The sequence below is a fragment of the Candidatus Rokuibacteriota bacterium genome, assembly GCA_030647435.1.
GTDB lineage: Bacteria > Methylomirabilota > Methylomirabilia > Rokubacteriales > CSP1-6 > AR37.
In genome coordinates, this window is sequence record JAUSJX010000054.1 from 1 (window position 1) to 56,511 (window position 56,511).

Sequence of the window (56,511 nt, forward strand, 5' to 3'; positions counted from 1 at the left end):
GGCGGTGTTCGCGGTGGCGCCGGCGGTGGTGAAGGAGCGGATCGTGAACGGGCGGTTGCTGCTGCCGCTGGACGAGATCGTGCGGCAGCTGCCGCCGGAAGTGTTTGCGGCGTCGATCGGGCGAGGGCCGGTGGAGGTGCCGGGGATCGAGAGCTTCCCCGTGCCGTTCAAGCCGCTGGGGTGGGAAGCGCCGCCTGCACCGGCTGTTGCCGAGCCGGCGAGCGTGACGCTCCCGGCTCCGCCCGTCCTACTGGAGGTCGAGAGGGCGCCGGAGCCAGTGCCGGTGGCAGCCGAGGCGCCTGTCCAGGCTCCGGCCATCGAGACGCGCTATGTCGCCAAGCCGCAGGGGAATGCCGAGAAGCTCGCCGTCCTCATGGCTCCGTGGGAGACCGCGGCTTTCGACGAGGTCCAGGTCGGCGACTTCGCGATCATCAGCGTCTCGGCGGCCGGTCTTGCCGGGAGCGCGGTGGTCGCCGCGGCCGGCCTCCTGAGCCCCGTCATCGCGCGCCGGGCGCCGCGGCCCGTCGAACAGGCGACCCTGCGCGGAGTCGGAGGCACGCTCGTGCTCACGCCTGTCGGATCCGGATGGACCACGGGCACGGCGCTCGCCGTGGGCTTGCGCCCGGGCGGCCCGCTGGCCCGTCTCGAGATACTCGCGCGGCGCGCGGCGGCCGCTCATGAGCCTCCCTCACCGGCTGAGAGTCGGCAGACCGTCCCCCAGACCGTTCCCCAGGCCGTTTCAATGACGGCGAGGTTCGACGCCGCGCCGCCGCCCGCCGCCGCCGCCGCCGCCGCGGAGGACCTCCAAGCCTTCGGGCCTCTGACGGCTCAGTCGTACCGCGAGCCCACGAGCGGCGTTCTCATACACTGTTTCGTCCCGCCGGGCGCGTCGGCAGCTGAGCTGGCGCCGTTCGCCTGGGAGCTTGCGCAGGCCATGGCGCAGGGTTCCCAGGCGGGACCGCTCGGATCCTTCCACTCCGCCGTCCTCCGCTCGGGGAGAGAGCGCTTCGAGATCCGCCGGCTGCCGTCTGCCGCGGGTCCGGCGACGGTCCTCGTCGTGGGGGGCGCCGACACGGGCCGGCCGGGGCTCGCGCGCCTGCAAGTCGAGCGGGCGGCGGCGCGGCTCGGCGCGGCCTGAGGACACCATGGCGATCATCAACTACGCGCAGAAGGTCATCAACTTCAAGGTGGTCTACTACGGCCCGGGAGTGGCCGGGAAGACCGCCAACCTCCAGCACATCCACAAGAGCCTGCCGGACGGCAGCAAGGGCAGCATGATCTCGCTCGCGGCCGGCGACGACCGGACGCTCTTCTTCGACTTCCTGCCCGTCTCCGCGCTGACCGTGCGGGGCTTCACGGCCAAGTTCCAGCTCTACACCGTGCCCGGGCAGGTCTACTACAACATGACGCGCAAGCTGGTGCTGCGGGGCGCGGACGGGATGGTCTTCGTGGCCGACTCGCAGTGGGACCGGCTGCGCGAGAACGTCGAGAGCTTCCGCAACATGGAGGAGAACCTGCGCGAGTACAATACCAGCCTGGACGAGATGCCCTACGTGATCCAGTACAACAAGCGCGACCTCGAGAACATCGCGCCGCTCGACTACATGGAGTTTCTCCTCAACCGGCGGGCCCGGCGGGTTCCGTCCTTCGAGGCCGTGGCCGTCAATGGCGACGGGGTCTTCGACACCCTCAACACCGTCTCCCGCATGGTCCTGGTGGGCGAGTTCGGTCATGAAAAGGGGGAGCACCGTGAGACTGCATGACGTGGTCATCCACGAAGGCGACGCGGAGAAGATCAACGCGGTCCTGACGACGTTCCTCGGTGAGTCCGGCGCCACCGAGGCCCTGCTCATCGACCGGAGCGGCCAGCTCCTGGCGGCGACCGGCGCCAACCGGGCGCTCGACACCGTGTCCATCTCGGCCCTGGCGGCCGGCGCCTTCAGCTCGACGGGCGCCCTGGCCCAGCTGCTGGGCGAGACGGAGTTCACCGTGCTCTTCCACCAGGGCAACAAGGAGAGCATGCACGTCTCCACCGTCGACGACCAGGCGATCCTGCTGGCGATCTTCGGCGAGCGGACGACGGTGGGCATGGTGCGCCTCTTCGCGAAAGAGGCGGCGACCGCCATCGGGCAGATCCTGACCGAGTCGCGCGCCAAGCCCAGGAGCATGGGTGATCTGTCGACGCCGCTGACGACGGAGGAATCGCGGACCACTTTCGGCGAGCCGAAGAAGCCCTGACGGGGGAGTATCACGGGAGTGCCCCGCGGCCGCAAGCGCGGCTACGGGTGCGGCGACAGGCGCCGCTATATGTCTTCGGGGGTGGCCGGGATCTGGCTCTGCGGCCCCCAGGCGCCTTCGAGCGTGGCCAGCGCCTTCCTGAGCGCCCACTGCACTAAGCCCACGTTGACCTCGCGATCCCCCAGCACGACCACGAAGCCCACCGGACTCGAGCCGAGGAACACCGTCCCGTCGTCCGCCGAGAAGAGCGCCGTGTGGAAGGGGGTCCGCTTCAGCCGGTCGGCGCCGACCTCGAGCTCGCGCCCGAGCGTGGCCGTCAGCGCCGCCAGCGGCTCGACGGCCACGCCGCGGGGCAGGCTCGACGTGATGACGAGGCCGTCGGCGGCCACCACGAGCCCGCCGCGGACGCGGTCGATCTTGAGCATCTCGGCCAGGATGCGCCGGAACTCGCGCGCCCGCGCGGACGCGGGCCGTGGGGCCGCGGGCTCGGCGCTCACGCGCGGACTCCCAGCTCACGCAGCGAGTTGGTCCAGAGCTTGTCGGTTTCGAGCAGCCCGAAGCCGACCTTGACGTCCTGCGGGAAGCTGAGGGCGAGGATCAGGCGGTCATTGGTCCGGAAGAACGTGGTCTCGGTGGCGGCCTGGACAATGCCGCGCCTCAACGCGCCGAGCCCCGCCCGCTGGAGCGTCGCCGAAGCGATCCGGTAGACCTGTGTGACGTGGCCGGCCAGATCCTCGGCGTCCTTGTCGCCCTGCTGGGAGAAGACGAGCGTGCCGTCGGCCTGCGTGAGCACGAACTCTCGCCCGCCCGCCGGCGGCTTGAGCTTTTCCACCTGGATCGGCGGGCCCGCGTAGACCGGACGCTGGCCCGCGGCCGCCGGCGTCATCGTCCAGCTCGACACCATGTCCTGCAGCGCCCTGGCTTCGGGGAAGTCCGGGTAGTACTGGAGGGCCTTGTCGAGAAAGGGGCGGCAGGCGGCGAGGTCACGCTCTTCGAGCGCGATCTTGGCGAGTCCCAGGAGCGCCCGCGGATGATACGGGTCGAGGGCCAGGACCGCCTGGAACTCGCTCTTCGCCGGGCCGATCTGGCGGAAGGCCAGGTGGAGGTAGGCCGAGAGGAGGTGGCCGACACCGTTGTTCGGCGCCAAGCGCAGCCCGTGGGCGACCAGCTCGGCGGCCTCTTCGAAGCGCCCTTCCTGGCGGTAGAGATCGGCGCGCCGGAAGAGCGTGGCGGCATTGGGCGGACGCGTGAAGCTGGTGATCGCGTCCCAGATGCGCGACAGGAGCCTCAGCAAGCCCACGTGGTTTGACTCCCCCCTCGCTCGTGAAGCCGCCGCCCAGGGGGCGTGGCCGCCCACCCTGAAACTTGACGGCAAGCATAGCACAGAGGGACGGAGGGGCTCGCACGCCACGGAGCGTCCTCGGCCGTGCCCCCCTCGGAGGGCCGGATTGACCTGTTTCTGTCATTTCGAAGCCGAAGCTCGTATCCTAGCCGGGGAGGACAAAAGTGGGCGTGAAGATACTGGTGGTGGACGATGAGCCCGACATCCGAGCCGTCCTAGGCGAGTGTCTCACCGCCGCCGGATTCGAGACCCAGGAGGCCGGCGACGGCGCCGAGGCGGTGGCTGCGGTTCAGGCCGAGCGGCCGGCGGTGATTCTCCTTGACGTGATCATGCCCCGGCAGGGCGGCATCGAGGCGCTCCCCGAGCTGAAGCGGATCGCGCCGGACGTCCCGGTCATCATGTGCACGGCCTACATGGACGTCCCGACGGCCGTCCGGGCCATGCAGCTCGGCGCCTACGACTACCTGACCAAGCCGTTCGACCCCGAGCTGCTCCTGCTCACGGTCAAGCGCGCCCTCGAGCGCCGGGAGCTGCTGGCCCGCATCGACGAGCTCAAGAGTCAGGGCGAGGGAATCTCCCTGGCCGAACGCATGGGCGGAAGCCGCGGCATCGAGTCGGTGATCCAGCAGGTCGCCCAGGTTGCCCGCTCGAACTTCACGGTGCTCATCCAGGGCGAGACGGGCACGGGTAAGGAGCTGGTGGCGCGCGCGATCCACAACCAGAGTCCCCGCCGCGACAAGCCGTTCGTGGCGGTGGACTGCGGCGCGATCCCCGAGACGCTGGTCGAGTCCGAGCTCTTCGGGTACGAGAAGGGCGCCTTCACGGGCGCCGTGCACCGCAAGGACGGGCGGTTCCAGGCTGCCGGCAGCGGGACCGTTTTTCTCGACGAAGTCGGCAACCTGCCCCTGCCCACCCAGGCCAAGCTGCTGCGCGCGCTCGAGGAGCGGCAGGTCACGCCCCTCGGCGCGACGCGCCCGGTGCCGGTGGACGCGCGCATCATTGCCGCTTCGAACGTGGACCTCGAGGACGCGAGCCGCGCCGGCCGGTTCCGCCCCGACCTGTACTACAGGCTCAATGAGTTCGGCATCAGCCTGCCCCCGCTGCGCAGCCGGCGGGAGGACATCGCCCACCTGGCCAGCCGCTTTCTCGACGAGGTCAGCATGGAGCTGCGCCGCCCCGTGCACGGCATCACGGACGACGCGATGGAGCTGCTGCGTCTTCACGACTGGCCCGGCAACGTGCGCGAGCTGAAGAACGTGATCCGGAAGGCGGCGCTCCTCGCCACCGATCTGATCACGCCCGAGTTCCTGCCGCCCCTGGGAGCGCCCGGCGGGGGTCGGCAACCGGATGTCGAGGCGCCTACCGTGAGCGGGGAGTTGTCGCTGCGCGAGGTGACCGAGGTCGCGACCGCCGACGCCGAGCGGCAGGCCATTCGCCAGGCGCTCGAAGCCGCGAAGGGAAACAAGAGTCAGGCGGCGCGTCTGCTCCGCACTGACTACAGCACGCTGCACGCCAAGATGAAGCGCTACGGCATTTCCGCGCGCGACTTCCAGGACGCGTAGCGCCCCCGGTGCCATCTGGTCGCCTCGCTATAACCTCGCCGCTACAGTCCTCGCGCCCGCGCTAGAACCGCCCGGCCTTCCCGACGGGGCGCCGGCCCGCTCGCCGCCGGCGCCGCTTCGCCAAGGCCGCGTTTGCTCAAGACAATCTGTGACGGGAAGGCCGCCGCCGTGCGGGGCGATGCCGTTGGCACCGGCTTTGCCTCTCTTGAGTAGTGCCACCGCCGGCACGGGGTGGACGACGCGAAGAAAGGACAGCCGACATGATCGCCACATTGAAGGTCGGTACGAAAGTTTTTCGGTCTGAGCGACGGCGGAACTGCAGCGTCGTTTGTGCGAATGGCGATGAGCGCTGCTTGCGCCACGAGGAGCGGCACGCCCACGAAGGCGCTTTCCACCCGTAGCGCGATGGACAGCACGCCCGAGCTCAGCTTGTCCGCGGCCGGCCATGCCGCCACGCTCCACGTCCCGGCCGGCCACCCCCCGGCGCCGCAGGCCGTGGGTGTTCACTCGCTGCGGGAATTGGTGGAGCAGGCCGTGGTGGAGGCCGAAGCACAGGCGATCCGTCGCGCGCTGGCCTCGGCCAAGGGCAACAAGAGCCTGGCCGCGCAGGTTCTGCAAACCAACTCCACCACGCTGCACGCCAAGATGAAGCGCTTCAAGATCTTGGCGCGGGAGTTCCTCCCCAGCTGGCGCCCGGCCCGGCCCCCGCCGGCTGGGTTCCTTATGGTTCGCCCACCATGGTCGGCCGTCCATAGAGCTCGCGCGGGCTCCGGCTCAAACACCCTCCCACTGACCCGGGCTTGACGCCGCCTGTGTTGAGTGCTCGCTAAACCTCTGAAAACGCTCGGGTTATCTTGCCGTCGCCGCCGACGCTACGCCACGCCGCCGTTGGCATCGCCCTTGCCCTATTGGAGTACGAGACCAGAGCGCGATGCAGCCAGAGTCCTTGAGGAGCGTGATATGAGCGAAGTTCTGGGGTCGAGGATTCAGCTTCGATGGATCGCCTGGGGGCGGCGGGCCCGCTGCTCTTGGGGTGCGCGGGAGCTGAGGGGCGGCTCTTTGCCGAGGGCCGGCCCCACCTGGGGAATGACGTCCGCTTCGAGTCGGGCATCCAAGGTTGCCAAATGCAGCCGCGCAGCCTGATCATCTGCCAGGAAGGCGCCGCCGGCTGCGCCCCATGAACGCGTTCTCCACGCTGCCGCCGATGCTCACGTTCCTCATGCTGGGAGCGGTAAGCGCCGGCGCCCTCTACAACCTGTGGGTCTGGCTCCACCGCCGGAGCGACACCCTCCATGTCTGGGCGGCGGGCTGGTGCGCCATCACCGGCTCGTACCTGGTCAGCCACTACGTCCAGCTCTCGTCGGTGGATCCCGAGCGCGTCGTGCTCGGCTCGCGCCTGGCGTGGGTGTGCGCCCTGCTGCTCATCCTCGTGTTGGTCGGGCTGACCCAGACCCTCGTGCGTGGGCGGTGCTCCCGGCGGTCGATCGTCTTGCTGGGCGGGCTCAACGCCGTGCTGGTCCTGGTGACCATGCTGACGAATCTGATCGCGACGGATCAGATCTATCAGCGGACCGACCGGCTCGGCGGCCAGTACTGGGCGTCGGTCCCGGGGCCGTTGATGCTTCTCCTGGTCCCGTACGCCTTGGCGGTCTTCGTCTATTGCTTTACGGTCATCTGGAGGGCCAAGCAGCTCGATCGGGGCGCGCGGCGGGTGTTCCTGGTGGGCTTCAGCGCCTACATCGCAGGCGCCCTCAACGACTCCCTGCACGCGGCCCGGCACATCCAGAGCATCCGCGTGTTCGACTACGCCTTCGTAACCATGGCGATCGGGCTCACGTACCTCATGGTGAAGCGCTACACGCGCCTGTCCGATAGTCTCGAGATCGAGGTCGCCGCGCAAACCCGGGACCTCCGGGTCCGTCAGGAGCAGCTGGGCGCCCTGGTCCGCGCGGGACAGGTGGTGATGGCGGGACTGGATCTGCAGGATATCCTCACGCGACTCATCGGGGAGGCGAGCCGCATCTCGGGCGCTCCCCACGTGACAATCATGCTGCGGGACCGAGGCTCGAGGACTCTTCGGCTGGCCGCCCACATGGGGGACACGTTCCCGCCGGGCTACGAGCTGGAACTCGGGCAGAGCATCTCCGGGCTGGTAGCCGAGCGCGGCGAGCCGATCTACGTCGCGGACGTTGTGGACGACCTCCGCAACTCCATCCCGGACCGTGACCGGGCCGCCGGGATCGTGGCGTACCTCGGGCTGCCGATCAAGGCGGCCGGTACCGTCCTCGGGGTGCTCGTCTTCAAGACGATCGCGCCGCGCGCGTTCGACCCGGAAGAGCTGACGATCCTCACGTCCTTCGCGCATCAGGCCGCCATCGCGATCGAGAACGCGCGGCTGTACGCGGCACTCGAGGATCGTGTCTCCCACCTTCAGACCGTGACGCGCCTCAACCGGCTGATTTCGAGCTCGCTCGAGAGCGACCGAGTGCTGCACGAAATCGTCCAGGCGGCCGCCCAGCTGCCCGGCGCTGCGGTGGCGTCCATCTGGCTCGCGAACGAAGAGAAGAGGACGCTCGAGGTTGTGAATGTCTCCGATCCGGTTATGGATGCCGATTGGCCGGTGAGGACCTTGAGCTTCGACCAGGGCGTCCTCGGCTGGGTGGCGCGCCACGGTCGGGTTCTGAACGTGCCCGACGCGTTCACAGACGGCCGGTTCGTGGCGTTGGACTGGTGGCGGCGCCATGGGCTCAGCAGCTTCCTCGGCGTGCCGGTCATCCTGGACGGAGTGCTGCTCGCCGTGCTGACGCTCAACGGCCGCGAGCCGTTTCAGCTCGATCCCGAGGACGAGCGTCTGCTCGAGAGCTTCGGCGCCCAGGCGGCCTTGGCCATCCGGAACGCCTCGCTGTACGCCGCCGAGGGCGCCGCGCGCCAGGTCGCCGAGCGGGCGCTGGCCGAGGTCACGCGCCTGCAGGGCATGCTGCCGATCTGTTCCTACTGCAAGAAGATCCGCAACGACCAGAACTCGTGGGAACAGCTGGAGAGCTACATCAGCGAGCACTCCCACGCCACCTTCAGCCACGGCATCTGCCCGGACTGCCGCACCACGGTGGTGGCGCGCGAGCTCGAGCAGTGGCGGAGGGCGCGATGACCGGCGCCCTGCCGCGCCCCATGTCCCTCGGTCACGCCCGGAGGCTTTCATGAGCCGTCCGGCAGAAAGGTCTCCCATGGAAACCATCCTGGTGGCCGACGACGCGCCCGACATTCTCGCCCTGGCACGCGACATCCTCGAGGCGCGAGGCTACACCGTCCTGACAGCCGCCGACGGCGAGGAAGCGCTGCGGCTGGCCGAGGGCTACGCGGGGCCGATCCACGCCCTGCTCGCCGACGTGGTCATGCCCGGCCTGACCGGGCCCGAGCTGGCGGAGCGGCTGACGCGCACGCGGCACGAGACGAAGGTGGTCTTCATGTCCGGCTACACCACCGAGGTGATGGACCAGTACGGGCTCCTGCACTCCGGCGCGCCCTTCATCGGCAAGCCGTTCACTCCAGATCTGCTGGTGCGGAAGGTCCGCGAGGCGCTCGACTACCGCTCGCCCTTCGCTCGCCCGCCCGCGCCCGCGCGGCCCGCCCTGGCCGGATCCCGGATCGCCGCTACGCCCATCTTGGTTACCTGAAGCGCGGATCCGCCCGTCGGCGAGGGCCCGGTTTGACCTGCCCCTGACGATTTGGCAGGATCGGCGCCATGAAGGTCGTCATCGTCGGCGCCGGCTTCGCCGGCCTCCAGTGCGCGCAGCGTCTCTCCGGCACGCCGGTGGACGTGCTGCTGATCGACCGCAACAACTACCACCTGTTCACGCCGCTGCTCTACCAGGTCGCCAGCTCCCTGCTCAACCCGAGCGACATCGCCTACCCGGTGCGGACGGTCTTTCGGGGCTCACCCAACGTTCGCTTCCGCGCGGCCCAGGTGACCGGCGTGGCAGTCGAGGCGAAAGTCGTGCAGACGGCCGACGGCGGCCGGCTTCCGTACGACTGCCTGGTGATCGCGACGGGGAGCGCCACCAACTTCTTCGGGATGATCTCGGTCGAGCGGGCGGCGCACGGGCTCAAGGACCTGCCCGAGGCCGTGGCGCTCCGGACCCACGTCATCCGCGCATTCGAAGGAGCGGCCCGCGAGACGGACCATGCGGCCCTGCGAGCCTGGCTCACGTTCGTGGTGGTGGGCGGCGGCCCGACCGGCGTGGAGTACGCCGGCGCGCTCTCCGAGCTGATCCACCGCGTGCTGGTCCGGGACTACCCAGAGCTCGATCTTCGCGCCGTGCGCGTGATTCTGATCGAGGCGCTCGATCACGTGCTGCCGGCCTTCCTCCCGGCCCTCTCGGAGGACGCGCGGAAGCGGCTCGAGCGGCTCGGCGTCGAGGTCCGGCTCGGCGCGCGGCTGCTGGACGTGACGGATGGGCGGATCACACTCTCGAGCGGCGAGACCCTCGCCGCGCAGACCCTCGTGTGGGCGGCGGGGGTCAAACCCGCGGAGCTCGACACGGCACTCGACGTCCGGCGCACCCCGTCTGGGCGAATCGCGGTGGACGAGTGCCTCCGGATCCCGGATTGCCCTGGAGCCTTCGCGATCGGGGACGTGGCGGGCGCCACCCAGGATGGCAGGGAGCTCGCGATGATGTCGCCGCAGGCGATGCAGGAGGGGCGCTATGTCGCCGATGCGATCGTCCGGCTGGAGCGGCAGCAGCCGTTGCGGCCGTTCCGCTACCGCGACAAGGGCATCATGGCCACGATCGGCCGCCACGCCGCGGTCGCCCAGGTGGGGCCGCTCTCGTTCACGGGGCCCATCGGCTGGTTCGTGTGGCTCTTCGTGCACCTCTACTACATCATCGGCTACCGGAACCGCCTGGTTGTGCTGATCTCGTGGGCGTGGAACTACGTCTTCTACGATCGCCCCATCAGGCTGATCACGCGGGGGAAGGACGGGACGGAAGAGGAGTGAAGTCGGCCGCAGGCGGGCGAGAAGGGTCCAGATGCGAGGCGGCGCCCCGCTGTTCGAGTTGAACGACGGCGTATGCCGTCGTGAGACGAGGGCTGAGTTGATTCCGCAGACAAACCGCACGACTGTCTCAGCCCTCGCCTCGGGGCTCCGCCCCTCAGCTCGAACGGCCACGAGCGTGCGGCCGAGGGCGCCAACGAAGCAGATGGGCCCTTATCGGCCGCCTGCTAGTGGCCCAGGAAGATGCGCTTCACCTCGGAGGAGGCGAGGAGGTCGGCCGAGGGGCCTTCGAGAATGGCGCGCCCGGATTCGAGGATGTAGCCGCGGTGGGCCATGCGGAGCGCCAGCTCCACGTTCTGCTCGATGAAGACCACCGTGGTGCCGCGCTCGCGGTTGATCGCGGTCAGGACTTTCGCGATCTGCTCGATCACGCGCGGCGCCAGCCCCAGGAAGGGCTCGTCCACCATGAGGAGCGCGGGGCGCGCCATGAGGCCGCGGCCGATGGCGACCATCTGCTGCTCGCCTCCCGAGAGCGTCCCCGCGATCTGGCTGTGCCGCTCTCTCAGGTGCGGGAAGAGGGCCTCGACGTCGGCCAGCGTTTCCTCGCGGCGCGCTCTGGCTCCTGGGTGATAGGCGCCCAGCAGGAGATTCTGGCGCACGGTCAGGTACGGGAAGAGCCGGCGGCGCTCCAACACGTGGGCGAGGCCGAGCCCCACGATCTTGTGGGGCGGCAGGCCGTCGATGCGCCGGTCTCCGAGGCGGATCTCGCCCGCGCGGGCCCGCACGAGCCCTGAGAGCGTGTTCATGAGCGTGGACTTGCCCGAGCCGTTCGGCCCGAGGATCGCCACGACTTCGCCCCGGCGCGCGCGGAAGGAGACATCCCAGAGGACCTGGTAGTCGCCGTAGAGGACGTCGAGGCCACGGGCCTCGAGCGCGGTGCCGCCCGCGGGGTCAACGGACATAGGCCTGCCCGAGGTAGGCCTCGATCACGCGCGGCTCGCGCCCGACGGCAGCGGGCGGCCCGTCGGCGATGACCTCGCCCAGGTGGAGCGCCACGATGCGCCGCGAGACGTCCATGATCACGCCCATGTTGTGCTCGATGACGACCAGCGCCGTGCCCGCGGCGTTCAGCTCGCGAACGAGCGCGACGAGTCCCGGGATGCTCCGGAGATCCACGCCGCCCGTCATCTCGTCGAGGAGCAGGAGGCGCGGCTTGGTCGCCAGCGCGCGGGCCAGCTCGAGGCGCTTGCGCTGGCCGGTGGAGAGCACGCGCGCGTGCGCCTCCGCCTTGTCGGCGAGCCCGACGCGCTCGAGCGCCTCGAGCGCCTGCAGGCGGGCGCGCGCGGGATCGGCCGTCTTCTGGAAGGCGCCGACCATCACGTTCTCGAGCACGGTCATCTGTGTGAACGGCTTGAGCTTCTGGAAGGTGCGCGCCACTCCGAGCCGGCTGATCTCGTCGGGGCGGAGCCGCGTGATGGGGCGACCGTCCAGCAGAACCTCGCCCGCGTCCGCCGGCTGGAAGCCCGTGAGGAGGTCGAAGAGCGTGGACTTGCCGGCGCCGTTGGGGCCGATGATGCCCACGAGCTCCCCCGCGCCTACCTGGAAGGAAATGTCGTTGTTGGCGACGAGGCCGCCGAAGCGCTTCGTCACTCCGCGAACGTCCAGCAACATTCCCTCTCCCCCACTGGGGGAGAGGGCAGGGTGAGGGGGGTGGAGGCGAGGGGGTCGGTCCATCAACCGGTCCGCCGGCGCCCGCGCTGGGCGAGCGCCATGATGCCGCCGGGCTGGATCACCGAGATGACCATGATCAGGAAGCCGTAGATGAGCAGGTCGATGGCCTTGCCTGTGCCGCCCAGGTAGATGCGCGTCGCCTCGCCCAGCGGCACCAGGATGGCCGCGCCGATGAGCGGCCCCCAAAGCGTGCCCACCCCGCCCAGGACGGCGATCAGGCAGATCAGGATCGAGAGCGAGAGCGGCAGCACCGACTCGGGGTCGATGAAGAGGATGTACTGGGCGTAGAACGTCCCGCCCAAAGCCGTCAGCGCGGCCGAGACCGCCATCGCGCGCTGCTTGTAGCGCGCCACCGGAATGCCCAGGCTCGCGGCGGCGTCCTGGTCTTCCCTGATGGCGCGGAAGTAATAGCCGGTGCGCGAGCGCTCGATGCGCCGTGTGACCCAGAGCGCCAGCAGCAAGAGTCCGAGCGCGATGTAGTAGTAGACCTGCTTGTCCCTGAACTGGAAGGCGAGGAGAGAGCCCGTCCGGTCGATGGGGATGAACAGCCCGCGCGCCCCGCCCACCCAGTCCCAGTTGATCATGAGGGTCTGGACGATTTCGCCCACCGCGATCGTCGCGATGGCGAAGTAGTGGCCGCGCAGCCTTAACACGGGATAGCCGATCACCTGGGAGAGCGCGACGGCCAGCGCCGCCCCCGCCAGCATCCCGGCCCACGGCGTGAGGCCGAGCGTCTTGACGAGCACGGTCGAGGTGTAGGCGCCCGTGCCGAAGAACACCGCGTGCCCCAGCGAGATCTGGCCACAGTAGCCCGCCAGCACGTTCCACGCCGTGGCCAGCATGGCGTAGAGGAAGATGCGGATCATCACATCCCGCGGGTAGGGGAGCGTGAACACCAGCGGGAAGGCGAGGAGCAAAGCCAGCGCCACGAGGCCGGCGGTGAAGGTGAGCCTCCGGGGCCATTTAGCGTGGCCTACTGTCGAAGAGTCCACGCGGCGGCCGGGTTCCTTCGCGCAAGCGCTCATTCAGAAGCGCCCGAACAATCCCTGGGGCCGCCAGAGAACGACCAGCAGATAGAGGACGAAGACGGCCACGTACTTGAGCGCCGGCGCGATCAGGAGACCGCCCAGCACCTCGATCAGCCCCACCACCACGCCCGCCACCAAGGTCCCCGGCACATTGCCGAAGCCGCCGAGAGCCACCGTCACGTAGGCCAGCAGCGCGAAGGTCGAGCCCACGTCGGGGAAGACGTAGAAGAAGATGGTCAAGAGCGCCCCCGCCACTCCCACGCAGGCCGCGCCGATGCCCCAGCCGAGGGCGAACATCCGCTCCGTGTTGATGCCCATGAGCGAGGCCGCCTGCCGGTCCTGGGCCGTCGCCTGCAGCGCCAGCCCCGTCTCGGTGCGGCTGATGAACCAGTTGAGGAAGACGAAGGCCAGGAGCGCTCCGACGCTGGCCACCAGCTGCGGCAGCCCGATGAAGATCCCGCCCAGGGAGATGCGCCCCTGCACGAGCGGATCCTTCACGAGGTGGAAGTCCACGCCCCAGATCGCCTGCGCCGCCGAGCGCAGGAAGATGGCCAGCCCGAAGGTGGCGAAGATCTGGGCCAGCATGGGCGCGCCCAGCACCCAGCGGATCAGGCCGTGGTAGGTCGCGAAGCCCAGGAGGAACAATGCCGCCGCCGTCAGCGGCAGCGAGACCACCGGATCGAGCCGCCAGAGCGCCCAGGCCCAGTAGGTCGAGAACATCGCCAGCATCAGGAACTCGCCGTGGGCGAAGTTGACGATCTCCATAAGGCCGAAGATGAGGGACAGCCCGGCGGCGATGAGCGCGTAGACGAACCCCATGAGGAGGCCGCTCACGATGCCCTGCAGGAGAACCTCGGCAGTCACGGTGGGCCAATCTACCACCAGCAGGGCGCCGATAAGGGCCCATTTGCTTCGTTGGCGCCCTCGGCCGGGCACTCAACGTACAGGGAGTACGCCTCGTGCCCGGCCTTCGGGCGCCGCCTCGCAACTGGACCCTTCTCGGCGCCCTGCGGCCGCTCAACTCGAACAGCGGGGCGCCGCCTCGCATCTGGACCTTTTTGAGCGGCCTGCCGCAGTCCGGCTACTTCCTGTCTTTCCAGGGCGTCAGGGGATACACGACGTCGGCGGCGGCCAGCTCGAAGGGGTAGATGGTGGCGTATTTCCCCTTCTGGACCTGCTGGAGGATGGCGCGCACACCGGTGTTCTGGCCCTTCTCGTCGAACTTGACGCCGCTCCAGGGCATGATGAGCTGCTCGGGCGGCATGTTGGTGGCCGCGAGCGCCTTGCGGATCTCCTCGGGGTTGACGCTCTTGGCGCGGTTGATGGCGTCGGCCAGCACGATGAAGCCGGTGAAGGCCCGCGCGGGCACGTCGGAGATGTCGCGGCCGCCCGGGTTGTCCTTCAGCTTCTTGAACAGCTCGTTGATCGGCTTGATCATGGGCTTCTTGTCCGCCATGTCGAGCGCGAAGGGCGCGCGCGTGATGTGGCCCTCGGCGTCCTTTCCCATCTCGGTGAGGAAGCTCGGGTCGGTCCAGCCCGCGTTCTGGGCCATCAGCATCTTGGGGTTGTAGTCCAGGTTCTTCGCCGTCTTGACGAAGATGAAGGCGTCCGAGGTATAAGAGGTCGGCAGGAAGACGTCCGGATTGGCCGCCTTGAGCTTGCCCACCTCGGCGTCGAGACTCGTGGTCTTGGCGCGGTAGGCCATCTTGATCACCACCTCGTAGCCGTACTTCTTCGCGAGCTCCTCCTGTACCTTGGCCGAGTCCACGCCGAAGAGGGTGTCCTCGTGCATGATGCCCAAGGTCTTGATCTTCACCCCGCGACGCTTCTCCAGGTCCTTCATGAAGTCGAACATCGCCACGCTGAAGTGCCCGTCGTGGGGCGAAGTGCGGAAGAACCACTTGAAGCCGCGCTCGGTGAGTCCGGGGGAGGAGGACTCGGCGTTCAAATAGGGCATGCCGTAGCGCTCGGCCACCTGGCTCGCCGTGGCGGTGACGCTCGAGAAGTAGGCGCCGTAGAGCGCGTGGACCTTCTCCTGGGTGATGAGGCGCTCGGCCTCGGCCTGGCCCACGTCGGGCTTGCCCTGGTGGTCCACGATCACGAGACGGATCTTGGCGCCGCCCAGCCCGGGCAGGCCGGCGGTCTTGCCCAGGGGCAGGTTCAGGGTGGAACCGCCGTTGTTGATGATCTCGACGGCCATCTTGACGGCGTTGACGGAGTCGATGCCCACCTGGGCCACGGGACCCGACAGCGGGTAGAGGATTCCGATCACGACTTCCTTGGGGGCTTGGGCCTGCGCGGGTGCCCACGGCGAGAGCGCCACGAGGGCCAGGGAGAGCAGTCCGATCGCACGTCGCATACGGGATCCTCCTCTACGGCTTGATGAATATTACAGGTCGGCAGTGACCGTCCTATTGGCCCGGGAGTCTAGCACAGTCGCGGCGGGGGCGGGCGCTGTCGGGTGACGTAGCCTCCGCAGGGCGAGGGGCGAAGTGTATGCATCAGCGGACATTGACGGGCGGCGTCGATGGGGTTTAGCCTGAACGAGATGGATGCGATTCCGGTTCCGACCAAGCGCTGGGCGCGGGTGGAATACGAGCGCCTCGTGGATCGGGCTGTCTTCCAGCCCGGCGACCGCGTCGAGCTCGTCGGCGGTCAGCTGGTCGTGCGGGAACCGCAGGGGAGCCCGCACGCGGTAGCCGTTCAGCTCGCTGAAGACGCTTTACGGGTGGCGTTTGGACCCGGTTGGGTGGTGCGGGTGCAGATGCCGGTGGCGCTCGACGACGAGTCAGAGCCCGAGCCCGACGTGGCCGTCTGCGCCGGGAGCCCGCGCGACTACCTGGCCGGTCATCCCTCCCGGCCCGTCCTCCTCGTCGAGGTGGCTGAGGCCAGCCTGGCCTTCGACCGGGAGCACAAGGGCAGCCTCTACGCCCGGGCGCATGTGCCCGACTACTGGATCGTGAACCTCGTGGACCACGTGCTCGAGGTCCACCGCGACCCCGCGCCCTCCGCCGACGCTCCGTACGGGTGGCGTTTCAGCACTCGGCGAAGCCTCGGCGCGACCGACACCGTCTCGCCGCTGGCCGTCCCTCGAGCCCGCATCCCCATCGCTGATCTGCTGCCCTAGCGGAGAGCGCTTCTCGGCGCGCCAATGCAGCCCGCCGCGCGCCTGCCCTATGCTCCTCTCATGCTTCTCCGCTCGGTGGGTCTCTCCTGGTCTCGCGTCACGGCGGGCCTCCAGTGCCACCAGCGGCTCTGCTGGACCGTGGACGAGCCCACCGCGCCGGACCTCCAGCCGGACGAGGCCCGGCCGGCCCTGTTCGACGAAGGCACCCAGGTCGGCGAGGCGGCGCGCACCTATGTGCCAGGCGGCGTGCTGATCGATCTGCCGTACAAGGCCTATGCCGAACGCATTGCGGAGCGTAGATATTGACTCTCGCATAACTAATGGATATCCATTGGAGACTTTGCTATCCTATGGGGCATGAGACCCCCAGGAACCCCCGAGCAGCTCCAGACGCGAAGGGTGCGCGCCGTCGCCCTGCTTCAGTCCGGCAAGACCTATCAATCAATCGCCGCGACCCTGAACGCGTCAATCAGTTCGGTGGTGCGCTGGGCGCAAGTGCATCGCAAGGGTGGCGTGAAAGCGCTCCGGCCCAAGCCTGCGCCTGGGCGTCCGCCGATGCTGACACCGCGACAGAAGCGCCGCTTGTTGCAGTTGCTGGTACAGGGGCCCTTGTCCGAAGGATATGCGACAGACCTGTGGACCCTGCCGCGCATCGCCACGCTGATCCGGAAACATTTCGGGACACGCTATCATCCAGGCCATGTGTGGCGGGTGATGCGGGGCTTGGGCTGGACGTGTCAGAAGCCGGAGCGGCGGGCGCTGCAACGGGACGAGAACGCCATCGCGCGCTGGAAGACACAGGCGTGGCCGCGGATAAAAAAAAGCCCAAAGACTTGGGGCCCATCTCGTCTTCCTCGACGAAAGCGGCTTCCTCCTCATCCCTAACGTCCGCAAGACCTGGGCGCCGATCGGACAGACCCCGGTGTTCACACACAGCTATCGACGGGATCGCATATCCGTCATCTCCAGTATCACCGTGTCCCCATCCGGGCGGCATCTCGGGCTGTCCTGTCGTTTCCACGCGATCAACATCACCGGCGTGGAGGTTATCAGGTTCTTGCGCCACCTTCTCCGGCATCTGCGTGGACCGGTGGTGCTCCTGTGGGACGGCGGCACCATCCACAAGCGCGTCATCGTCGAACACTTCCTGCGCAAGCACACACGGCTTCACGTCTATCGGTTCCCGTCCTACGCCCCGGAACTCAACCCGGACGAGTTTGTCTGGACCAAGGCCAAGCACGCGCTCTCCAATGGTGCGCCGCACGACCTCCCCCAGCTTGGGACGCAGCTGCGCCGTTCTATCCACCGCATTCGCGGGTCCCAGCGATTGCTGTGGTCCTGCATCCACGCGTCCGATCTGCCGTGGCCACGCGCCTAGAGATATCCATTCTTTATGCGAGAGTCAATAATGTTGCCTACGCTCCGCTCATTCCTCGGCCGCCGTCACCGGCGCCTTCCATACCGCATCCGGGGTAGTCATCCCTGGCCCCCTCGTAGGTGCCTGTGACGCCTGCCGCCCTTGTCGCTGAATCAGCTCCACCGTACGTGCGATCAAACGGCACAGGCCCGAGTGCTCGCGGGCGCAAACACGACGCGTCGGCTTCGGAGCGTAGATAACATAAAGCCCGTTCTCGGTCATGACCCGCCTCCCCCGAGGGTCTTCCCGCGGGGTCAGCCGTGTCACAGCGCGGATAAACCCCCTCCCAGCCCGCGCCGAACCTGCCAGAGCAAGGATCACAGGTCAAATCAGGGCCTTGAACCAGAAGGTGGGGGCCCTCCACGAGACCATCAGGCAACAGCCGGGCGGCCGAGGGGGGGGGGAGGATCTTCTGAATGACGACGTGGCCGTCGATCGTGGCGATCAGCTGCAATCGCCCGGCCCGCGTTCTATCCGGTGACGTAGCCCTCGAGCAAGTCGCGGGCGCGGAGCGCGGGATCGCGCTCGGCGGGCGGGCCGTAGCCGCCGCCGCCCGGCATCAGGATCTCGATGAGATCGCCCGGCCTGAGCGTCTGCTCGGCCTTGGGGTTCGCGGGCGCTTTCCCGTTGATGAGCACCTGTCCCGTGGCGCCGGGCAGGCCGCCGAAGAAGCCTTGCGCGGGGACGGTCGTCCGGTCGCAGAGGACGGAGCAGGTCGCGGGCTCGTCGGAGAGCACGCGGAAGGCCAGCGCCTGGCCCAGCCCCCCGCGGAAGCGCCCGTCGCCGCCCGAGCCGTCGCGGAGCGCCTTCCGCTCGACCAGGAGCGGCGCCAAGGTCTCCACGACCTCGACGGGCGTGCCGAGGACTCCGGAGGGGAAGGCGGTGGCGCTGAGCCCGTCTTTCGTCGGCCGCGCCCCCGTGCCGCCTGAGCCGAAGAAGGTGTAGACGAACGGCGTTCTCGCGCGGTCCTTGCCCGAGAGCTGGATGCCCCAGATGTTGGCCGAGCCCTCGGCCATCACGCGGTCGGGCAAGGCCTGCTTGAGCGCGCCCGCCACGACGTGGGGCAGGAAGTGGCCGACGACGTGGCGCGCGGCGACGGGCGCCGGGTGCTGGACGTTCAAAATGCTGCCCTCGGGCGCCGTGATCCTGAGCACGCGGAAGGCGCCCTCGTTGTTCGGCACGTCGGGGCTGACGATGACCTTGACGCCGTAGGTCGTGTAGGCCTCGGTGTAGTTCATCACCACGTTGACGCCGCGGCGGCTCGCGGGCGAGGAGCCGGCGAAGTCCACCCAGAGGCTGTCGCCCGCCACCTCGCAGCGGCACCGGACGGTCAGCGGCTCGCCGAAGCCGTCGGACGTCAGCGAGTACTCGTAGCGCCCTGGCCTGAGGCGGCCGATGGCCTCGCGCATGGCCCGCTCTGTGCGGGCCACGATCTCGTCCGACAGCGGCTCGAGCCGCTCGAAGCCGAACTCCTCCATGAACTCGAGCAGGCGTAGGCCGCCGACGGCGCCGCCCGCGATCTGGGCGTGGAAGTCGCCCATGACGAGCTCGGGCACCCGCACGTTGGCGCGGATCATGGTCTCGAGCGCGCGGTTGATCCTGCCGGCTTCGTACAGCTTCATGATCGGGATGAAGAGCCCTTCCTCGTAGACCTCGCGCGCCTCGGCGGAGAGGACGTGACCGCCGATGTCGGCCGAGTGGCAGGTCGAGGCGAAGAAGGCGACGAGGTCGCGGCCGCGGAAGACCGGGCTCGCGATCGTGACGTCGTTGAGATGCCCCGAGGTCTTCCAGGGGTCGTTGGTGATGACCACGTCGCCGGGCTCGAAGGCCTCGACGGGGTAGGCGTCGAGGATGTGCTTCATTGCGAGCGCCATGGAGTTGATGTGCCCGGGCGTGCCGGTGACGGCCTGCGCGACCATCCAGCCTCGCCGGTCGAACACGCCGGCCGAGAGGTCGCCCGCCTCGCGCACGATCGAGGTGAACGAGGTGCGCATGAGCGCCGCCGCCTGCTCGTTGACGACGCCGATCAGCCGGTTCCAGCAGATGTCCAGCGTGATGGGGTCCATCACACCGCCTCCCCCGGTTCCATGATGAGCGTCAGCCGAGCGTCTACGCTGACGCGCGCGCCGGGGCCGACCACGGTGGTGGACTCGCGCTCCTCGATGATGACGGGGCCGACGAACGTGGCCCCGGGCGCGAGAGCGTAGCGGTCGTAGACGGGCGTGTCCACGTAGCCTCGCGCCTCGGGGAAGTACGCCTTGCGCGTGGCCTTCGTCACGGGCTTGGCCGCCCCCGCCGCCGGAGCGCCAGGCTTGAGACCGGACACTGAGATGTCGGGCACCGGGCCCGAGACCACGACGCGCCAGTTGAGCGCCTCGATGGGGACGCCCATGGGGATCCGGCTGTAGAGCGCGCGGTACGCCGTCTCGAAGTTGGCCGTGATGGCGGCGAGGCTCGAGACCTCCAGCGCGCCCTGAGGCACCTCGACCTCGACCTCGTGCCCCTGGCCCGTGTAGTGCATCTCCGCCGTGCGGCGAATGCGCACGGACGCATCCGGCACTTCCGCGCCGCGCAGGATCCGCCGCCCCTCGGCCTCCATCTCTCCGAAGACCCGGCTGATCTGCGCCCAGTCGGCGGCGTCGAGGCGCTGGGGCGCTGTGCGCACGAAGTCGAAGGCGAGCGGCGCCGCCAGGAGCCCGTAGGCCGACATTGCTCCTGCGCCAAAAGGAATCAACACGCGCGGTACTTTCAGGATGCGCCCGACCTGCCAGGCGTGCACCGGGCCCGCGCCGCCGAAGGCGAAGAGGGGATACGCGCGCAGGTCCTTGCCGCGCTCGATGCCGTGTACCCGCGCGGCCCCGGCCATGTTCTCGTTGACCACGCGGTGGATGCCCCAGGCCGCGTCGGTCAGGGACAAGCCCATCGGCCCGGCGATCTTCTCCTCCACGGCGCGCCGTGCCGCTTCCACGTCGAGGCGCATGCGGCCGCCGAGGAAGAAACCGGGGTCGAGGTAACCGAGGAGGAGGTCTGCGTCCGTGACCGTCGGTACCTGCCCGCCTTGGGCATAGCACGCAGGGCCAGGGTCCGCGCCCGCGCTCTCCGGCCCGACCTTGAGGAGGCCCATGCGGTCCACCCGCGCCAGCGACCCGCCCCCCGCGCCGACCTCGATCATCTCGATACAGGGGACGCGGATGGGCAGGCCCGAGCCCTTCTTGAAGCGGTCGGCCCGCGCGACCTCGAACTCGCGCGCGAGCAGCGGCTCGCCGCCGTCGATGACGCAGGCCTTGGCCGTGGTGCCGCCCATGTCGAAGGAGAGGAGGCGCGGCTCTCCGAGCTCGCGCGCCATGCGCGCCGCGGCCAGCGCCCCCGCCGCCGGGCCAGACTCGACGAGTCGGATGGGCACGCGCTTCGCGGTCTCGGGCGTGGCGATGCCGCCGGCCGAGAGCATGATGTAGAAGTGCCCGGGGACGCCCAGGTCCTGGAGCTTGCGCTCGAGGTTGTCGAGGTACCGGGACATGAGCGGCATGACGTAGACGTTGGCGCAGGTGGTCGAGGTCCGCTCGTACTCCCGAATCTCCGGCACGACCTCAGAAGAGCAGGACACGGGCACCGCGGGCAGCAGCTCGGCACAGAGAGCACTCAGCATGCGCTCGTGGGCGGGGTTGCGGTAGGCGTGCAGGAGGCAGATCGCGACGGCCTCGACGCCGGCGTCTTTGAGCCGGGCGATGGCGGCGCGGGCGCTCGGCTCGTCCAGCGGCGTGAGCACGCTGCCGTCGGCCATGATGCGTTCTTTGACCTCCAGCCTCAGGTGGCGCGGCACCAGTGGCGCCGGCTGGTCGATGAAGAGGTCGTACATGTCGTAGCGGCCCTCGCGCCCGATCTCGACCGCGTCGCGGAAGCCCTCCGTGGTCAGGAGCCCCGTCCGGGCGCCCTTGCGTTCGATGAGCGCGTTGGTGGCGAGCGTCGTGCCGTGGATCAGCGAGCGCACGTCGGCCGCGCGGCCGCCCGCGTCGTTGAGGAGCGTGACCACGCCCTGCTCGACGGCCTGCGAAGGGTCCTTGGGGGTCGTGAGGAGCTTGTCGACCTGGACGGCGCCGGTGGCATCGTCCACCCAGACGAGGTCCGTGAAGGTGCCGCCGATGTCGACGCCGATGCGTGCGTACCGCGCAGGGGATGTCATGGCGCCAGAGTGTACACGGCGCGATGTGGCCGTCAAGGCGGCCCGCGCCGCGCGTCAGCCGAGGTACGAGGACACGAAAGTCCCGCCCGCCGCGCTGCCGGCAAAGCGGTCGAGGCGAAAAGGCGCCGGGCTGACCGGCGGCGCTTCGCCTACGATCAAGGCCGCCATCATCTCGCCCACCGCAGGGGCGAGCTTGAAGCCGTGGCCCGACATGCCGGCGGCGATGAAGAAACCTTTCACCGCCGACTCGTCGAGAATGGGCATCCAGTCCGGCGTGATGTCGAAGGCGCCGGCCCAGCCGCGGGCGTAGCGGGCGGTGCCGAGGGCGGGCAGCGCACGGCTCGTGCGCTCGAGCACCGCCTCCGCCTCCTCGAAGCTCGGCTCGGCGCCGAGCAGCTCCGGATCCATCGGGTGCTGCGTCTCGTCGTCGGTGAGCGAGCCCGTCAGCGTGAGCCCGCCCGTCTCGGGCTTCACGTAGCTGCCGCCGTGGAGGTCGAGGTAGACCATGTGGGACCGGCCGAAGCCGGTATCACGCTCAAGGACGAAGACCGGATGCCTGCCGATGACGATCGGCAGCTCGACCCCTGCGAGGCGGCCCAGAGCGGGGGACCAGAGCCCGGCGGCATTCACGACGACGGGAGCGGCGATCTCCTCGCCGGAGGCCGTCACGACGCCCGTGACACTGCCGCGCGCCTGGCGGATCGCCGTCACCTCTACGCCCTGCTCGATGGCCACGCCCCGCTTGCGCGCCGCATCGGCATAGCCTGTGGTGACGGCAGAGGGGTCGCCATAGCCTGAGCCGGGCTCGTAGAGCACGGCGCCGAGCCCGGCAGCATCGATGCGCGGCTCGACGCGGCCAAGGTCGCGCGGCTCGAGAATCTCGGCGCTGACACCGAGAGCGCGTTGAAGCGCCAAGGTCTTCTCGAGGGCGGGGCGCATGGCGGAGGCGACGCCGATCAGCACACCGCTGCGGACAAAGCCCGACTCTCCGCCCACCGACTCGCCGAAGCGCTCGAAGACGGCGAGCGACCGCAGGACCATCTGCGTCGTCTCAGGCGTGGGGTAGAGCTGGCGGATGATGCCGACCGAGCGGCCGGTGCCTCCCGAGCCGAGAAAGCGGCGCTCCAGCACCAGGACGCGCTTGACGCCGGCTCCCGCGAGCTGGAAGGCGAGCGAGCAGCCGGTGACGCCGCCGCCGACGATGACGGCGTCGGCGGTCCTCATGCTGGTGCTAGGTTGACGAGCCGGACCGTATCGCCCTGGCTGATGCTGCCCGTCCTGAGCACGCGGGCGTAGACGCGGCTCGAGCCCTGGTGGTGCTTCTGGGAAACGCGCGAGAAGTCACCGTTGGCGAAGTTCTTCTTGATGTTGAAGCACGGGGAGGTATAGCGGGTCACCTCGATCAGGACGCCCGCGCCCAGCTCGAGGCGCACGCCCGGTGTCACGCACTCCCAATCGAGGCCCTCGACGGTCAGGTTCTCGCCGATGGCGCCGGGAGAGACGTCGTGTCCTTCGGCCTGGAGGACGCGGATCTGCTCGAGCGCAAACAGGCAGAGCGCGCGCTCGGGACCGCCGTGGTGCTCCATGTCGCGGTGCTGGTCGCCCTCGAGCCCCAGCTCCGTTACTCGCGCCGCCGCGACCCGGAGCTTGGGGACTCCGCCAAGCGAGACGCTGATCTGAACGATGCGGCCGTGCGCCACTAGAGGATCACCTCCGTGCCGATGCCGCGCGCCATGGCCCGATCATACGCGAGGCGCGCCGAGGCCGCGTCCTCGGGCGCCCAGCCCACAGACTTGAAGAGCGTGATCTCGTCGGGACGCGTGCGACCAGGCTTCTTGCGCGTCACGACCTCGGCCAGCTCGGCCCTGACGTGGCGCCGCGTGATGGCGCCCGCCTTGATCGGGATGAGGAGATCGCCGGCTTCCGTCCACGCGCCGTGGTAGGTATCCACGACGACGCGCGAGCGCTTGACGGTCTCGGTGTCGACCTCGCGGGTCGTGGGCCTGGACGCGCCGACGGCGTCCACGTGGGCGCCGGGCCTGAGATCGCGCCCCGCGAAGACGGGACGGGATGAAGTTGTCGCGCACGTCACGATGTCTGCTTCGCGGACCGCCGCGCGTCTGTCGCGCGCGACCTCGACCGGCACGCCGAGGGCGCCACGCATCCGTGTTGCGAAGGCCTGGGCGCGGGCCGGGTCGCGCCCGACGACGGCGACGCTCTCGACGGGCAGGACGGCCTTGAGACAGCGGAGCTGGAACTCGGCCTGGACCCCCGCGCCGAAGCAGGCGACGCGCCGGGAATCCGGACGCGCGAGATACCTTGCGGCAACAGCGGAGGCCGCGCCCGTGCGGATGGCGGTGAGGAAACCCGCCTCCATGAAGGCGAGCGGGGCGCCGGTCTCCGGATCGCTCAGCACGTACGAGGCGTGGAGCGTCGGGAGCCCGCGCTTGCGGTTGCCCTCGACGACGCTGACGAGCTTCGCGCCGAGCGCCTGGGCCCTGGGCAGGGCCGAGATCATGCCGAGGAAGACCCCGCCCTTCGCCATGGGCAGGACGGCGCGGGGCAGGGCGGGGGCGCGGCCTGCCGCCGCCTCGCGGAACGCCGACTCGACAGCAATGATGACCGCCGCCGGCTCGAGCACGCGCTCGAGGTCGGAGCGCGTGAGGACGAGCATCAGGCATCCGTCGCCGACGCCCGCTTGATCATGCGCTTGATCGTCGCCTCGAGGACCAGCTCGCCGCGATGGTTCAGCACTTCGTGCTTGTAGGTGACGATGCCGCGGTCGGCCTTCTTGGTCTCGCGCTTGTCGGTGATCACCACGCGGACGTGCAGCGTGTCGCCCACCAGCACCGGCGACACGATCCTGATCTCGCTGCCGAGGTAGGACATGCCGGTGCCGTGGATCAGCCCCGTCTGCATGACCAGCCCCTCGGAGAGGCAGAAGGTGAAGGCGCCGGGCGCCGGCTTGCCCTTGAACACGGAGGCCGTCGCGACGTACTCCATGTCGTAGAAGAGAGGCTCGTTGAATCCGCAGAGGTTGACGAAGGCGCAGATGTCGGCCTCCGTCACCGTCCGCCCCAGCGTGTCGTACGCCGCCCCGACAACGTGCTCCTCGTACGTCAGTCCCTGCTTGATCATTCGGTCTCTCCTTTGCCCCTCACCCTACCCTCTCCCCCGAGGGGAGAGGGGAACCATGGAACCCTCGCCCAAGAGGGGAGAGGGGATCCTGGAACCCTCGCCCCCAGAGGGGGAGAGGGCAGGGTGAGGGGGAGCATGGTTTACGCCTCCCCGAGGTAGGCGCGCCGGACTTCGGGATTGTCGGCGAGGTCTCGGGCGGAGCCCTCGAGGACCAGGTTGCCGGTCTCGAGGACGTAGCCGCGGCCGGCTATGGACAGCGCCATGGCCGCGTTCTGCTCGACGAGCAGGATGGTCACGCCCTGCCGGTTGATGGTCTGCACGGTCTCGAAGATCTGCTCGACGAGGACGGGCGCCAGCCCCATGGAGGGTTCATCGAGTAGCAGGAGTCTGGGCCTCGCCATGAGGGCGCGGCCGATAGCCAGCATCTGCTGCTCGCCGCCGGAGAGCGTACCCGCGACCTGGGCGCGCCGCTCCTTGAGCCGCGGGAAGATCGAAAAGACCCTGTCGATGTCCTCCGGCACCCCGGGATCGGAGCGCGTGAAGGCGCCCATCTCGAGGTTCTCCAGCACGGTCAAGCGGTTGAAGATGCGCCGCCCCTCGGGGACGTGGGTGACGCCGCGTCGCACGATGGCGTGCGAGGCCACGCCGATGAGCGAGCCGCCCTCGAAGACGACGTCCCCCTGACGCGCGGCGAGGAGCCCTGAGATGGCCCGGAGCGTGGTCGTCTTGCCCGCGCCGTTACTGCCGAGGAGGGCGACGACCTCCACTTGCCCCACGCCGAAGGACACGCCCTTGAGCGCCCGGATCTCGCCGTAGGACACGTGGAGGTCCCGCACCTCAAGCATCGCCGGCCTCCGCCCGCGGCGTCCACTTCCGCCTGCCGAGGTAGGCTTCGATGACCCGCGGGTTCTTCTGGACTTCGGTTGCGCGCCCCTCGGCGATCTTCTCGCCGTAGTCGAGCACCGTGACGTGGTCGGACACCTCCATGACGACGCGCATGTTGTGCTCGATCAGGAGGATGGTCAGGCCGAGGTCGCCGACGAGCCGCCGCAGGAGCGCCATGAGGCTCTGCGCCTCGCCCTGCGTCATGCCGGCTGTGGGCTCATCGAGGAGGAGCAGGGCGGGCTTCGAGGCCAGCGCCCGGCCGATCTCCAGGCGCCGCTGGTCGCCGTAGGGCAGGTTGCGCGCCAGCTCGTTGGCGCGGCCGCGGAGCCCCACGATGTCGAGCAGCGCAGCAGCCCGCGCCCAGAGGGCCTCCTCCTCGCGCTTCCAGTGCGGGTTCCGCGAGAGCGCCCCCCAGAAGCCCGAGTCGACGCGCGCGTGCATGCCTACGAGCACGTTCTCGACGGCCGTCATGTTCTTGAAGAGCCGGATGTTCTGGAAGGTGCGGCAGATTCCGAGCGCCGTGATCTGGTCGGGGCGCAGTCCCATGAGCGGGGTCCCTTGGAACCGGACGGCGCCCTCCTCCGGCACGTAGAGCCCGGTGAAGACGTTGAAGAAGGTGGTCTTGCCCGCGCCGTTGGGGCCGATGATGGACGCGATCCGGCCCTCCTCGAGCTCGAAGTCCACGTTGTTGAGCGCGGTCAGCCCGCCGAACTTCTTGGTGACCCCGCGCGCCTCGAGGAGGACGGCCATCTCAGGGCTCGTCGAGCTCGCGCGTGCGGCGCTGCGCCGGCAGGATGCCCTGCGGGCGGAAGATCATCATCAGCACCAGGATGAGGCCGAAGACCATGCGCTCGTACTTGGCCGGCTCGAGCTGGGTCGGCAGGTTGGCCAGGTTGTAGCCGAAGATCTCCACGCCGGCGTTGCGGAGCTCGTTGACCCAGAGCGAGAGCCCCTTGAGGACCTGGAGGTTGAGCACGGTCACGACCGTGGCGCCCAGGATGGCGCCGGGGATCGAGCCCATGCCACCCAGGATGATCATGGCGAGGACGCCGATCGACTCCATGAAGGTGAAGGACTCGGGGTTGATGAAGATCTGCTTGGCGGAGAAGAGCACGCCCACCGCGCCCGCGAAGGAAGCGCCGCAGGCGAAGGCGAGGAGCTTCATGCGCACCAGCGGCACTCCCATGGCCTGCGCGGCGGTTTGATCTTCCCGTATGGCCTCCCACGCCCGCCCGATGTGGGAGTCCTCCAGCCGCCGGTTGACCAGCACCGTCGCGCCGACGATGAGCAGGACGAGGGCGTAGAGGTAGAGCGGGTAGATCACGTTCGGGTCCGGCTCGATCCCGACGGCACGCAGCGCGGGGGCGAAGAAGATGGGCGGCCGTCCGATGGGCGTGATCCCCTTGGGGCCGTTGGTGAAGTTGATCGGCTTGTCGAGGTTGTTGGCCAGGACGCGGATCACCTCGCCGAAGCCCAGCGTCACGAGCGCCAGGTAGTCGCCGTGGAGCCTCAGCACCGGCAGGCCGAGGAGGAGCCCGGCGCCCGCGGCCACGCCCACGCCCACGAACAGGAAGACGAAGAACCACCACGGGGAGAGCGGGAAGAAGTCGCCGCCGAAGATCAGGTTGGCCTGCGGAGACCCGAAGATCGCCCAGGAATACGCGCCCACGGCGAAGAAGGCGACATAGCCCAGGTCGAGGAGGCCGGCCAGGCCGACCACGATGTTCAGCCCGAGCGCCAGGGCCACGAAGATGCCGACCTGGATCGCGATCTCCATGTAGTAGGCGTTGATGCTCCCGAGCACGGGCATGAGGACGCCGAGCGTGCCGAGGGTCAGCGACGTCTTGAGCCACCGCGGCATCCGCGCGAAGTAGAGGAGGAGGATCGATGTCTGGAAGAGCATGAAGACCACGATCGAGCGTGGGTAGCTGGCGACGCCCCACGCCGTGACGCCGAGCAGCGACACGACGAGAATCGTCGCGGGCACGGGCTTGTCGAGCAGATCGCGGATCATCTCAGCACTCGCCTCGTCGCGCTCGTCGCCTGCGGCTCCGGCCGCGCCTCATCTCGAAAGGCGATCACGCGCGCTCCCTGACGACTTCGCCGAGGAGGCCCTTGGGGCGGAAGATCAGGATGAGGATCAGGATGGAGAACGCGAGGATGTCCTTGTACTCGGCGCCGAAGGCTCCGCCCGTCAGCAGCGAGAGGTAGGAGGCGCCAAAGGCCTCGAGCAGCCCCAGGAGGAGCCCGCCGAGCATGGCGCCCGGGATGTTGCCGATGCCGCCGAGCACCGCCGCGGTGAAGGCCTTGAGCCCGGGGATGAAGCCCGTGTACGGGTTGATGAGGCTGTACTGCACGCCGAAGAGCACACCCGCGCCGCCGCCCATGGCGCCGCCGATCAGGAAAGTCAGCGAGATCATCCGGTTGACGTTGATGCCCATGAGGGACGCGGCCCCCTGGTCCTCGGCGACGGCGCGGATGGCCTTGCCGATCTTGGTGCGGTTGACGAGGCTGTGCAGCCCCCAGAGCATCAGGAGGGAGGCGCCGATCACGACGAGCGACTTGACCGAGATGTCGATCGACGGCGTCAGCTCGAAGCGCTCGTTCATCACGTCCATCGGCGGGTAGACGATGTTGAAGGCGTTGCGCCAGAGCGATTCGAAGAGGCGGATCGCGTCCTGGAGGAAGAAGCTGACCCCGATCGCCGAGATCAGCGGAATCAGCCGCGGGGCGTTTCGGAGCGGGCGGTACGCGACCCGCTCGACGCCCGCCGCCAAGAGCCCGCTCGCGAGCATGCCCACCAGGAGCGCCACGAGCACGAGCAGGAAGGGCGACCACGTCTCGAGGGCGCCGCGCGCCTGGAGCCCCAGCAGGACCTCGGCGCCCACGAAGGACCCGAGGATGAAGATCTCGGAGTGGGCGAAGTTGATGAACTCGAGGACGCCGTACACCATGGTGTAGCCGAGGGCGATCAGGGCGTACATGAAGCCGAGCGTGATGCCGTCGAGCAGGACCTGCGGGAAGATGCCGATCAGGAGATCAACGTCCATCGGCACTGGGTCCCAAAGCGGGGAGCGCGGGAGGGGCGGTCCCCCGCCCCTCCCGCTGACGACTGCGCCGGACGGCTACTTCTTGGCCGCGGGCGGCGCGATGGTGAGCTGCTTGACGATCTTGTTGTCGCCCCACTTCGCCGGGTCGTCGCTCACGACCGTCAGCACGAAGTACTGGGCCTTCAGGCGGTCACCCTTCGAGTCGAACGCGATGTCGCCCGTGATCCCGGAGAGCTTGGCCTTGCGGACCGCGGTCGAGACGTCCTCGCGCGTCACCTTCTTGCCGCCCTTGGCGACGTCCTCGATGGCCTTCACGGCGATGGTGGCCGCGTCGTAGGCCTCGGCCGCGTAGGGTTCGGGATTCTTGCCGAACTTCTTTTTGAATTCGTCCACGAAAGCCTTGGCCTTGGGCAGCGCCGAAGCCGGCCCGGCCGCCGAGGTGTAGTGCATGCCCACGACCGACTTGCCGGCGATCTTGGTCAGGTCGGAGGAGTCCATGCCGTCGGGGCCCATGAACTTGGCCTTGATGCCCTTCTCGCGCGCCTGCTTGAAGAAGGGCGCGCCCTGGTCGTAGATGCCGCCGAAGTAGATGACGTCGGGGTTCTTGGCCTTGATGGGCGTGAGGATCGGGTCGAAGTTCGACTTCTCCTCCGTGCCCTCGAAGGCGACCACCTTGATGCCCTTCTTCTCGGCGTCGGCCTTGAAGAACTCCGCGATGCTCTGCCCGTACTGCGTCTTGTCGTGGACGATGGCGGCGCTCTTGACCTTCATGGTCCCGTGGGCGAACTCGGAGCCGACCACGCCCTGGACGTCGTCGCGGCCGCAGACGCGGTTGATGTTGGGATAGCCGCGATCCGTCACGACGGGGTTCGTGTTGGCCGGCGAGACCATCACGACGTTGACTTCCTTGTAGACCTCCGACGAGGGGATCGCCACGCCGGAGTTCAGGTGGCCGATCACGGCCATGATGTCCTTGTCAGAGATGATGTTCTTGGCGTTGGCGACGCCGACGTCGGGCTTGGCCTGATCGTCGAAGGGCACGAACTCGACCTTGTAGCCCATCTTCTCGAGATTGCCCTTGAGCTTCTCGACGGCCAGCTGGGCGCCGAGCTTGATGCCTTCGCCCAGCGCGGCCTGGCCGCCTGAGAGTGGGCTCTGGGAGGCGATCTTGATGGTGCCCTTGGACTGGGCATCCACCTGCGCCGTGGCCGGCAGCAGCAGCGCGGCGATCGCGAGGGCGGTTAGTACGTGGCGGATTCGAAAGGTCCTCATTCGGTCTCCTCCTCAGAACGGGCGGTCTCCTCCTCAGAACGGGTCGGCCAAGGTTGCGAGCGGCGCCATTATAGCGGGTTTGCGGGGGTCGTCAACGGGTCGGGCGCGGCCCAGCCGGACCTCCATCCACGCGGCCCGGCTCGGCCAGGAGCGCCTGGAGCTGGCGTCGCGCCTCGGCATCGCCCGGGTTGACGGCGAGCGCCTCCTGGAGGAGCGCCTTGGCGACCAGCGCGCGTCCCGCCCTGCGCTCCTCCGCCGCGCGCGCGACCAGGGCCTGCGAGTAGTTGGGGACGAGGCCTTTGAATCCCGGGTCCTGGGCGAAGGCCTGGCGGTAGTAGGGCAGGGACTCGGCGTACTTACCCTGCTGCAAGTACACGGCGCCCAGGTTGGCCAGCGCCCCGGTCAGGTTGGGCTCGAGTCGCAGCGCGAGGTGGAGCATCTCCTCGGCCTCCTTGTCCTTGTTCTGCCCGTGAAGCGCAGTCGCGATATTGTTCGCGAACGTGGCGCGCCTTGGGCGGAGCGCGAAGGCCCGGCGGAAGGCCGCTTCCGCCTCCGCATGGCGCTTTCGGACCGTGAGGGACGTGCCGAGGTTGTTCCAGCAGATGGAGCAGTCGGGCTCGACGTTGACCGACCACCGCCACAGCGTCTCCGAGTCCTGCCAGACCTTGGACTGGTCCCAGGCGCCGACAGCCAGCACGAACAGCACCGCGGCGGCGCCGGCGAGCACGCTTCTGGCGATGACGGCGCTCACACGGCCGCGCGAGCGGGCGTCGAGGAGCCGGGCGAGTCCGCCGCCCGCCAGCGCCGCGAAGCCGAGTCCCGAGAGATAGCTGTAGCGGTCGTGGGCCAGCTGGTTGCCGGCGTGCACGATCCCGCTGATCGGGAGGAGTATGAGGACCGACAGCGCCCAGGCCGCGAGCCCGGCAGGGAAGACGCGCCGGAGCGCCCACAGCAGCGCCGTGACCGCGACGAAGGCGAGTGCCGGGATCAGGAAGCGCGGGGCCAGGAGGCGCACGTCCACCGGCAGCTCATACAGCGGGATCAGCCTCACGGGCCAGAGCCAGCGCGCCGGGTAGAAGCTGAAGGTGTAGGCGGTCATCGCGACGCGAGAGCCCGGGCCGTACGTCTCGTAGCCCGTCACCCCGGTGCCCGTGAGCACCACCCGGAGGGCGATGAAGCCGCCGATGGCCGCGACCGCGGCCCACGGGAGCTTTTCGAGCAGGCAGCGCCGCCAGCCGAGGACCCGCGCGCGCCCGAGCGGGTAGACGTCGAGGAGCAGAAGCACGGCCGGCAGCGGCATCGCGGCCGCCTTTGACAGCAGTGCGGCCGCGGTGGCGGCGAGCGATGCGTACGTCCACCCTCGCCGGAGTGTCGCGTCCTCCGCCGCGGCGCGCAGGTAGGCCAGGACCGCGAGCATGAAGAAGAAGCCGCAGAGGACATCCTTCCGCTCGGTCACCCACACGACGGACTCGACACGTAGCGGATGGACCGCGAAGAGCAGCGCCGCGAAGCCCGCCCCGACGGACAGGCCGGGCTCGGCGGCGGCGGCCCCGGCGGCGCGCAGCAGCCGGCGGGCGATGAAGAAGAAGACCGTGGCGCTGGCCGCGTGCAGCAGCAGGTTGAGGAGGTGGTAGCCGCGCGGGTTGAGCCCGCCGAGCGCGTAGTTCAGCCCGAAGCTCATCCAGGTCAGCGGGATCCAGTGGCCGAGAACCGTGCCCGTCCACATCCACTGGAGCTGCGCCGTCCGCAAGCCGTGGACGCCCGTGTTGTTCACGACGTTGTCGAAGTCGTCCCAGTTGACGAAGTCCGCGCTCAGCGCCGGGAGGAAGGTGAGGAAGGCCGCGGCGAAGATCAGGCAGGGCACGCCGACGCGACGGAGCGTCAGAAGGGCCCCGCTCATCGCCCAAGCCCGTCGGCCGGTCGCCCGGCCGAGAGCGCCTCGAGCCCATCCCGCGCCTGCGCGTTGCCGGGCTGCACCGTGAGCGCTTCCTGGTAGAGCGCCATGGCTTGGTCCGGCCGCCCGGCCTTGCGCTCGGCGGCGGCTGCCGCGACGAGCGCTTGCGCCAGCTCCTTCACCGAGCCGGAGAACCTCGGGTCGAGCGCGTAGGCCTTCCGGAGGTGGGCGAGGGCCTCCGCGAAGCGCCCCGTCTGGGCTTCGTACGAGCCCAGGTTGAGCAGGGCCCCGGTGAGGTTCGGGTCGAGGCGGAGCGCCTCCCGCAGCATCGCTTCGGCGTCGGCGTCCTTCCTCTGGCCTGCGAGGGCGATCGCGATGTTGTTGGCGAGGCTCGCGGTCATCGGGCGGAGCGCGGCCACCCGGCGGTAGGCCGCCTCCGCCTCGGGGTGCCGCTTCTGGCCGCTCAGCGCGTGCCCGAGGTTGTTCCAGCACACCGCGCACTCGGAGTCGAGGTTCGCGGCCCAGCGCCAGAGCGTCTCGGAGTCCGCCCAGACCTTCGACTGGTCCCAGGACGCGGCGGCTAGGAACAGCAGCGCCGCGGCCGCTCCCGCCGTCGCGCTTCGGGTGATCATGGCGCTCACGCGCCCGCGCGCCCGGGCGTCGAGCAGCCAGGCGATCCCGCCGCCGGCAAGGACGTTGAAGCCCAGCCCCGAGAGATAGCTGTACCGGTCGTGGGCCAGCTGATACCCGGCGTGCACCGCCCCGCTCACCGGCAGCACCAGGAGCGCCGAATACACCCACGCCGCGAGCCCCCCCGGCCACCGCCGCCGCAGCACGATCAGCGCGGCCGTGATGGCCGGCACCGCCACCATCGGCAGCAGGAACCGCCACGCCAGAGGATCGACCCGCGCCGGCAGCTCGTACATCGGCGACAGCTCCACCGGCCACAGGAACCTCCACGGGTAGAACAGCAGGCTGTACAGCGTCATCGCCGCGCGCGCCCCGAGACCGTACGCCGCGTACCCCGTCACCGTCGCCCCCTGCCGCACCGCCACCAGCGCGACCGCCGCCCCCACCCCGGCCAGCGCGAAGTACCCGATCTTCTCTCGCAGCAGTACCGCTAGGCCCACGCCGCGCCGCCGCAGCGGATAGATGTCCAGCACCAGCAACGCCGCCGGCAGCATCATGGTCGAGGCCTTGGACAGCAGCGCGGCGGCAAAGAGCCCCAGCGACGCCGCGCGCCACCGCGAGTCAAGCCGCCCGCCTGCCCCCCGCTCGACCGCGTTGAGATAGCCCAGCACGGCCAGCAGGAAGAACAACCCGCTCAGCACGTCGCGCCGCTCCGTCACCCAGGCCACCGACTCGACCCGCAGCGGGTGCACCGCGAACACCGCCGCTGCCGCCGCCGCGCCCCACGCCACCGCCCCCTGCGTCCGTTCCCCCCCGGTCCCCGCCGCCAGCAGCCGCCGCGCCACGGCGTAGAACACCACCGCGTTGGCCGCGTGCAGCAGCAGATTGCCCAGGTGATAGCCCCACGGCGCCATCCCCCCGAGGACGTAGTTCACCCCGAGCGTCAGCCACGTGAGCGGGATCCAGTGCCCCATCAGCGTCGTCGTGAACATCCAGCGGAGGTTGCTCCAGCCGAGGCCCCGGAAGTTGGGGTTCGCGAGAAAGTTGACGTCGTCGTCCCAGTTGACGAACTCGCCGCTCAAGCCCGGCCAGAAGGTCAGGAAGGCGACGGCGAAGACGAGGGCGGGGAGGAGCGCGCGGCGCGGGATGCTCATCGCCCGTTGCTCACCGTGGAGTCGGCCGCCCAGCCTGGAGTCGCGCCTGGGTGAGCAGGAACCGCGTGGCTTCCGAGGCGCCGTCGAGGGCGAGGGCGCGCTCGAGCACGGGCACCGCTTCCGCGCCCCGGCCGCGCTCCATCAGCGCCTGGCCGAGATTGCGATGCGTGTCGGGATCCTGGGTCAGGATTCGGGAGGCCTCGGCGAGCAGGGACACCGCCTCGTCGAGCCTGCCCTGCCGCGCGAGTTCGATGCCATGGTTTCGTAGAGCGTAGCCTAGATTGCTCCGGAGACCAGGAAACGCCGGCTGCGCCGCGGCGGCCTTGCGCAGCCAGGGCACGGCCTCGGCATAGCGCCCTTGTCTGGCCAGCAGCGCGCCGAGGTTGGCCGCGGGGGCGGCTTGGTTGGGCGCCAGGCTCAGCGCTTGACGGAAGGCCTCTTCCGCCTGGGCCGTCCGTCCGCGGTTCGTCAGGATGGCGCCCAGCGTGTCGTACGACGTGAAGTGATCGGCGCGCAGCTCGATGGCGTGGCGCACGAGGCCCTCTGCCCTGTCGATCATGGCGGGCGAGGGCTCCCGGCGCCGCACGATGGCCGCGGCCAGGTTGTTGGCGCAGACGACGCAGTCCGCGTCCAGCGCCACCGCGCGCTCCCAGAGAGAGTCGGAGTCGCGCCATATCCGGGTTTGCCCCCAGCTGGCCGCGCCAAGACCAAGGACGACCACGACCGCGACCGCCAGAGCCAGCGTCGCGGGCGCCCGGCCGAGCCGGTCCGCGCCGCCTGCGCGAAGCAGCGTCCAGAGCGCGCCGCCCGCCACCACGGCAAACCCGAGCCCCGAGAGATAGCTATAGCGGTCATGGGCGAGTTGGAAGCCGGCGGGCACGATTCCGCTCACGGGTAGGAGCACGAGGGCTGAGTAGGCCCAGGCCGCGAGCGCCCAAGGCGCGCGCCGCCGCAGCAGGACGAGGCAGGCGGTCACAGCCAGGAGCGCCAGGAGCGGACCAAGAAAGCGCCCCTGCGAGAGGTCCACCCGCGGGGGCAGCTCGTAGAGCGGTGATAGCGCCACGGGCCACACCCAGCGCGAGGGATAGAACCAGAAGGCATAGGCGACGACTCCGACGCGCGCCCCCATGCCCGTCTGGCTCCAGGCCGAGGCTGAAGCGCCGATACGGAGGGCAAGCATGGCCACGACGGCGCCCACCACGGCGATGGCCGCGTACGGCAACTTCTCGAGAAGAAGGGCGCGCCAGTCCAGCCGCAAGCGGCGAAGCGGGTAGACGTCAAGAAGGAGAAGGACACCAGGCAGCGCCATGACGATGGACTTGGACAGGAAAGCCGCGGCAAAGGCCAGGAGCGAGGCCGTCCGCCAGCGCCCGCTGATGAATCCGCCGCCGTCTGTCGCGCGAAGGTAGAAGAGGATCGACAACAGGAAGAAGAGCCCGGAGAGCACGTCGCGGCGCTCGGTGATCCAGGCGACCGACTCCACCCGCAGGGGATGAACCGCGAAGACGAGGGCCGCGAAGGCCGCGCCCGCGCGGTCCGGCATGCTCTCGATGACGCGTGCGGGCGTCTCGCCCGAGGCGCTGGCCAGGAGCCGTCGGGCAATGAAGTAGAGGCAGACGGCATTGGCCGAGTGGAGCAGGAGATTGCCGAGGTGGTAGCCCCAGGGATTCATGCCGCCCAGGGCGTAGTTGATTCCCAGGGTGAGCCAGGTCAGGGGAATCCAGTGGCCGAGGAGTGTGGTCGTGAACATGTAGCGAAGCTGAAGCCAGCCGAGTCCCCGATAGCCCTCGTTCATCAGGAAGTTCGTGACGTCGTCCCAGTAGAGGAATTGGCCCTGGAGCGACGGGAGAAAGGGCAGGCAAGCCGCGAGGGCAATGCCGGCGGGCCAGAGCAGCCGGGACAGCATCACCGAGCGCCGTCCCGGGCCGAGCGAATGGTCTCGAGGAACCCGCGAACGGCGGCGGCCGGATCCCGCGCGCTGCCTATGGCGGAGATGACGGCGACGGCGTCGGCACCCGCCTCGATGACCTGGCTGACATTGTCCCGGGTGATGCCGCCGATGGCCACAAGGGGGACAGGGATGTCCGCCCGCACGCGTCTCACCAGCTCCGGTCCCACAAGATCGAAGCCGATCTTGCTCCCCGTCGGGAACATGCTGCCCACCGCCACATAGTCGGCGCCGTCGTCGCGCGCTCGTCGCGCCTGGTCCGGGTTGTGGGTCGAGACGCCGAGGATCATGGGCGGAGGCAAGAGCCGGCGCGCCTCGCGCGCCGGCAGGTCGTCCTGCCCAACGTGGACGCCGTCCGCCTCGACGGCCAGGGCCAGGTCCACGCGGTCGTTGACGATGAAGAGGCAGGCGGCCTCACGGCAGCGGCGTCTCAGCGCGCGCGCCACGGGATAGAGCTCGTTGAGCGGCATGGCCTTCTCGCGCAGCTGGACCAGGCGGCAGCCGCCCTCGAGCACCGCGTCGAGGAGTGTGGCCAGGTCCCGACCGCCGCCGGCTCCCCGGTCGAGGATGACGTAGAGCGGTGTGGAGAGGGTCACCGGGGCGGGGTCAGGGACCGACTTCGAGACGTGGCAGCGTGTGCTCTCCGGAGAGGAAGGCGGGGTCGGCCAGGAGCTTCTGGTGGTAGGGGATGGTGGTCTTGACGCCTTCCACGTGCGTCTCGGAGAGCGCCCGCTGCATGCGGGCGATGGCCTCGGCGCGGTCACGGCCGTGGACGATGATCTTGGCGATCAGCGAGTCGTAGTACGGCGGCACCGCCGCGCCCGGCATCATGTGGCTGTCCACCCGCACGCCGTATCCCCCTGGCGGAAGCCACGCCGTCACCGTGCCGGGCGAGGGGACGAAGTGCTCCGGATCCTCTGCGTTGATGCGGCACTCGATGGCGTGGCCGCGCACCGTGATCGCGCGCTGCCTGTAGCCGAGGGACTCGCCCGAGGCGATGCGGATCTGCTCCCGAACGAGGTCGATGCCCGTGACCATCTCGGTGACAGGGTGCTCGACCTGGATGCGCGTGTTCATCTCGATGAAGTAGAAGGTGCCGTTGCGCGCCACGAGGAACTCGACGGTGCCTGCCGAGACATAGTTGACCGAGTTGGCGACGGTCAGAGCCGCCTTGTAGAGGCCCGCCCGCGTCTCCTCCGAGATGGCCGAGGCGGGGCTCTCCTCGAGGAGCTTCTGGTGCCGGCGCTGCACGGAGCAGTCGCGCTCGCCCAGGTGCACGCGGATGCCGTTCCGGTCGCCCAAGACCTGCACCTCGACGTGGCGCGCCTCCTCGACAAACTTCTCGAGGTAGAGCTCCGAGGAGCCGAAGGCCTGGGCCGCCTCCGCCCGGCATGTCGCGAAGGCCTGCGCGAGCATGTCGCGCGCGCGAACGATGCGCATGCCGCGCCCGCCGCCGCCCGCTGCCGCCTTGACCACGACGGGATAGCCGATCGTGTCGGCCAGCGCCTGCGCCTCGTCCACGCCCTCGAGCGGCCCTTCGCTGCCCGGCACGACGGGCGCGCCGGCCTGCTTGGCCATCGCACGCGCCTGGGCCTTGTCGCCCATGAGCCGGATGGCCTCCGGTGCGGGGCCGATGAACGTGATGCCGCAGGCGCGGCAGATCTCGGCGAAGGCCGCGTTCTCGGACAGCAGACCGTAGCCGGGGTGAATCGCCTCGCTGTCCGTGATGGAAGCCGCCGAGATGATGCTGGGGATATTGAGGTAGCTCTGGCGCGCCTCGGCGGGGCCGATGCAGATGGATTCGTCGGCCAGCCGCACGGGCAGCGATCCCGCGTCGGCCTGCGAGTGGGCGACGACGGTGCGGATGCCCATCTCGCGGCAGGTGCTGAGGATGCGCAGCGCGATCTCTCCGCGGTTGGCGATCAGTATCTTGTGGAACATGGCGTTCAGCGCGCTACTTGCGGCACTCCACGAGGAAGAGCGGCTGGCCGAATTCGACGGGTTGGGCATTCTCGACGAGGATCTTCACGACGCGGCCGGTGACCTTCGACTCGATCTCGTTCATGAGCTTCATCGCCTCGATGATGCAGAGGGTCTGCCCCTCCTTGATCGTGTCGCCCTCGCTGACGAACGGCGCCGTCTCGGGGTTCGTGGCGCGGTAGAAGGTGCCGACCATGGGCGCCTCGATCGTCACGGTGCCGGCGGCGGCTTCGGCGGCGCGCTCGACGCTCTCCGCCTGGGGTAGCGCGGCGGGCGCGGCGGCGGCGCCCTGCGTCGCGGCCGCGGGCGCGTGCCGGCGGACGACGCGCACGCGCACGCCGCCGCTCTCCACTTCGATTTCCGCCAGGTCGTGGGCCATCGCCAGATCGACGACCTGCTTCGGCGTCCACTGCTGTCCCGCCGCGGGGCGGGCCGCGCGCTTCTTGCCGGCCATGAGCCTAGCCGGCCGCCGCGACGCGGCCCAGGTACTCGGCGCTCCGGGTGTCGACCTTCACGATGTCCCCCTCGTTGAGGAAGAGCGGCACCTGGACGACCGCGCCGCTTTCGAGCGTGGCCGGCTTGGAGCCGCCCGAGGCCGTGTCGCCGCGGATGCCCGGGTCGGTCTTGGTGATCGCGAGCTCCATGAAAGTCGGCAGCTCGACCGTCACGGGGCTGCCGTCGATGAAGAGGATGTCGACGTCCGTGTTCTCCTTGAGGAAGGAGCGCGCGTCGCCGACCTCCTCGGCGGAGAGCGAGATCTGGTCGTAGGTCTCCGTGTCCATGAAGTGGTAGCGGTCGTCCTTGTAGAGATACTGCATGTGCTTGTCCTCGAAGTCGACCAGCTCCACCTTCTCGCCGGCCCGGAAGGTGTTGTCGATGACGCGGCCCTGCCTCATGTGCTTGAGCTTGGTGCGCACGAAGGCGCCGCCCTTGCCGGGCTTGACGTGCTGGAAGTCGACGATGGTGTACGGCTGCCCGTCGAACTGGATCTTCAGCCCCTTCTTGAACTCGGCCGTGGACACCTGCATGACGTTATGGTCCCTTCCGTTTCTGGGTCTTGGCCCGCAGCGCCTCTTCGAGGCCCGCGCGTGCCCGGGCATCACCCGGGTTCTTCCTGGTCAGGCGCAGGAAGATCTGCGCCGCTTCGTCGCTGAGCCCCTGCTCGAGGCACAGGGCGCCCATGCTCATCGTGGCGAACGTGTCGTCCGCCAGCACGCGCCCCAGCGGCGAGCCGTCCCCCGCGCGCCCCTCCGCGGCCAGCGTCTCGAGCAGCAGGCGCGATTCCCGGTCGCCCGCGTCGAGTTTGACCACGCGCTCGAGATGCTGCCGCGCCTCTTCCCAGCGCCCTGCCTTTCGGTGGATCTCGGCCGCCAGGCGATGCGCCTGGGCGTCTTTCGGGCCCGACTGGAGGATGACCCCGAGCTCGCCCAGCGCCGCGTCGGGGTTGCCATCGTCCAGGTGCGCCTTGGCGAGGATCAGGCGCGCCGTCGTGTAGTGCGGGAAGCGCCCGAGCCCCTCGCGGCAGAGGTTGATGGCCTCCCGCGTCCGTCCGACCTTGCGGTAGGCATCGGCCAGGGGAGCGAAGGCCAGCGAGGCCGGATCCCGGGCCAGCCGCTCCTCGTACCGCTTGATGGCGCCCGCCGCCACGGGATCCTCGGCGGCTGTCCCGCCGCCCTGGGGGATCGGGTTCGCCATGGCTCATCTTTTATAAGCGCCAAAGGCCCGAGAGTCAATGCGTTCCCGGCCCTTGCCGCGCCTATGCCGCCATGACAAACTCGCCCTGGTGGCCGACCACAAGGACACGGACAGCGCGGTTCGCCCAAGCCCGAGCGGAGCCGCGAGATTCCTGCCTTTGGTAGCCGGCCTCGGAGCTGTCGTGGTCTTCCTGCCGGCGCTCGCGAACGGCTTCATCGACTGGGATGACGGCTCGCTGCTGCTCCGGAACCCGTGGTATCGCGGCCTCGGCCCTTCGAACCTCGCGTGGATGTTCACGACGGTTCTCATGGGTCACTGGATGCCGGTCAATTGGCTCTCCTTCGGCCTCGACTACCTCCTCTGGGGGATGAATCCGGCGGGCTATCACCTGACCAACGTCCTGCTCCACGCCGCCGGCGTCGTCGTCTTCTTCTGCGTGGCGCGGGCACTCCTGCGACCGGCCCTTCCGGCCCGCCCGGCGTCCGACCCGTGGCTCAGCATGGGCGCCCTCGTGGCGGCGCTCGCCTTCGGGATCCACCCGCTGCGCGTGGAGTCGGTGGCGTGGGTCACGGAGCGGCGGGATGTGCTCTCCGGGCTTTTCTACCTCCTCGCTGTGTGGGCCTACCTGCGCTATATCGCGCGGCGCGCGAAGAGCGCGTACTGGGCCGCGCTCGGCTGTTTCGCCCTCGCGCTCATGTCCAAGTCCATCACGGCGAGCCTGCCCGGCCTCCTGGTGCTGCTCGACATCTACCCGCTCCGCCGCCTCGGCGGCGCGGCCGGCTGGCTCACGCCCGCCGCGCGGCGAGTCTGGCTCGAGAAGTTGCCCTTCGCGGCGCTCGCGGTCGCCGGCGCGGCCGTGGCCGTCCGGGCCATCGCCGTCGGCGGCGGGCTGACGCCGCTCGGCGTCCTGGGTCTCCCGGCCCGCGCGGCGCTCTCGCTCTACGCGCTCGGCTTCTACCTCGCGAAGCTCCTCTGGCCCACGTCCCTCTCGCCGCTCTATGAGCTCGCGCTGCCGGTCCGCCCGCTCGAGGCTCGCATCGTGCTGAGCGCGCTCGGCGTCGTCGCGGTCACCGGCGCGGCCCTGCTCCTGCGTCGGCGCTGGCCCGCGTTCCTCGCGGCGTGGGCAGCCTTCGCCCTGACCCTGCTGCCCGTGCTCGGCATCGCGCACAACGGATACCAGGCCGCCGCCGACCGGTATACCTATCTGGCCTGCCTGGGCTTTGCCGCGCTCGCCGGAGGTGCCGTCGCGGTCTGGCGCCGCCGGGCGCTGTGGCCGGCCGCGCTGGGGCTCTTGGCCCTGGCCGCGCTGACCTGGATGCAGGTGCCGGTGTGGCGGAGCGATGAAAGCCTCTGGCGCCGGGCCGTGGAGCTGGAGCCCGGCTCCGGGGTGGCGCGCTCCAACCTGGGCGCCGCTCTCACGGCTGAGCGCCGCTATGCCGACGCCGTGGCCGAGCTCGAGCGGGCGGTGGCGCTCCGGCCGGGCTATGCCGAGGCGTGGAACAATCTCGGGCTGGCCTGGGCGCAGCAGGGTCGTCCCGCAGAGGCCGCGGAGGGCTTCCGCCGGGCCGTGGCGGTTCGCCCCCGCTTCGCCGAGGCGTGGAACAACCTCGGCGTGGCCCTGGCCGTGCAGGGGCGGCGGGACGAGGCGCTCTCGCACTTCCGGGAGGCGCTCCGCCCGAACCCGGACTACGCGGAGGCGCGGAACAATCTCGGTCTCGCCCTCGCGCAGGAAGGCAAGCTACGGGAGGCGGCCGAGCAGTTCATGCGCGCGGTCGAGCTGAATCCCGAATGGATCGACGCGCGGAGGAATCTGGAGCAGGCGCAGCGACTGTTGGGTCGCTAAAGGGCGGGCGCGACGGCGGCGGCCGGCGCGGCGGCCGTGCGATCGGCTTGCCGCGCCGCGAATCGCGATTTCAGGCGAAGCGCCGGCGCCTCGATCCAGCGGTAGGAGGCCCCGGCCATGGCGAACGTGATCACCCACGCCGGCACGATTCGGGACGGGATGTATTCGAGGAGACCCGAGGCCAACAGGGCTCCCGCGAGGAAGAACACGGGAAGGTGCCACAGGTAGATCGCGTAGGAGCGCTTCCCGATCCACACGAGCGGTGACCAGGCGAGAAGGGGAGCCAGGCGCGAGCCGGGCTGCAGGACGTCCACGATGAGGATGCCGGCGGCCACCGCCACGATGGTGCTCGCCCCCCGCCGGGCATAGTCGTCGGGCAGACGCGCCATCACGAGTACGGCCGCGAGGACGGCGGCGGCCGCCAGCGCGGCGACCCGCCATCGCCACCTCGTCGTGGCCGACGGATCGCGCCCGCCCCGGATGTACCCCCACGACACGAGGCACGCCGTCGCGCACCCGATGAGGATGGGATCGGCGTGCGCGTCCGTGCCGAGGTAGAAGCGCCGGCCCGTCGCTCCGCTCACCGCCAGGTGATAGCGGAGGAGGATCGATCCCAGGGTGGCCAGGAAGAGGCCGGCCACGAGCAGCCATCGCGCGCGCACGCGGCGGAGGAGCAGGGTGAGGACGGGTGGCCATACGAGGTAGAACTGCTCCTCGATCGACAGCGACCAGGCGTGCCCGAGCATGCCCTGGGGAAGCCCCGCGATGGCCGCCCAGTTCGCCACGTAGAAGATCACCGCGAGGACGAAGAGCGACATGCCGACGACGCGGGACGGGCCCGCGGTGGCGATCATGGCCACTCCGGAGACGATCACCACGGGCACGAGGGCGGGGAGAAGCCGAAGGGCCCGGCGGCAGTAGAAATCACGCAGGGCGATGCGCCCCGCGGCCGCGTGCTCCTCGATCAGGAGCGTGGTGATGAGGAAGCCGCTCAGGGTGAAGAAGACGTCCACGCCGAGGAAGCCGCCGTGAATCAGCCCGGAGTGATAGAGCATGACGGCGAGGATGGAGATGGCGCGGATGCCGTCGAGGGCGGGGTGGTAGCCAAGCCGTGTCGTCATGGGCGGCGCTTCGGGACGGTGGTGGACGGCGGGTGGCAGGGCAATGATCTATTTCTAGCACGGCCGTAGACGGCCGCCCGAGAGAATTGGGAGGCTCAGCCGAGCTCGGCCAGGGCCTCCAGGATCACGGGCTTGGGGACGTCGAAGACGATGCGGAAGCGTCCGATCTCCGGGTTGACCTGGTCGTCCCAATTGAGGAACTGGCCGTCGAGCGATGGGATGAACACCGCGAAGCAGAGCGTGGCGACCAGGCTCGGCAACCCCCAGCGGTGGAGCAACCTCATCAGCTCACTGCTCCCGGGCCTGGCCGAGCTCGCGCAGAGCCCGGTCGAGGTTGCTGCGCGCGTCCTGAAAGGCGGGCTTGAGGCTTACCGCCTCGCGGAAATGCTCGGCGGCCGCGGCCAGCTGGCCCTGTTGTGCCAGCGCAATGCCGAAGTTGTTGTGCGCCTCGGCGAAGCCCGGCTTGAGCTGGACGGCCTCAGTGAAGTGAGCCACGGCGGGGGCGAGCTGGCCGTGGCGCGCGAGAAACGCGCCCAGGTTGTTGTGCGCCTCGGCCGAGTCCGGCCGGAGCCGCACGGCCTCGACGAAGTGCCGGGACGCTTCGTCGACCTGTCCACGGCGCTCCAGCGCCTGGGCGAGATTCGCGTGCGCTTCAGCGTAGGCCGGCCTGACGCGGAGCGCCTCGCGGTAGTGGGCGATGGCTGCATCTGTGTCGCCCAGCCCCGCGAGGAGCACGCCGAGGTTGAGGTGGGTCGCCACGAGGCGAGGGTTCAGCCTTAAGGCCTCCTGGTAGGAGAGCCTTGCCGCTGGGAGGTCGCCCTGAGCGGCGAGTGCGAGCCCGAGATTGTTATGCGCCTCCGGGTAGCGCGGCCGGATGCGGAGCGCCTCGCGGTAGTGCTCGACTGCGGCAGCCGTCTCTCCGTTCTGGGCCAGCGCCCATCCGAGGTTCAGGTGGGCGACGGAGGACGGGTGGGTTTTCAGCGCGTGGGTCCAGAGGGTCTCCGAGCTCTTCCAGGCCTGGACCTGGCTCCAAGTGAGAAGTCCTAATGCGATCGTCACGATGGCCCCCAAGACCGCAGCGAGTGGAGCGCGCACCGGCCAGCACCACGCGAGCACACCCCCGAGGGCCAGCGCCCATGCAACGCACGCGAGGTAGGTGTAGCGATCGGCGGCGATCTGATGGCCGTTGTGGACGATGCCGAGCACCGGCAGGAGGATGACGACGTAAGCCAGCCACGCTCCTAGGAGCGCAGGCCGCCTGCGGCGCAGGCAGAGGGCGAGCGCCGTGATGGCTAGGACCACCGCGGCGCTCAGAACGAACGGCCAACTCCAAGGATCGAGCCGGGGCGGAAGCTCGTAGAGCGGGGAGAGATTCAAGGGCGCCACGGTCTTCCAGAGATAAAACGCCAGTGAGAAGAGAGAGATGACGGCCCGGTCGAGGGCGCCCACCACGGCGAGGGGCGTCATGTTGCCGGTACCCGAGAGGACGAGGAGCGCAGTGGCGCTCGCGGCCAGGGCGAGCAGGACGAAGGGCACCTTCTCGAGGAGGACACCGCGGGCCGGTCCCGCGAGCCATGCACGCGAGGGCCAAGGGAGCCGCCGTAGAGGATAGACGTCCAGGATCAAGAGCACGGCAGGGAGGCTCACTACCATGGATTTCGAGAGCAGCGCGAGAGTGAAGGAGGCGAGCGAAGCCCAGAGCAAGGACCGGTGTGCGGCCGTAGCACCGGAAGCGTAGTGGAGGTATGCCAGGATCGCGAGGAGGTAGAAAAGGCCCGAGAGGAGGTCGCGGCGCTCGGTGACCCAAGCTACCGATTCCACGCGTAGCGGATGGAGCGCGAAGAAAAGCGCGGTGAAAGTCGCGCCGGCGACGAGGCTCCCGGCCTCGTCCCGCTTGGCCGGCCTGGCCAGGGCGAGGATCTGCAGGGCGATCCCATACACGACCGCCGCGTTTGCCGTGTGGAGCAGCAGGTTCGTCAGATGGTAGCCCGCCGGGTTCATGCCCCATAGGACGTAATCGAGGGCGAACGTCATCCAGGTCAGGGGGATGTAGTGACCGAGGTGATTCGTGGTGAACATCCACCGGAGGTGGTCCCATTCGAACCCCCGGTAATGAGGGTTGTCCACGAGATTGTGGCGATCATCCCAATCGAGGAAACCGTTGCCAAGGGCCGGCAGGAACGCGGCGAGCGTGGCTAGCACAACGAGGGCGCAGGCCAGCGGGTGAGCGATTCGCAGTCGAGAGGACCGGGGGGTCACGTCGTTAGCCGCCGATGCGCGTAGCCGACATAAAGGCCGTTATCAGCCCCAAGCCAGGGACGTTTGGACGCCGAGCGGCGGGTCAAACCGCGCTGAACAGCCCTGACCTTGTTTTTGCAGTTCGACCAGGGCCTCAGCCCGCTCGGCGCGCTTCCGCCACCGGATGCTCTCTCGCTCCAGTTCGGTGATCCGCTGGTCGCGCGGACCGGGGACCCGCGGCACGGGCCCGCGTTTCTTCGGTGCCGCCGCCAGCTCTCCTCGCTCCCGCGCCGCGCGCCACGTCGTCAGGTGGGACGAGTACAACCCCTCCCGCCGCAACAACGCCCCGACCGCGCCCGACGTCTTGCAGGCGTCCGCCTCTCGGAGGATCTTCCGCTTGTAATCCACCGTGAACCGCCGCCGCGTCGCCTTCGCCACCACCTCGATCGCCGGCCCACCCAGGGCCTGCTCCAATGCGCTCATCGCTCTCCAATCCCGACTCGCCCTCGACACGAAACTTCCAGGGGGTCACTGTCTCACTCATATTGGCAGAGAGGGCCGGGCCAGCTTTCGCGTCACCTATTGGGTGGTGCCCTCCGTGCCAGCGAGGAGCCCCCGAGAGCCACGTTTCATGCGGGCGTTGAGCGATTATTGCCCGGTTCGTTCACCCTTCAAATCGAAAATGCGGGTTCAGCCGAGCTCGGCGAGGGCGTCGAGGATGGTCGCTGTCGGCACGTCGAAGACCAGGCGGAACGCGCCGATCTCGGGCGCCAGCACAAAGGGCACGCGGCCGTCCCTGGACTTCTTGTCGCGGCTGAGCGCCTCGACCACGAGCGAAGGCGCCCCTCCAGCGCCGCGCACAGGCAACCCGACGGCTTCGAGCAGGCGGACCTGCCGCGCGCGCACCCCGGGCTTGGCCAGGCCGAGGCGCTCGGCGATCCCGGCCTCGGCGGCGATGCCGAGCGACACGGCCTCGCCGTGGGCGAAGCGCCGGTAGCCGGTGACCGCCTCGATCGCGTGCCCGATCGTGTGCCCGTAGTTGAGGACGTGGCGGAGCTCCGACTCCTGTTCGTCGCGCTCGACCACCGAAGCCTTGAGACGGCACGAGCCCGCGACGATCCGCTCGAGGGCGGCGGGCTCGCGCTCGAGCAGGGCCGCCACGCCGCGCTCGACGTCCTCGAAGTACGCCGCGTCGAGCACGATGCCGTGCTTGATCACCTCCGCCAGCCCCGATCGGTACTCGCGTTCCGGCAGGGTCAAGAGCGCGGCCGTGTCGGAGAGCACGAGGCGCGGCTGGTGGAAGGCGCCGATCAGGTTCTTGGCCCGCGGGTGGTCGATGGCCGTCTTGCCGCCGATCGAGGCGTCCACCTGCGCCAGCAGCGTGGTGGGCGCCTGCACCACGCCGACACCTCGCATGTAGGTCGCCGCGGCGAAGCCCGCCAGGTCTCCGACGGCGCCGCCGCCCAGCGCCACGACCGTCGAGCTTCGGTCGAGACCCGCGTCGAGGAAGCGCTCCCACGTCGAGGCGGCGACCTCCAGCGTCTTGGCGCGCTCCCCCTCGGGCAGGAGCACCGTGGTGACGTCGAAGCCTGCGGCGGCGAGGCTCCGGGTGACGGCGGCGCCGTGGAGGGCCAGGATCGCCGGGTCGGTGACGAGGGCGATCTTCCGGCCGGCCTTGAGGCGGGCGAGCTCGGCTCCGACCATGGCCAAGGCGCCTGCGCCGACGAGGATGCGGTACGAGCGGGCGCCCAGATTGACGGGGACGTCGATCATCTACCGCCCCCGCTACCAGCTCTTGAGGTAGTCGAGGTAGCCCTGGTAGTTGCGGCGGATCTCGTCGATGCTGTCGCCGGCGAATTTCTCGAGGAAAGCCTCGACCAGGGCGAGCGCCATCATGGCCTCGCCGACCACTCCGGCGGCCGGGACGGCGCACACGTCGCTGCGTTCCACCACGGCTTCCACCGTCTCCTTGGTCACCATGTCTACCGACTGGAGAGGCTTGCGCAGGGTCGAGATCGGCTTCATCGCGGCGCGGACCACCACGGGCTGGCCGTTGGTGACGCCGCCCTCGAGGCCCCCGGCGCTGTTCGAGCGGCGGTGGAAGCCGCTGTCGCTGTCGAACAGGATCTCGTCGTGGACCTGCGAGCCCGGCCGGCGCGCGGCCTCGAAGCCCATGCCGATTTCGGCGCCCTTGATGGCGTGAATGGAGCAGAACGCGCGCGCGAGGCGCCCGTCGAGCTTTCGGTCCCATTGCACGTAGGAACCCAAGCCCACGGGACAGCCGAGGGCGACCACCTCGAAGACTCCGCCCAGCGTGTCACCGGCTTCCTTGGCCCGATCGATGGCCTCGACGATGGCGCGCTCCGCGGCGGGGTCGGCGCAGCGGACTTCCGATGCTTCGGCGCGGCGTCGAACCTCGTCCCAGGGCACCTCGAGCGGGCCGATGCGCACGCCGCCGATCTCGGTGACATGGCTCAGGATCGTGATGCCGAACTCGCCGAGCAGTCGTTTGGCCACGCCCGCGACGGCGACGCGCGCCGTGGTCTCGCGCGCGCTCGAGCGCTCGAGCACGTTACGGATGTCGCGGTGGCCGTACTTCATGGCTCCTGCCAGGTCGGCGTGTCCAGGGCGCGGCCGCGTGACCGCCTTGGGCGGGGCTCCGGCCGGCGGCTCGCCGACCGCCATGGTTTGCTTCCAGTTCTCCCAGTCCCGGTTCTGGATGGTGAGCGTGATCGGGCTGCCGAGGGTCACGCCCCAGCGCACGCCCGAGGAGATGTGGGCCTGGTCGCGCTCGATCTTCATGCGCCCGCCGCGGCCATAGCCGCGCTGGCGGCGAGCCAGGTCCTCGTTGAGGTGCTCCTCGGTGAGCCCGAGGCCGGCGGGCACGCCGTCGATGACGGCGGTGAGAGCCTCGCCGTGAGACTCACCGGCCGTCAGAAAGCGGAACGCCACGGGGTGCGCGCTACTTCGGCGCGATGGGGGTGGTGGCCATGCCGGCGCCCCCCTGGCCCGTCACGAGCGACGGCGTCACGAAGATCACCAGCTCGCGGCCGGTCTCGCTGTTCTCCTTCTGCTTGAAGAGCCAGCCGAGAATGGGGATGTCGCCGAAGAGCGGCACCTTGCGCACGGTCGTGCTGGACGAGCCCTGGGTGACGCCGCCGATGACGAGCCGGTCGCCCTCCTTGATCAGGACCTGGGTCTCCGCCTTCCGCCGGTTGATAATGGGCACCGTCATGCCGGGGGTGGGGCTGATGTTGGCGCCTTGCGAGTTGTTCTCCACGACGATCACCATCTTGATCTTGGTGATGACCTGGTCGCCGACCCTCTCCCGGAGCACCGTCGGCGTCACCTCGAGCTTGAGCACGGCCTCCTTGAACTGGATCTGCGTGCCGGCGGAGCTGACCGTGGCGTACGGGATCTCCTCACCGAGCGACAGGGAGGCCTTGTTGTTCTCGACCGTGACGATCTCGGGCCGCGCGAGCGTACGCGTCTTGCCCTGTTTGGCCAGGGCCTGGAGCGCCAGGTTGATGTTGAAGCGATTCGAGATCAGGCCGAAGGCTAAGCCGCCGGCGGGCGCGCCCGCGTTGGTGGCGCCCGGTAGCGCGCCGAAGGGCAGGTTGACCAGATTGCCGCCCAGCGGCAAGCCCGTCGTGCCCGATACCGGGAAAAGCTGGGAGAGGGTCAGGTTCGGGTTGGCGGCGCTGAAACTGTTCGCCCCAACCGGGGTGCCTGCCACCGCCCCCGCCGTCTGGAAGCCCTGGCCTACCAGCGTCGTAGTATTGTTGACATTGCCGACGATGGCGCCGCCCCACTGGACGCCGATGCCCTCGAAGGCGTCGCGGTCGAGGATCTCCATCCGCGCCTCGATCTTCACCTGCGGCAGCGGGATGTCGAACTTCTCCTTGATCAGCTTCTTGATGCGCTCGAGGTCGGCCTCGTAGTGGCGGATGAAGATGCTGTTGGTCGGCTTGTGCGCCTGGATCGTGATGCCCTTGGCGAGGACGTCCTGGCTGACCGACACGACCTGCTGGTTCGGCGAGGGCTGGAAGGGCGGGTACGGGCTGTTCGGCTCCGGCAGCCGGCCGAGGGCCGGGTTCGGGGGGCTCGACCCGACCACGGTCGGGTTCTGCGGCACGCTCTGAATGATTGGCGCAGACGATACCGGCTGGGTGCCCGAGGGGGGAATGCCGAGGATGCCCTGGAGCGTCTTGGCGAGCTCCTCGGGGTCAGCGTACGACAGGCGGATGGTCTCCTCACGCAGCGGTCCGCGCGCCTTGGCCTCGGTGATGGCCGCATCGGACTGGAGCTTCTTGTAGGCGGCCTCCGCTTCCTTGAGCTCCGCGTCGGCGCGCTTGGTGCGGATCTCAGTCTCCGCCTTGACCTGCGCCTCCTGCACGCGCGCCTGCGCCTCGCGTTCCTTGGTCAACTGCTCGATGGACACGATCCGGATGATGCCGTTGCGGTCGAGCCGCTGCAACCCGCGAGCCTCGAGGATGGTGGCGAGCGCCTGCTCCCAGGTGACGTTGTGTAGCGACACCGACACCTTGCCCTTGACGTCCTCGCCCGCCACGATGTTGCGCCCGCTCTCGGCGGCCAGGATGCGCAGGAGGTTCACGACGTCCGCGTCCCTGAAGTCGAGCGAGATGAGCTTGTCGCCCGATGGCGCCTGCCCGCTGGGCATGGACGGTGCGCCGGGCGCGGGCGGCGGAGCGGCCGGCCCCGCCTGGGCGATGCGAGCAGGAGCAGGGGCGGCCTTGGGCTCGACTGCCGGCAGGGGCGCCGGAGTGACCGTGGCCATAGCTTCCTTGTCGGGTGCGGCGGGAGGCTTCGCGGGGTCGGCGGCCCGCGCTTCCATGCGCGGCGTCTCCACGCGGGGGGCCCAGGCTTCGGCCGGCGCCGGCGGGACCTTCGCCTTCGTCTCGCGCGGCTTCGCCGCGGGTTTCTCGGCCTGGGCGGTACCGGCCGGCTCGAGCACGATGAGCAGGCCTTCGGCGTCTTCGTCGATGCGGTAGCCGACCTTGCGGGAGAGCTCGACCACGACGCGCGCCACGCTGCCCTTCCACTGGCTGCCGCGCACCTGGCGCACGGGCTCCGTGTCGGACTTGAGCGTGGTCTTGCTCCAGGTGTATGTGGCGCCCGGCAGGTCGACGACGAGACGGTTCGGGGAGTCGATGAAGCTCGACTGGTACTTTGCCGGACCGCTGGTCTTGATGCGGACGGTGACCCCGTCGGACAGGCGGTCGACGCTGAGTGACGTCACCTGGACGGCGGCGTCCGGCGTCTGTGCGGTTCCGATCCCCGCGGCGACAACGGCGAGCAGGAGCAGCAATCCCACGCTCGGCACCATGGCCTTCATCGGGCGATCACCCCTTTCGCGGCTCTGTGTCCGCATGTCAGTCGAGGACCAAGCGCAGGGTCACCGAGGTGGGACCCTGACCCGGCTGCGCCGCGACCGCGAAGGTCACGGTGGTTCCGGTGATTCCGGTCACCCGTCCGTTGCCGACAGCGTCGCCGCTCTTGAGAATATACCCGACACCGTCGGGCCCTTCGACGAGGGCCAGCGTGCCCTGGCGGCCCTGCACGATGCCTACCAGCTTCGCTGCCGTGATGTTGATCCCCTTGGCCTCGAGCGCCAGCGAGACGGGCGAAAACGGGTCGCGGCGGCTCTTGGCGTCGTAGGCCAGTGGCGGGAGCACGGGGCCCGCGCCCGGATCGAGTGGGCGGACGGCGGACGCTCCGGGCCCGGCCGGCGCCTGGGGAGCCGCTGGTGCGGCTACGGGCACCGGGGGCTTGGGCGGGGCGGGCGGCGGCTCGGCTCCGCCACAGGCGCCGAGCAGCGTCGCCCCGACGATCGGCGCGACCTTCCAGCTCAGCTTCATTGGCCAGCGCAGCTTCATCGGGACTGCCCCGGCGGCGCGGCGGCGGGCGACCCTGCCGGCGCACGCGGCGCCGCGGGGGAGCCCGGCTTGACGGGCGGCGGCGGCGCGCCTTCCGGCCTGAACGTATACGTCGCCAGCGTCATCTCGGCCCGGAGCGTGCCCGTGGGCCGGTCGATGCCGATCACGCGGAAGTCGCCCAGCGACACGATGCGCGGCATCTTGCCCACGCGCTCCAGGAAGGCGCCCAGCTGGTGATAGGTGCACTCGGCCGTGACCGAGATCGGCACCTCCGACAGCACGTCCCGGTCCTCGGCCGCCTTCGGCTGGAAGAGCGAGACGCCGAGCCCCGACTGCGTGGCGAGGTCCGACACCTGGCGGTACACCTGCGGAATCTCGCGCTCCGAGGGCAGCCGCTCCTTGGCCGTATCGAGGCGCTTGCGCAACGCCTCGGCCAGCGCGCGGAACGGGCGGAGGTTGGCTTCGTCCGCCTTCGCCTTGAGCACCTCGGCGCGGCGGACCTCGTTTTCCTCCAGGAGAGTGTCGCGCTCCGCACGGGCGCCGGAGATGAGGAAGAAGTAACCCAGCGCGCCCACTATGACGAGCACCATCGCGCCGAAGATCAGCTTCTGCGGGCGCGGCGCGTTGACGATGGTGTCGAGTGCGCCCACGGCTCAGGGCTCGAAGCGCGTGACCACCTCGAAGGTGATCAGGCGCGGCGACTTGGTCAGGTCCTGCTTGGCGTCCACGATGTCCACGTCCTTGAACCTGCCGCTGGCCTTGAGGTTGGCCATGAAGTCGGACAGGGCCGTCGCGCTGTAGGTGGTGCCGGCGAACCGAAGCTGCGTCCCCTTCTCCTCCATACGCGTGAGCCAGAGGTCCTTGGGCAGGGTGTCGAGGACGGCGTCGAGCAGGTAGACGGGACGGGTTTGGCGACGCGCCACGAGCTCGATGGCGTTGACCCGGCGCTCGAGCAACTCCTTGTCGCGTCGGAAGCGCTGGCCTTCGGCGATGATCACCTTGAGCTTGTCCGCCTGCTTCTTGTTCTCGGCGATCTCGGTGTTCAGGCGCTTGGTCTCCACCGAGAGGCTCAACCACCAGCCGCCCAGCACAAGCACGAGCCCCAGGGCGACCGCTCCGAAGAGTATGCCCAGGTTGAAGCTCGGGATGGAGAGGCTGACGCGGCTCTTGGTCGAGGGCGGCGCCAGGTTGATCCTGATCATGCGCCCTTGTCTCCCGGACGCCGCAGCCCAAGCCCTACGGCCACCGCAAGGAGGGGCCCGGCCTGGTCGAGCTCCTCGGCCGAGAACTGGCCGGCGTCGTGCTCTACGCGCTCGAGCGGCCGCGCGACTTCCACCGGCACGCCCCAGGAGGAAGACAGGAACTCGTCGATCCCCGCGAGGCGCGCGCAGCCGCCCGACAGCACGATGCGGCCGATGCGCTCCGACTCGGCCGTCGACGCGAAGTAGTCGAAGGTGCGCTGGACCTCCAGCGAGAGGTCGCGCGACACGGCCTCGAGCGCGGGCACGAGATCGTCCCAGGCGACTCCGACGTCCTGGCCCTGCTTGGCCGCCTCGGCCTTCTCGAAGGGAATGTTGAGCCGCTGCGCGATGGCCAGGGTGTAGTTGTGGCCGCCGAAGGGAACGTCGCGCGCGAAGACGGAGGTGCCGCCGCGCACGACGTTGGTCTTCATGACGGTGGCGCCGATGTCGATGAGCGCCACGGCCTCGTCGGCCGGCTCCGGATGGTTCAGCTCGAACTGGTTCTGGATTGCGAAGGCGTCGAGGTCCACGACGAGGGCCTCGAGGCCGGCCTGCTCCACGGCCGCGACGTATTCGAGCACCTTGACCTTCTTCACCGCGACCAGGACCACCGACATGGAGTTGACCGACTCGCCGACGACCTGGTAGTCGAGGAAGACGTCGTCCACCGCGAAGGGAATGTGGTGCTCGGCCTCCAGCGTGATGGCGTCGGCCAGCTCCTTCGGCGTCACCTTGGGCAGGGGGACACGCTTCATGATGCCTTCGCGTCCCGAGACAGAGATGACCGCGGCGGTGCCCTTGATGCCGGCCTTCTGCACGCATTCCCTGACGGCGTCGCTGACGAGACCGGGCTCCTTGATGCTGCCCTCGCTGATCACGTCACGGGGCAGGGCGACCTGGGCGAATGCCGTGAGGCCCCACCCGCCTTTCCCTTCACGGAGCTCGACCGCTTTGATCGAGCTGGACCCAATGTCGAGCCCAAAGGTCAAGGGCTTCTTGCCCATTCCGAACAACCCCATGGCCGGCTCCCGGTCCTGCTGACCGCCGACTCCCATGAGGGGGTCCCTGCGGCCGAGTGAAGGTTGACTGCCCGTCAGCAAAAAATGCTGACCTCTCGCGTAGTTTATAACGGGGGCTGGGCCCAACTGTCAACTGTTCGACGCTACTAGATAAAGGGGTCTCGACTCCCCGGAGCCCGACGGATGGGGCAAATTAGGGGTCTGAAGGCTCGCGGTACGACCCGGCCTTGAGCATCCAGCCTCTCGGCACGGTGCCGTCGCCTCCGGAAGCTGCCGCGCAGTCAAACGTAAGAGCTGGGCCGCCGCCGGTCCGGGAGAGGCTCCCAGAGCCGCCGCGCACACCTGCGGCAACGACCTGCCCCTCGATGCCTCCCGGTGTCGCGCCGCGATACGCGAAGCCGTCCTGCGCATATACGAGTCCGCGCACGCGCGCGTCGCCCGAGATCTCGAGGGAGCCGGCGACGACGAGCCAGCCGCGGAAGGCGCCTCCGACGAGCTCGGCTCGCGCGAGCTCCGCCGCGGGGGTCGCGTCCGTGATGGGAGCCCCATTCGCCGTATCGACGAACACGAGGCCCTCTGGAGCGGGACGCGAGGCGTCGAAAAGGACCGAGCCCCTGTAGTAACTGCCGCGCGCGCGGGCCAGCCGCTTGAGCGCAAGGAGGTCGACATCCGTGAAGTTCCATGCGAGCGCCGCATCGGCCGGCTGCGCCTGCACGTAGTCCCCAGCTTCGTTGGGCGTGTCGTTGCCGTCGGCACCCCAGACCTTCGCGGTCGGCGCCACGCTCACGACGCCGCTCGACCAGGCGCCCCGCTTGCTGCCGCACCGCGCGTCTGCCCTTGCGTCCACTGTCACCTCGGCGGTGACCTCGAGATCACCCCGCACGCAGAGCGCACAGGGTGCGCTTTCCGCAGGCGCGCGCAGCCGCCACAGCGTGCCGGTGATGCGCTGGTGGGCTTTGGGACGGGTGTCCCCGGCGTCGTCAGTCGGCGCCCATCCTATCGACAGCACGTCGCGCTCGTTCTGGGCCGCGCCGGCGACAACCTCGAGACGGAAGCCGCCCAGGGGCGCACCCCCGGCCGCCATGACGATGAGCCGGCTTCCGTCGTACGGCGGCGGGACCGTAGGCGGCAAGGGGTCTCGTAGCCCGTTGGGCGCCTCGGGATTTGCGAGGGCCCAGAGGGCCTGCTCGATGCCGGCCTCGGCCAGCGCTCGTGCCTGCGCCGTGCGGAGCTGATTGGCCGCGATGGTGGGCTCCGTCGCCGACATGACGGAGAGCCCGAGGATCAAGGACGAGAGCAGTACCAGCGTGACGATGGCCAGCGGCAACGCGGCGCCCCGCTTGTCCATCCAGAGCCGGACCAGGAATCCCCTCACCGCTGGGCGACGAGCGTCGTGACGGAGACCGTCTTGTCGAGCGCAGCCAGGCCTGAGCCCGTGACCGGCCGGTACGCCACGGTCACCGTCACTTGCCGAAGGCGCCCGGAGGTGATGACGCCGCAACCGGGTGGAAGGCCGCAGTCGAGGACTCTGACCTGACGGCTATAGCCGGCGTATGGGTCGGGCAGCGCCGCCTCGTCGGCGAAGGTTGTCGTGCCGCCGCTCTGCGGAGGGGACAGCGGCGCACCTGACACGCCGAGTCGATCCACGGGCGGTGCCGCGCTCCACGCAGCGGTGCGGACCTTTTCGAGGCGCGCGCTGGCGAGAAAAGTGGCGGTCGAAAGTTTGGCGCCCTCGCTCACGGCGACGCCCGCCACGGGAATGGCGGAAGTGAGCGCGGAGAGGCCGATGGCTACCACCGCGACGGCCGCCAAGACCTCGACAAGCATCCCGGTTCAGGGCTCTACGGTCGCGTGGACGGACGTCGGGGCGAGGACGCTCTGGCTGTGACTGGGCTGGGTGACGTGAACGGCTGCCGCCGACCCGCTGCCCAGTTGCCCGCTGCCCAGTTCGTAGTGCAGTGCCGCCGAAGCACTGTGCACAAAGACGTCGACGAGCATTGCCTCGCTCAGGGTCCGATGGTCACGCGACCGGAGGCCGAGACGAGGACGCTCAGGCTGGAGGTGCCGTTGGTGACCGTGAGGGTGGCGGCCGGAGCTGCGGCGCCCAGGTTGTTGAACACCGGGATGGCGCTGGTAGCGAGGGTGATGCCGTCGGGTGTCGGGATATTGCCAGCAGCGTTCGTGCCGGATCCCGTCCAGACGCCGGGACTCTGGCAGTTTCCCTGCTTGGTGTAGGTGATCGCCGTCGCGGTGATCCCTACCGAGACGGAGCAGTTCATCTGGATAGCGAGCTGGCGGCCTTGGTTCAGATAGGCGGCAACATCCGCGGCGGCTCCCCGCACCTGGGCGCTTTGGTAGTAGGTGATGAACGCCGGGAGGGAGAGGCTGAAAAGCGCCCCGATCACGGCCAGCAGAACCGTCAACTCGGCGAGGCTGAAGCCGGCTTGGCTCTGGGCTGGTCCTCTGTGCGGACGGATAACGCTCATGGCGGATTATTGAAGCAAGAAAGGGGCCAGCTGGGACCCCCTTGAAATCGGTTTCAGCTCAAGAAACGGCCGAGATACCAGTCCAAGAGGGTATTTCCCCAAAAAAGGCTGACCACGGCCCCCAAGGCCAGAAACGGACCGAAGGGCACGGGGTCCTTCCTACCCTTGGTCCCGGTCACGAGGAGCCCGATGGCCACGGCGCCTCCGGCGAAGACCCCTACGAGGATGGCCAGAAGCACCAGCTTCCAGCCGAGGAAGGCTCCCATCATGGCGCCGAGCTTCATGTCGCCCCCGCCCATGCCTCCGCCGCTCGCGAGGATGATCGCCAGAAAGAGGCCTCCGCCAACCAGGATGCCGAACAGCGTGTCGAGCCAGGCGGCAGGATGGAGGGCCATAGCCAGCCCGGCCCCGACAACGATCCCCGGCAGCGTGATGACGTCGGGAATGATCTGGTGATCCAGGTCGATGGCGGTGATCGCGACAAGGGCCGCCAACAGGAGGAGCGCCGCGCCGAGGTCGAGCGCCGGTCCGAACCGCCGGGCGGCCAGCAGGAACAGCACCGCCGTCAGGAGCTCGACCGCCGGGTAACGCCACGAGATGCGGGCTTGACAGCTGCGGCAGCGCGCACGGAGCCATAGCCAGGAGAAGACGGGCACGTTGTCGTACCAGCGGATGGGGCTGCCGCAGGCTGGACAGGCCGACGGCGGATGCACGACGCTCCGGCCGTCGGGAAGGCGTGCGATCACGACGTTGAGGAAGCTGCCGATGACGAGGCCAAAGAGGAAGCACGCCGCGTCGAGGAACATGGGCGGGACCACGGCGTGATTGTACAGGAGCGAGGTCTGGAGCCCGGCAGGATCGCGGCGACGCAGGTGCGACGAGGGAGGGGCGTGGGCCCCTCCCTCGTCCGGCCGGCAATGAGTGAATGGCCTGCTACGGCACGGTGATGGTCGTGGCGTCGCCATTAGCGGTGATGGAGAAGGTCCCGGCGGTGCTCGACGTGTAGCCGTAGGCGGTCCAGCCCGGCGAGCCGCCCGGAGGCGGAGCGGGCACGCGGGTGACGAAGGGGCCAGCGCTCTGGTTCAGGCCGTTGAGAGTGGCCACAGTCAGATCGGTCAGGGCCACCGGCAGCGTGCCCATGTGGGCCGTGAAGATGCTGACCGACGACGCAAGCGTCCGCATGTCGGCCTGCGCCTTGGCGACGCGGGCGCGGGTCTGGACGTTGGCGTACAGCGGGATGGCGATGGCGGCCAGGATGCCGATGATGGCCACCACGATCATCAACTCGATGAGCGTGAAGCCGCGCTGGTTGCCCAGCACTGTCCTCTTCTTGTGCCACAGGCTAATCATCTCTTTGTCTCCCCCTTGTCAAGTATGGGGTCTCTCGACCCCGGTATGAAGG

54 protein-coding genes and 1 pseudogene are annotated in these 56,511 nt (G+C 69.4%); 13 read left to right on the forward strand and 42 right to left on the reverse strand.

Annotated elements, in window-relative coordinates:
• The 3 genes from Q7W02_09635 to Q7W02_09645 all read left to right on the forward strand — a co-directional run.
• Positions 1–1,138, forward strand: a 1,138-nt coding sequence (locus Q7W02_09635; protein MDO8476437.1) for a hypothetical protein, incomplete at its 5' end; no start/stop codon positions are given.
• Between the two features lie 7 nt (positions 1,139–1,145).
• Positions 1,146–1,763, forward strand: a complete 618-nt coding sequence (locus tag Q7W02_09640) for a gliding-motility protein MglA (protein MDO8476438.1) — start codon at positions 1,146–1,148, stop codon at positions 1,761–1,763.
• Positions 1,750–2,238, forward strand: a complete 489-nt coding sequence (locus tag Q7W02_09645) for a roadblock/LC7 domain-containing protein (GenBank protein MDO8476439.1) — start codon at positions 1,750–1,752, stop codon at positions 2,236–2,238. Before Q7W02_09640 ends, Q7W02_09645 begins: the two co-directional genes overlap by 14 nt.
• A gap of 65 nt (positions 2,239–2,303) precedes the next feature.
• On the opposite strand, the gene Q7W02_09650 is transcribed toward Q7W02_09645, so the two are convergent.
• Both Q7W02_09650 and Q7W02_09655 read right to left on the reverse strand, forming a co-directional pair.
• Positions 2,304–2,735, reverse strand: a complete 432-nt coding sequence (locus tag Q7W02_09650; protein MDO8476440.1) for a hypothetical protein — start codon at positions 2,733–2,735, stop codon at positions 2,304–2,306.
• Entirely contained in the window at positions 2,732–3,538 is an 807-nt protein-coding gene (locus Q7W02_09655) for a tetratricopeptide repeat protein (protein ID MDO8476441.1), read from the reverse strand. Before Q7W02_09655 ends, Q7W02_09650 begins: the two co-directional genes overlap by 4 nt.
• Positions 3,539–3,744: 206 nt before the next feature.
• On the opposite strand from Q7W02_09655, the gene Q7W02_09660 reads away from it, so the two are divergent.
• From Q7W02_09660 to Q7W02_09680, 5 genes are all read left to right on the forward strand, one after another.
• Positions 3,745–5,142, forward strand: a complete 1,398-nt coding sequence (locus tag Q7W02_09660) for a sigma-54 dependent transcriptional regulator (protein ID MDO8476442.1) — start codon at positions 3,745–3,747, stop codon at positions 5,140–5,142.
• Positions 5,143–5,484: 342 nt separating this feature from the next.
• A complete protein-coding gene (locus tag Q7W02_09665; protein MDO8476443.1) occupies positions 5,485–5,946 on the forward strand; it encodes a helix-turn-helix domain-containing protein in 462 nt (153 codons plus the stop codon).
• A 373-nt stretch (positions 5,947–6,319) separates the two neighbouring features.
• Positions 6,320–8,290 (forward strand): GAF domain-containing protein, encoded by a 1,971-nt coding sequence (locus Q7W02_09670; protein ID MDO8476444.1) that lies wholly within the window; start codon positions 6,320–6,322, stop codon positions 8,288–8,290.
• A 76-nt stretch (positions 8,291–8,366) separates the two neighbouring features.
• Positions 8,367–8,816 carry a response regulator gene (locus tag Q7W02_09675; protein ID MDO8476445.1) on the forward strand — a complete coding sequence of 150 codons (450 nt, stop codon included), beginning with the start codon at positions 8,367–8,369 and terminating at the stop codon, positions 8,814–8,816.
• Positions 8,817–8,884: 68 nt separating this feature from the next.
• Positions 8,885–10,138, forward strand: coding sequence for an NAD(P)/FAD-dependent oxidoreductase (locus tag Q7W02_09680; GenBank protein ID MDO8476446.1), 1,254 nt, complete (start codon positions 8,885–8,887; stop codon positions 10,136–10,138).
• 224 nt (positions 10,139–10,362) lie between these two features.
• On the opposite strand, the gene Q7W02_09685 is transcribed toward Q7W02_09680, so the two are convergent.
• The 5 genes from Q7W02_09685 to Q7W02_09705 all read right to left on the reverse strand — a co-directional run bounded on the left by Q7W02_09685 (position 10,363) and on the right by Q7W02_09705 (position 15,253).
• Complete coding sequence (locus Q7W02_09685; GenBank protein MDO8476447.1) at positions 10,363–11,097, reverse strand: ABC transporter ATP-binding protein; 735 nt, start codon at positions 11,095–11,097, stop codon at positions 10,363–10,365.
• On the reverse strand, positions 11,087–11,806 hold the full coding sequence (locus Q7W02_09690; GenBank protein ID MDO8476448.1) for an ABC transporter ATP-binding protein: 720 nt from the start codon (positions 11,804–11,806) through the stop codon (positions 11,087–11,089). Before Q7W02_09690 ends, Q7W02_09685 begins: the two co-directional genes overlap by 11 nt.
• A 62-nt stretch (positions 11,807–11,868) precedes the next feature.
• Entirely contained in the window at positions 11,869–12,858 is a 990-nt protein-coding gene (locus tag Q7W02_09695) for a branched-chain amino acid ABC transporter permease (protein ID MDO8476449.1), read from the reverse strand.
• Between the two features lie 33 nt (positions 12,859–12,891).
• Complete coding sequence (locus Q7W02_09700) at positions 12,892–13,758, reverse strand: branched-chain amino acid ABC transporter permease (protein MDO8476450.1); 867 nt, start codon at positions 13,756–13,758, stop codon at positions 12,892–12,894.
• A gap of 217 nt (positions 13,759–13,975) precedes the next feature.
• Positions 13,976–15,253, reverse strand: coding sequence for an ABC transporter substrate-binding protein (locus Q7W02_09705; protein ID MDO8476451.1), 1,278 nt, complete (start codon positions 15,251–15,253; stop codon positions 13,976–13,978).
• A gap of 168 nt (positions 15,254–15,421) precedes the next feature.
• Here Q7W02_09705 and Q7W02_09710 point away from each other — a divergent pair, with 168 nt between their 5' ends.
• From Q7W02_09710 to Q7W02_09725, 4 genes are all read left to right on the forward strand, one after another.
• Positions 15,422–16,021, forward strand: coding sequence for a Uma2 family endonuclease (locus tag Q7W02_09710; protein ID MDO8476452.1), 600 nt, complete (start codon positions 15,422–15,424; stop codon positions 16,019–16,021).
• Positions 16,022–16,081: 60 nt separating this feature from the next.
• On the forward strand, positions 16,082–16,327 hold the full coding sequence (locus Q7W02_09715) for a hypothetical protein (protein ID MDO8476453.1): 246 nt from the start codon (positions 16,082–16,084) through the stop codon (positions 16,325–16,327).
• 93 nt (positions 16,328–16,420) lie between these two features.
• Complete coding sequence (locus Q7W02_09720) at positions 16,421–16,906, forward strand: IS630 family transposase (GenBank protein MDO8476454.1); 486 nt, start codon at positions 16,421–16,423, stop codon at positions 16,904–16,906.
• Positions 16,899–17,399, forward strand: a complete 501-nt coding sequence (locus tag Q7W02_09725; protein ID MDO8476455.1) for a transposase — start codon at positions 16,899–16,901, stop codon at positions 17,397–17,399. The genes Q7W02_09720 and Q7W02_09725 overlap by 8 nt, the downstream gene beginning before the upstream one ends.
• A 509-nt stretch (positions 17,400–17,908) precedes the next feature.
• On the opposite strand, the gene Q7W02_09730 is transcribed toward Q7W02_09725, so the two are convergent.
• From Q7W02_09730 to Q7W02_09820, 19 genes are all read right to left on the reverse strand, one after another.
• Positions 17,909–19,504: a hydantoinase B/oxoprolinase family protein gene (locus Q7W02_09730; GenBank protein ID MDO8476456.1), complete on the reverse strand. Its 1,596-nt coding sequence runs from the start codon at positions 19,502–19,504 to the stop codon at positions 17,909–17,911.
• The gene (locus Q7W02_09735; protein MDO8476457.1) at positions 19,504–21,618 is read right to left on the reverse strand and encodes a hydantoinase/oxoprolinase family protein; all 2,115 of its coding nucleotides are present in this window, start codon (positions 21,616–21,618) and stop codon (positions 19,504–19,506) included. Before Q7W02_09735 ends, Q7W02_09730 begins: the two co-directional genes overlap by 1 nt.
• 54 nt (positions 21,619–21,672) lie before the next feature.
• On the reverse strand, positions 21,673–22,842 hold the full coding sequence (locus Q7W02_09740; GenBank protein ID MDO8476458.1) for an FAD-binding oxidoreductase: 1,170 nt from the start codon (positions 22,840–22,842) through the stop codon (positions 21,673–21,675).
• On the reverse strand, positions 22,839–23,318 hold the full coding sequence (locus Q7W02_09745) for an MOSC domain-containing protein (protein MDO8476459.1): 480 nt from the start codon (positions 23,316–23,318) through the stop codon (positions 22,839–22,841). Before Q7W02_09745 ends, Q7W02_09740 begins: the two co-directional genes overlap by 4 nt.
• Positions 23,318–24,292 (reverse strand): ornithine cyclodeaminase family protein, encoded by a 975-nt coding sequence (locus tag Q7W02_09750; GenBank protein MDO8476460.1) that lies wholly within the window; start codon positions 24,290–24,292, stop codon positions 23,318–23,320. Before Q7W02_09750 ends, Q7W02_09745 begins: the two co-directional genes overlap by 1 nt.
• Positions 24,292–24,756, reverse strand: coding sequence for a MaoC/PaaZ C-terminal domain-containing protein (locus Q7W02_09755; protein MDO8476461.1), 465 nt, complete (start codon positions 24,754–24,756; stop codon positions 24,292–24,294). Before Q7W02_09755 ends, Q7W02_09750 begins: the two co-directional genes overlap by 1 nt.
• 140 nt (positions 24,757–24,896) lie before the next feature.
• A complete protein-coding gene (locus Q7W02_09760) occupies positions 24,897–25,601 on the reverse strand; it encodes an ABC transporter ATP-binding protein (protein MDO8476462.1) in 705 nt (234 codons plus the stop codon).
• Positions 25,594–26,391 carry an ABC transporter ATP-binding protein gene (locus Q7W02_09765; protein ID MDO8476463.1) on the reverse strand — a complete coding sequence of 266 codons (798 nt, stop codon included), beginning with the start codon at positions 26,389–26,391 and terminating at the stop codon, positions 25,594–25,596. The genes Q7W02_09760 and Q7W02_09765 overlap by 8 nt, the downstream gene beginning before the upstream one ends.
• A gap of 1 nt (position 26,392) precedes the next feature.
• On the reverse strand, positions 26,393–27,655 hold the full coding sequence (locus tag Q7W02_09770; protein ID MDO8476464.1) for a branched-chain amino acid ABC transporter permease: 1,263 nt from the start codon (positions 27,653–27,655) through the stop codon (positions 26,393–26,395).
• 64 nt (positions 27,656–27,719) lie between these two features.
• Positions 27,720–28,691 (reverse strand): branched-chain amino acid ABC transporter permease, encoded by a 972-nt coding sequence (locus tag Q7W02_09775; protein ID MDO8476465.1) that lies wholly within the window; start codon positions 28,689–28,691, stop codon positions 27,720–27,722.
• A gap of 75 nt (positions 28,692–28,766) precedes the next feature.
• On the reverse strand, positions 28,767–29,963 hold the full coding sequence (locus Q7W02_09780) for a branched-chain amino acid ABC transporter substrate-binding protein (GenBank protein ID MDO8476466.1): 1,197 nt from the start codon (positions 29,961–29,963) through the stop codon (positions 28,767–28,769).
• Positions 29,964–30,054: 91 nt separating this feature from the next.
• Positions 30,055–31,863: a tetratricopeptide repeat protein gene (locus tag Q7W02_09785; GenBank protein ID MDO8476467.1), complete on the reverse strand. Its 1,809-nt coding sequence runs from the start codon at positions 31,861–31,863 to the stop codon at positions 30,055–30,057.
• Complete coding sequence (locus Q7W02_09790) at positions 31,860–33,641, reverse strand: tetratricopeptide repeat protein (protein ID MDO8476468.1); 1,782 nt, start codon at positions 33,639–33,641, stop codon at positions 31,860–31,862. The genes Q7W02_09785 and Q7W02_09790 overlap by 4 nt, the downstream gene beginning before the upstream one ends.
• 10 nt (positions 33,642–33,651) lie before the next feature.
• Entirely contained in the window at positions 33,652–35,547 is a 1,896-nt protein-coding gene (locus Q7W02_09795; GenBank protein ID MDO8476469.1) for a tetratricopeptide repeat protein, read from the reverse strand.
• Complete coding sequence (thiE, locus tag Q7W02_09800; protein MDO8476470.1) at positions 35,547–36,185, reverse strand: thiamine phosphate synthase; 639 nt, start codon at positions 36,183–36,185, stop codon at positions 35,547–35,549. Before thiE ends, Q7W02_09795 begins: the two co-directional genes overlap by 1 nt.
• Before the next feature lie 10 nt (positions 36,186–36,195).
• Entirely contained in the window at positions 36,196–37,530 is a 1,335-nt protein-coding gene (gene accC / locus Q7W02_09805) for an acetyl-CoA carboxylase biotin carboxylase subunit (GenBank protein MDO8476471.1), read from the reverse strand.
• Between the two features lie 13 nt (positions 37,531–37,543).
• Positions 37,544–38,023: an acetyl-CoA carboxylase biotin carboxyl carrier protein gene (gene accB / locus Q7W02_09810; GenBank protein ID MDO8476472.1), complete on the reverse strand. Its 480-nt coding sequence runs from the start codon at positions 38,021–38,023 to the stop codon at positions 37,544–37,546.
• 4 nt (positions 38,024–38,027) lie between these two features.
• Positions 38,028–38,597, reverse strand: coding sequence for an elongation factor P (gene efp / locus Q7W02_09815; protein ID MDO8476473.1), 570 nt, complete (start codon positions 38,595–38,597; stop codon positions 38,028–38,030).
• A 4-nt stretch (positions 38,598–38,601) separates the two neighbouring features.
• A complete protein-coding gene (locus tag Q7W02_09820) occupies positions 38,602–39,264 on the reverse strand; it encodes a tetratricopeptide repeat protein (GenBank protein ID MDO8476474.1) in 663 nt (220 codons plus the stop codon).
• Positions 39,265–39,445: 181 nt separating this feature from the next.
• Here Q7W02_09820 and Q7W02_09825 point away from each other — a divergent pair, with 181 nt between their 5' ends.
• The gene (locus Q7W02_09825; protein MDO8476475.1) at positions 39,446–41,107 is read left to right on the forward strand and encodes a tetratricopeptide repeat protein; all 1,662 of its coding nucleotides are present in this window, start codon (positions 39,446–39,448) and stop codon (positions 41,105–41,107) included.
• Here Q7W02_09825 and Q7W02_09830 read toward each other — a convergent pair.
• From Q7W02_09830 to Q7W02_09905, 16 genes and pseudogenes are all read right to left on the reverse strand, one after another.
• On the reverse strand, positions 41,104–42,228 hold the full coding sequence (locus tag Q7W02_09830) for an acyltransferase (GenBank protein ID MDO8476476.1): 1,125 nt from the start codon (positions 42,226–42,228) through the stop codon (positions 41,104–41,106). The two genes, Q7W02_09825 and Q7W02_09830, sit on opposite strands and share 4 nt — an antisense overlap.
• A 95-nt stretch (positions 42,229–42,323) precedes the next feature.
• Positions 42,324–42,512, reverse strand: a complete 189-nt coding sequence (locus tag Q7W02_09835; GenBank protein ID MDO8476477.1) for a hypothetical protein — start codon at positions 42,510–42,512, stop codon at positions 42,324–42,326.
• A gap of 4 nt (positions 42,513–42,516) precedes the next feature.
• Positions 42,517–44,430, reverse strand: a complete 1,914-nt coding sequence (locus Q7W02_09840; GenBank protein MDO8476478.1) for a tetratricopeptide repeat protein — start codon at positions 44,428–44,430, stop codon at positions 42,517–42,519.
• Between the two features lie 165 nt (positions 44,431–44,595).
• Positions 44,596–44,949: pseudogene (locus Q7W02_09845) on the reverse strand (IS3 family transposase).
• A gap of 207 nt (positions 44,950–45,156) precedes the next feature.
• Positions 45,157–46,239 (reverse strand): 3-dehydroquinate synthase, encoded by a 1,083-nt coding sequence (gene aroB, locus Q7W02_09850; protein MDO8476479.1) that lies wholly within the window; start codon positions 46,237–46,239, stop codon positions 45,157–45,159.
• Between the two features lie 12 nt (positions 46,240–46,251).
• Complete coding sequence (gene aroC / locus Q7W02_09855) at positions 46,252–47,418, reverse strand: chorismate synthase (protein ID MDO8476480.1); 1,167 nt, start codon at positions 47,416–47,418, stop codon at positions 46,252–46,254.
• Positions 47,419–47,428: 10 nt separating this feature from the next.
• Positions 47,429–49,822, reverse strand: coding sequence for an AMIN domain-containing protein (locus Q7W02_09860; GenBank protein ID MDO8476481.1), 2,394 nt, complete (start codon positions 49,820–49,822; stop codon positions 47,429–47,431).
• A gap of 37 nt (positions 49,823–49,859) precedes the next feature.
• Positions 49,860–50,345, reverse strand: a complete 486-nt coding sequence (locus Q7W02_09865; GenBank protein MDO8476482.1) for a hypothetical protein — start codon at positions 50,343–50,345, stop codon at positions 49,860–49,862.
• A 14-nt stretch (positions 50,346–50,359) separates the two neighbouring features.
• Positions 50,360–51,013, reverse strand: a complete 654-nt coding sequence (gene pilO / locus Q7W02_09870; GenBank protein ID MDO8476483.1) for a type 4a pilus biogenesis protein PilO — start codon at positions 51,011–51,013, stop codon at positions 50,360–50,362.
• A gap of 3 nt (positions 51,014–51,016) precedes the next feature.
• On the reverse strand, positions 51,017–51,565 hold the full coding sequence (locus Q7W02_09875) for a PilN domain-containing protein (GenBank protein MDO8476484.1): 549 nt from the start codon (positions 51,563–51,565) through the stop codon (positions 51,017–51,019).
• The gene (gene pilM / locus Q7W02_09880; GenBank protein ID MDO8476485.1) at positions 51,562–52,659 is read right to left on the reverse strand and encodes a type IV pilus assembly protein PilM; all 1,098 of its coding nucleotides are present in this window, start codon (positions 52,657–52,659) and stop codon (positions 51,562–51,564) included. Before pilM ends, Q7W02_09875 begins: the two co-directional genes overlap by 4 nt.
• A 157-nt stretch (positions 52,660–52,816) precedes the next feature.
• Positions 52,817–53,998, reverse strand: coding sequence for a hypothetical protein (locus Q7W02_09885; GenBank protein MDO8476486.1), 1,182 nt, complete (start codon positions 53,996–53,998; stop codon positions 52,817–52,819).
• Complete coding sequence (locus Q7W02_09890) at positions 53,995–54,450, reverse strand: hypothetical protein (protein MDO8476487.1); 456 nt, start codon at positions 54,448–54,450, stop codon at positions 53,995–53,997. The genes Q7W02_09885 and Q7W02_09890 overlap by 4 nt, the downstream gene beginning before the upstream one ends.
• 179 nt (positions 54,451–54,629) lie before the next feature.
• Positions 54,630–55,109 carry a hypothetical protein gene (locus Q7W02_09895; protein MDO8476488.1) on the reverse strand — a complete coding sequence of 160 codons (480 nt, stop codon included), beginning with the start codon at positions 55,107–55,109 and terminating at the stop codon, positions 54,630–54,632.
• A gap of 53 nt (positions 55,110–55,162) precedes the next feature.
• Entirely contained in the window at positions 55,163–55,927 is a 765-nt protein-coding gene (locus tag Q7W02_09900; protein ID MDO8476489.1) for a prepilin peptidase, read from the reverse strand.
• Positions 55,928–56,042: 115 nt separating this feature from the next.
• Positions 56,043–56,459: a prepilin-type N-terminal cleavage/methylation domain-containing protein gene (locus tag Q7W02_09905; protein ID MDO8476490.1), complete on the reverse strand. Its 417-nt coding sequence runs from the start codon at positions 56,457–56,459 to the stop codon at positions 56,043–56,045.
• Between the last annotated feature and the right edge of the window lie 52 nt (positions 56,460–56,511).

Excerpts from the sequence above, each read along its gene's own strand:
- Q7W02_09875 (MDO8476484.1), bottom strand. The coding sequence starts at position 51,565 with ATGATCAGGATCAACCTGGCGCCGCCCTCGACCAAGAGCCGCGTCAGC.
- Q7W02_09765 (MDO8476463.1), bottom strand. The coding sequence starts at position 26,391 with ATGGCCGTCCTCCTCGAGGCGCGCGGGGTCACCAAGAAGTTCGGCGGG.
- Q7W02_09905 (MDO8476490.1), bottom strand. The coding sequence starts at position 56,459 with ATGATTAGCCTGTGGCACAAGAAGAGGACAGTGCTGGGCAACCAGCGC.
- Q7W02_09795 (MDO8476469.1), bottom strand. The coding sequence starts at position 35,547 with ATGCTGTCCCGGCTGCTCTGGCCCGCCGGCATTGCCCTCGCGGCTTGC.
- Q7W02_09770 (MDO8476464.1), bottom strand. The coding sequence starts at position 27,655 with ATGATCCGCGATCTGCTCGACAAGCCCGTGCCCGCGACGATTCTCGTC.
- Q7W02_09640 (MDO8476438.1), top strand. The coding sequence starts at position 1,146 with ATGGCGATCATCAACTACGCGCAGAAGGTCATCAACTTCAAGGTGGTC.
- Q7W02_09690 (MDO8476448.1), bottom strand. The coding sequence starts at position 11,806 with ATGTTGCTGGACGTTCGCGGAGTGACGAAGCGCTTCGGCGGCCTCGTC.
- Q7W02_09820 (MDO8476474.1), bottom strand. The coding sequence starts at position 39,264 with ATGGCGAACCCGATCCCCCAGGGCGGCGGGACAGCCGCCGAGGATCCC.
- Q7W02_09730 (MDO8476456.1), bottom strand. The coding sequence starts at position 19,504 with ATGGACCCCATCACGCTGGACATCTGCTGGAACCGGCTGATCGGCGTC.
- Q7W02_09865 (MDO8476482.1), bottom strand. The coding sequence starts at position 50,345 with ATGAAGCTGAGCTGGAAGGTCGCGCCGATCGTCGGGGCGACGCTGCTC.
- Q7W02_09750 (MDO8476460.1), bottom strand. The coding sequence starts at position 24,292 with ATGCTCGTCCTCACGCGCTCCGACCTCGAGCGCGTGCTCGAGCCGGCG.
- Q7W02_09895 (MDO8476488.1), bottom strand. The coding sequence starts at position 55,109 with ATGAGCGTTATCCGTCCGCACAGAGGACCAGCCCAGAGCCAAGCCGGC.
- pilM (MDO8476485.1), bottom strand. The coding sequence starts at position 52,659 with ATGGGAGTCGGCGGTCAGCAGGACCGGGAGCCGGCCATGGGGTTGTTC.
- Q7W02_09740 (MDO8476458.1), bottom strand. The coding sequence starts at position 22,842 with ATGAGGACCGCCGACGCCGTCATCGTCGGCGGCGGCGTCACCGGCTGC.
- Q7W02_09680 (MDO8476446.1), top strand. The coding sequence starts at position 8,885 with ATGAAGGTCGTCATCGTCGGCGCCGGCTTCGCCGGCCTCCAGTGCGCG.
- Q7W02_09860 (MDO8476481.1), bottom strand. The coding sequence starts at position 49,822 with ATGAAGGCCATGGTGCCGAGCGTGGGATTGCTGCTCCTGCTCGCCGTT.
- Q7W02_09755 (MDO8476461.1), bottom strand. The coding sequence starts at position 24,756 with ATGATCAAGCAGGGACTGACGTACGAGGAGCACGTTGTCGGGGCGGCG.
- Q7W02_09775 (MDO8476465.1), bottom strand. The coding sequence starts at position 28,691 with ATGGACGTTGATCTCCTGATCGGCATCTTCCCGCAGGTCCTGCTCGAC.
- Q7W02_09710 (MDO8476452.1), top strand. The coding sequence starts at position 15,422 with ATGGGGTTTAGCCTGAACGAGATGGATGCGATTCCGGTTCCGACCAAG.
- accC (MDO8476471.1), bottom strand. The coding sequence starts at position 37,530 with ATGTTCCACAAGATACTGATCGCCAACCGCGGAGAGATCGCGCTGCGC.
- Q7W02_09670 (MDO8476444.1), top strand. The coding sequence starts at position 6,320 with ATGAACGCGTTCTCCACGCTGCCGCCGATGCTCACGTTCCTCATGCTG.
- Q7W02_09735 (MDO8476457.1), bottom strand. The coding sequence starts at position 21,618 with ATGACATCCCCTGCGCGGTACGCACGCATCGGCGTCGACATCGGCGGC.
- Q7W02_09830 (MDO8476476.1), bottom strand. The coding sequence starts at position 42,228 with ATGACGACACGGCTTGGCTACCACCCCGCCCTCGACGGCATCCGCGCC.
- Q7W02_09790 (MDO8476468.1), bottom strand. The coding sequence starts at position 33,641 with ATGAGCATCCCGCGCCGCGCGCTCCTCCCCGCCCTCGTCTTCGCCGTC.
- Q7W02_09760 (MDO8476462.1), bottom strand. The coding sequence starts at position 25,601 with ATGCTTGAGGTGCGGGACCTCCACGTGTCCTACGGCGAGATCCGGGCG.
- Q7W02_09785 (MDO8476467.1), bottom strand. The coding sequence starts at position 31,863 with ATGAGCGGGGCCCTTCTGACGCTCCGTCGCGTCGGCGTGCCCTGCCTG.
- efp (MDO8476473.1), bottom strand. The coding sequence starts at position 38,597 with ATGCAGGTGTCCACGGCCGAGTTCAAGAAGGGGCTGAAGATCCAGTTC.
- Q7W02_09685 (MDO8476447.1), bottom strand. The coding sequence starts at position 11,097 with ATGTCCGTTGACCCCGCGGGCGGCACCGCGCTCGAGGCCCGTGGCCTC.
- Q7W02_09705 (MDO8476451.1), bottom strand. The coding sequence starts at position 15,253 with ATGCGACGTGCGATCGGACTGCTCTCCCTGGCCCTCGTGGCGCTCTCG.
- accB (MDO8476472.1), bottom strand. The coding sequence starts at position 38,023 with ATGGCCGGCAAGAAGCGCGCGGCCCGCCCCGCGGCGGGACAGCAGTGG.
- Q7W02_09780 (MDO8476466.1), bottom strand. The coding sequence starts at position 29,963 with ATGAGGACCTTTCGAATCCGCCACGTACTAACCGCCCTCGCGATCGCC.
- Q7W02_09675 (MDO8476445.1), top strand. The coding sequence starts at position 8,367 with ATGGAAACCATCCTGGTGGCCGACGACGCGCCCGACATTCTCGCCCTG.
- Q7W02_09835 (MDO8476477.1), bottom strand. The coding sequence starts at position 42,512 with ATGAGGTTGCTCCACCGCTGGGGGTTGCCGAGCCTGGTCGCCACGCTC.
- aroB (MDO8476479.1), bottom strand. The coding sequence starts at position 46,239 with ATGATCGACGTCCCCGTCAATCTGGGCGCCCGCTCGTACCGCATCCTC.
- Q7W02_09665 (MDO8476443.1), top strand. The coding sequence starts at position 5,485 with ATGAGCGCTGCTTGCGCCACGAGGAGCGGCACGCCCACGAAGGCGCTT.
- Q7W02_09715 (MDO8476453.1), top strand. The coding sequence starts at position 16,082 with ATGCTTCTCCGCTCGGTGGGTCTCTCCTGGTCTCGCGTCACGGCGGGC.
- Q7W02_09890 (MDO8476487.1), bottom strand. The coding sequence starts at position 54,450 with ATGCTTGTCGAGGTCTTGGCGGCCGTCGCGGTGGTAGCCATCGGCCTC.